The sequence below is a fragment of the Lacinutrix chionoecetis genome (genome assembly GCF_053604665.1).
Genome location: NZ_JBSHNQ010000047.1, coordinates 1 through 57671, shown reverse-complemented (window position 1 = coordinate 57671; position 57671 = coordinate 1). Strand labels below are relative to the sequence as shown.

Below are 57671 nucleotides of genomic sequence, written 5' to 3'. Positions count from 1 at the left end.
TTGTTTTTTGTTGGAATTAAATCTAACAATAACTTTAAGTGAGTAGATTTAATTGCTTTATATTCAGATATATAATCTTTATCTTTATCCTTAGCCAACTGTCCTGCATTGAGAAGCTTATCGGTAATCCCACCAACGGCAGAAACCACACAAATTATTTTATCTTTAGACGCATAATTCTCTAAAACATCAATGACTTTATTTATGTTTTTTGATGAACCTACAGATGTTCCTCCAAATTTTAATACCTGCATTTGTATTGAATGATTAAATTTATATTTGATGCTGAAATGTATTACTTTTACCTGAATAAGAAAACAAAACCATCATTTTTATAATATTCTAAATTTTAAGCCTTAATATCTTGAAATTAAAAATAAAAATGCGAATTATGTAAATTATATTAAATGAAAATTTTCTCTAAAGAACAAATATATGCTGGCGATAAACAAACTCAGGAGCGCCAGAAGATTTCCTCAACCGATTTAATGGAGCGTGCAGGCATACAGATTTTTAACTGGCTACACATGCGTATGCAAGGCGCTCAGGTACCTATTCATGTTTTTTGTGGTATAGGTAATAATGGTGGTGATGGTCTGGTTGTTGCCAGACATTTAATAACACATGGCTATAATGTAAAAGTATACATTGTTAATTGCAGTGATAAGCGTAGTAAAGATTTTTTAATTAATTACGATCGTATAAAAAACATTACCAAAGAATGGCCAACCTTATTAAGTTGCAAAGAGGATTTTAACGAACTGCAAATTGATACTAAAGACATCATTATTGACGCCGTTTTTGGCATTGGACTTAATCGTCCTGTAGATCCTTGGGTTAAAGATTTATTTAAATTTTTTAAAACAACCAAGGCATTTACCTTGTCTGTAGACGTTCCTTCTGGATTACATACAGATATTGCTGTTGATGACGACGAAGGCATTGTATATGCAGGTTACACATTAAGCTTTCAAACGCCAAAACTCATTTTCTTTTTACCTGAAACTGTTAAATATACTCAACAATGGGAGGTTTTAGATATTGGTATTGATCCGGAATATTTATTTTCTACACAAACTGAAGCTAATTTAATTGGTAAAAATGAAGTACTTCCAATTTACCAGCCTCGTGAGAAATACAGCCATAAAGGCACGTTTGGACACAGTTTAATAATAGGAGGGAGCTATGGAAAAATAGGAGCGGTAACATTAGCTTCTCGTTCTGTATTGGCTGCTGGTGCAGGCAAGGTTACCACTTATATACCAAAGTGTGGTTATACTGTTTTACAGACGGCATTACCAGAAGCAATGGTTATTACCGATGCAAATGAAGAAAAAATCACCAAAATAGATTATAAAATAGAACCAACTGTTGTTGGTATTGGTGTTGGTTTAGGAACCGATGCAAAAACAGTAACTGCTGTTGAAGCATTTTTGAAGGCAAATAAAACGCCCTTGGTTATTGATGCCGATGGACTAAACATAATATCGAAAAAGAAAAGCCTATTAAAATTATTGCCAGAATTAACAGTCTTAACGCCACATCCTAAGGAATTAGAAAGACTAATTGGTAAATGGAACGACGATTTCGATAAACTTAAGAAAACAAAAGCTTTTGCTAAAAAGTATAAGATTATAGTAGTAATTAAAGGCGCAAATACTATTACCGTTTTCGACAACAAACTCTATGTTAATGCCACAGGTAATCCAGGATTAGCAACCGCAGGCACAGGAGATGTTTTAACAGGCATAATTATTGGTTTAATCTCTCAAGGTTACGATGCGCTGCAAGCCTCATTATTTGGTGTCTATTTGCATGGTAAAAGTGCTGATATTTTAATCGAGCAATTAGGTTACCAAAGTTTATTAGCAAGTGATGTAATTGATGGTATAGCATTGGCTTACCTCGATTTATTTAAACAGCCAGAGCAACCTGAAGTGGAAGAAACACCAGACGATAATAAAAAGAAACAAAAAAGAAAATAAATCCATAAAAAAAAACCGAAGTCTGAAACTTCGGTTTTTTATGTAAAACTTTAATAGCTATTAAATGTTTTCCAGGCTATTTAGTACGTCTCTTAATTTAGGACTTGAAGGTCTTGGAGCATCTGCATCAACAACATTTCCAGCCGGATCGATCAAAATGAATCTTGGGATTCCATTAATTTTGAATCCTTGTACAAAATCTGTTTGCCATCCATTATCTGAAATCACCTGAATACCACCTAACTCTTTTTCGGCAACCATTTTTTTCCAACCTTCGTAAGCTAATTTTGCAGCTTCTTCTTTGGTGTCTGCTTTAAAACCTCTACCATCATCAACAGAAAGGCTTACAAACTCAATGTTTTTGTCCTCAAAATCTTTTTCAACTTCCTTTAAAGACGGTATCTCTTTAATACAAGGTCCACACCAGGTTGCCCAGACATCGATATACACATATTTACCTTTTAAATCTGCTAAAGAGGTTTTGCCTCCATTTATGTTTTCAAAATTAAAAGTAGGTGCTGGCTTACCAATGTAAGATGCAAATTGTGCTGCTCGTGCTTGCTGCTGCTTGTAAGCTCCTGTAATACCAGGTTTAAACTGCGCAATACCCATCTTCTCGTTGGCTAAAAGTGTAGAATCTAAATCTTTTGCGTTAGCATCCAGAAACGTGTTTAATTCGTTTTCAAGCTCTATTACTTTAGCATTAAACGCGGCTTCGTCTAAGTCAAAAACACTTGGTTCAACCAGATCTTTTTGCATCACCACTTTCTTAACTAAATAATTGTTAGGCTCGGCACCTTCTCCAGTAAATTTTAATGTTTCGAAAAATTCTTTCGAATTTAAATCTAATTTTAAGTCATATCCATTTTTTAAATACACTTGTGCAGCCTCTTTACCATCGTAAACTCCATATATACCTGGAGCAACTTTTAAAGTATCACTAAAGGTACCATCTTCGGCAACTTTAACTGTTTTAGAGAAGTTTCTACCCTGATAAATAAACAGAGAGTCACTATTTTTATTTTCAATTGTACCAGACAATGTAACATAATCTTTTGGTGGCTCTTCTTTACATGCAACAATTGCCAGTACAGCTAAGCTCAATAATAATTTTTTCATTTTTATATTTTTTAATTGCTGTAAAAATAATAGAATATTGTAACAATGCTGCTTTATTCATAAATTATTAACATAATTTGCGTTCCACTTAGCATTTGTTATTTTTGATGCTGCTAATTTAATTTCTATGAGTACATACCATAATATATCTTCTAAAAAACTTGACATTGTAACTATTTACAACATCTTTAAAGACAACAAGAAATTAAAATTGTCTAAGGAGGCGACGCAGAAAATAAAAGCTTGTAAAAGCTATTTGGATAAGAAATTAAATGAAGCCGACAAGCCTTTCTATGGCATAAATACGGGTTTTGGCTCGTTATATAATGTCGAAATTTCTAAAAATGATTTAACCAAACTACAGGAAAATTTAGTAATGTCTCATGCCTGTGGAACAGGAGAGCGAGTACCAGAACCTATTGTTAAAGTGATGCTGCTTTTAAAAATACAGTCGCTTAGTTATGGGCATAGTGGTGTGCAATTAGAAACGGTTAACCGTTTAATCGATTTTTTCAATAACGATGTTTTTCCATTTGTGTTTACACAAGGCTCACTTGGTGCTTCTGGTGATTTGGCGCCTTTAGCCCATTTAGCATTACCATTAATAGGTAAAGGTAAAGTGGTGCACGATAAAAAAGAAGTCAATGCCAACACCATACTTAAAAAGTTTGATTGGAAACCAATAAAATTAGAAGCTAAAGAAGGATTAGCACTGTTAAACGGCACGCAGTTTATGAGTGCTTATGGTGTATATTTGTTATTAATGTCTCATAAAGCCTCTTATCTGGCAGATGTTGTTGCAAGTATTTCTTTAGATGCTTTTGATGGCAGAATAGAACCATTTCATGATTTAGTACACCAGGTTCGTGCACATTCCGGACAATTAAAAGTCGCGAGACGTTTTAATGAATTTTTAAAAGGAAGCGAACTTATTACACGAGAGAAAGAGCATGTTCAAGATCCGTATTCTTTTAGGTGCATTCCGCAAGTGCATGGCGCAACTAAAGACACTTTAGATTTTGTGGAAAAGGTTGTACTAACCGAAATTAATTCGGTGACCGACAATCCTAACATATTTCCTGAAGAAGATTTAATAATTAGTGGAGGAAATTTTCATGGTCAGCCATTGGCTTTAGCCTTAGATTATTTAAAAATAGCCATGGCAGAAATAGGAAACATTTCTGAACGTAGAACATTTCAATTGGTATCTGGCTTACGAGGATTGCCAGCTTTCTTGGTCGATAATCCAGGTTTGAATTCTGGTTTTATGATTCCGCAATACACTGCAGCAAGTATTGTTAGTGCGAATAAACAACTAGCAACACCTGCAAGTGTAGATAGTATTGTTTCAAGTAATGGACAAGAAGATCATGTTAGTATGGGTGCTAATGCAGCAACGCAGGCTTACAGATTAATTAGAAATGTAGAGCGTATAATTGCTATAGAACTTATGAATGCAAGTCAAGCCATAGCCTTTAGAAACCCTTTAAAAACTTCACCGTTTTTAGAATCGTTTTTAGAAGCCTATAGAAAAGACGTTACATTTGTTGAAAAAGATCGTGTACTGCATGATGATATTGAAGCTTCAATTGCTTTTTTAATTGATTTGGATATTGAAATTGAAGAGTTGTTTTTAAATGATTATGGCATCTCTAAGACGCACAAGTAACACAAAATCTGCTGTGTGGCATAAGCATAATACGACCTATTGGTATTTGATTGTTGCACTTACCGCAAACTCCAAAATGGGGCTCGTAAAGGTTAGATAATGTAATTTGAAGGTTCTTTAGTTTCTGTTCAGACTTTTTTAAAGCGGCTTCATTAACCGACTTATTATTAATAGCATCCATTCTTGACACTCTACCAATGGAGTTTTCTGGTGAGATAGGTTTTGTAAACTCTCTCAAACGGGCAATAGATGCTTCGGAAGTAGAAATTTCATCTTTAATTAGGGCTTCAATTTTTCTTAATGCCTCGGGAGTCATGACTTAATTATATTATTTTCACTTTTATTACTTGGAAGAATCTCAACAAAATAATAAATAATAGATCCAATTGAAGAGGTGAAAATTAAAACCAAAGTCCACATTAATTTTTTGCTACTATCGTTAAGCGGATTGTTGTTTGCATGTATAATATAATAAATTAATAAAGCAATAGAGATGATGCTGCTTACTATTATAAATACAAATAACATTAAAAAATTAGACATAAACGTTGCAGGTATTTGCTGTGCGTCGCTATCTATATTAGCTGTTGATTGCAGCTCACCATAACCATGAAGAAAAAACATAAAGAAGCATATAAAAAAAGCAACAAAGAAGAGTAGTGGTGAAAAAGTAAAAATTCCTAACCATATTTTTTTAGTAGTTGTCATAGCATTTTTATATTTAAAATCTAAGATAAAAAAATCCTGTAAGCTATCTGCTTACAGGATTTTTTATGTATATAATTATTTTATTAAGATTCGGTCGATTTTTCAGCCTTTTCAATTTTAATGGTTATTTCATCAGTTTTACTGTCTAAATCCATAATAATTTTATCGCCTTCTGTAACATGAGAGGTAATAATCTCTTCGGCTAAAGCATCTTCAACATATTTTTGTATAGCTCTTTTAAGTGGTCTTGCACCATATTGCTTATCGAAACCTTTCTCTGCTATATAATCTTTGGCAGTATCTGTCAATTCTAACTCGTACCCAAGACCTTTAATTCTAATAAATAATTTTTCTAATTCAATATCAATAATCTTATTAATATCTTCTTTTTCAAGCGCATTAAACACAACAACATCATCAATTCTATTTAAAAATTCTGGCGCAAACGATTTTTTTAATGCATTTTGAATTACAGCACGAGCATTAGCATCTTCCTGTGATTTTTGAGACGCTGTACCAAAGCCAATTCCTGTACCGAAATCTTTTAATTTACGCGCTCCAATATTAGAAGTCATGATAATAATGGTATTTCTAAAATCTATTTTACGTCCAAGCGAATCTGTTAAATAGCCATCGTCTAAAACTTGCAATAGCATGTTAAAAACATCTGGATGGGCTTTTTCAATTTCATCTAAAAGAATAACAGCATAAGGTTTACGTCTTACTTTTTCGGTTAACTGCCCACCTTCTTCGTAGCCAACATATCCTGGAGGTGCACCAACTAAACGAGAAATGGCGAATTTTTCCATGTATTCACTCATGTCTATTCTAATTAGCGAATCTTCACTATCAAAAAGCTCGCGAGATAATACTTTAGCTAATTGCGTTTTACCTACACCTGTCTGACCTAAAAATATAAATGAACCAATGGGCTTATTTGGGTCTTTAAGTCCTGCACGGTTACGCTGTATGGCTTTAACAACCTTAGCAACAGCTTCGTCCTGACCAATAACTTTACCGTTAATAAGTTCTGGCAATTCGGCAAGCTTATTACTTTCTGTTTGTGCAATTCGGTTTACAGGAACACCAGTCATCATAGAAACTACATCTGCCACATTATCCTCGGTAACCGTTTCTTTATTAAGTTTGGTATCTTCTTCCCATTTTTCCTGAGCGATAGCCAATTCTTTCTCTAAGCGTTTCTCATCGTCACGCAAACGAGCAGCTTCTTCGTATTTTTGCTTTTTAACAACAGAATTTTTTGTTTCCTTAACTTCTTCAAGCTTTTTCTCAAGCTCAATAACCTGTTTAGGCACATCGATATTTGTAATATGCACACGCGAACCAGCTTCATCTAAAGCATCGATAGCTTTGTCTGGAAGAAAACGCTCGGTCATATATCTGTTGGTAAGTTTTACACAGGCTTCTATCGCCTCGTCTGTATATTCTACATTGTGGTGTTCTTCGTATTTACCTTTAATATTATTGAGAATTTCTATTGTTTCCTCAACTGTGGTTGGTTCTACAATAACCTTTTGAAAACGACGCTCTAAAGCACCATCTTTCTCAATATATTGTCTGTATTCATCTAAAGTTGTGGCACCTATACATTGTATTTCGCCACGTGCTAAAGCAGGCTTAAACATATTAGATGCATCTAAACTTCCAGTAGCACCACCAGCACCAACAATGGTGTGAATTTCGTCTATAAACAAAATAACATCATCATTTTTTTCAAGCTCGTTCATAACGGCTTTCATTCGTTCTTCAAACTGACCTCTGTATTTTGTTCCAGCTACTAAACTGGCTAAATCTAAAGTAACCACACGTTTGTTAAATAAAATACGGGAAACTTTACGTTTTACGATTCTATTCGCTAAACCTTCGGCAATGGCACTTTTACCAACACCAGGTTCCCCAATTAGTAACGGGTTATTTTTCTTTCTACGTGATAAAATTTGAGACACACGTTCAATTTCTTTTTCTCGACCTACAACAGGATCTAATTTTCCTTCCTCTGCCATGGCAGTAAGATCACGACCAAAATTATCTAGAACTGGTGTTTTAGATTTTTTATTGGTTTTTCCTGTAGGCGTGTTAAAAATGTCTTTAGACTCATTACCATCGTTACCTTTAGAATCGTCATCTTGAAACGATTCTGCTTTAGGTTCTATATAATTATTATCGTCGTTTGTAATCATAGTCTTAAATTGTTCTTTTACATTATCGTAATCCACTTTTAGCTTATTTAAAAGCTTAGTAGTGGGATCGTTTTCATTTCTTAATATACACAAAAGCAAATGCGCGGTGTTAATTGAGGTGCTTTGAAACAATTTTGCTTCTAAAAACGTTGTTTTTAATGCACGCTCTGCTTGTCTGGTTAAGTGTAAATTCTTTTTTTCGTTAGAGGTAATGGTTACATTTGGATTTGCCGGACTTAATATTTCTACCTTTCTTCTCAAGTGATTTAAGTCAATATCCAAGGCATCTAATATATTAATAGCTTTACCATTTCCGTCTCTTAATAATCCAAGCATAAGGTGTTCGGTCCCAATAAAATCGTGACCTAAGCGAAGCGCTTCTTCTTTACTGTAAGCGATTACGTCCTTTACTCTTGGTGAAAAATTATCATCCATATCGTTGTTCCTTTCGTCAATAAATTTAGTGAATCATAATATCAATGGCAAAAACTATTCCTTAAATAATATGAAGATAGCTAATAGACAAAAAAAAGTTTATAAAATCAAAACAATTAACAAGATAGTTATTAACGAAAAAGCCTATCAAAATTGTTAATAAAAAGTGTTAAAAAACATCGCTTAAAGTCTTACTGTTGCTAATGATTTAATTATATTAGCACGTTTTGAAATAACTATAAAAATTTAATTAAAATTATATATGGCAGAAGGCGAAAAAGTGATTCCAATTAATATTGAAGATGAAATGAAATCGGCTTACATTGATTATTCAATGTCAGTCATTGTGTCACGTGCTTTACCAGACGTTAGAGATGGTTTAAAGCCAGTTCATAGACGTGTACTTTACGGTATGCATGAACTGGGTGTTAGAGCAAACAGTGCACACAAAAAATCTGCAAGAATTGTAGGTGAGGTTTTAGGTAAGTATCATCCACATGGCGATACGTCAGTTTACGATGCAATGGTACGTATGGCTCAAGAATGGAGCTTACGTTACATGCTTGTAGACGGACAAGGTAACTTTGGGTCTGTAGATGGCGACAGTCCTGCAGCAATGCGTTATACAGAAGCAAGAATGCGTAAGATATCTGAAGATATGTTAGCAGATATTGATAAAGAAACTGTGGACCATCAATTAAATTTTGATGATACCTTAGAAGAGCCAACAGTTTTACCAACACGTATTCCAGGCTTACTTGTTAATGGTGCTTCTGGTATTGCAGTAGGTATGGCAACCAATATGCCACCGCATAATTTAACCGAAGTTGTTGATGGAACAATTGCCTATATAGACAATCATGACATTGAAATAGACGAACTGATGCAGCATGTAAAAGCACCAGACTTTCCTACAGGAGGAACTATTTATGGTTATGATGGTGTAAAAGAAGCATTTCATACTGGTAGAGGAAGAATAGTCATGCGTGCCAACGCAAATATTGAAGAAGTTCAAGGTAGAGAATGTATTATAGTAACCGAAATTCCTTACCAAGTTAACAAGGCAGATATGATTAAAAAAACTGCCGATTTAGTCAATGATAAGAAATTAGAAGGCATCGCTACCATTAGAGATGAGTCTGACAGAAACGGGATGCGTATTGTTTATGTTTTAAAACGTGATGCAATACCTAACATCGTTTTAAATAAATTATACAAATACACGGCTTTACAATCTTCTTTTAGTGTTAATAATATCGCACTTGTAAAAGGGCGTCCCCAATTATTAAATTTAAAGCAATTAATTCAATATTTTGTAGAACACAGACACGAAGTTGTAGTTAGACGTACTACTTACGAATTACGTAAAGCTGAAGAACGTGCTCATATTTTAGAAGGTTTAATTATAGCATCAGACAATATTGATGAAGTTATAAAAATAATTAGAGCATCGTCTAATGCAGATGAAGCGCGTAACAATTTAATTGAACGCTTTAAACTTTCAGAAATTCAAGCGAAAGCTATTGTAGACATGCGTTTACGCCAGTTAACAGGACTGGAACAGGATAAACTTCGTAATGAATACGAAGAAATCATGAAAACGATTGAAGATTTAAAAGACATTCTTGCAAATAAAGAGCGAAGAATGACCATTATCAAAGAAGAATTAGTTGTTATTCGTGATAAGTATGGCGATGAGCGACGTTCTAAAATTGAATACGCAGGAGGTGATTTAAGTATTGAAGATATGATTCCAGACGAGAAAGTAGTTATTACTATTTCTCATGCTGGCTATATTAAACGTACCTCGTTAACAGAATATAAAACACAAAACAGAGGAGGTGTAGGCCAGAAAGCCTCAACGACACGTAACGAAGATTTCTTAGAACATTTATTTGTGGGTACTAACCACCAATATATGCTCTTCTTTACTCAAAAAGGAAAATGTTTCTGGATGCGTGTTTACGAAATTCCTGAAGGCAGTAAAACGTCTAAAGGTAGAGCCATTCAAAACTTAATAAATATTGAGCAGGACGATAAAGTGATGGCTTTTATTTGTACTCAAGATTTAAAAGATGAAGATTACGTTAACAGTCATTACGTAATTATGGCTACTAAAAAAGGACAGGTTAAAAAAACATCTTTAGAGCAATATTCACGACCACGAACTAATGGTATTAATGCCATTACCATTAAAGAGGACGATGTATTATTAGAAGCTAAGTTAACGACCGGAGAAAGTCAGGTCATGTTAGCCTTAAAATCTGGTAAAGCCATCCGATTCGAGGAAGCAAAAACACGACCAATGGGACGTGGCGCATCTGGTGTAAGAGGTATTAGATTACAAGATGAGAAAACCGACGAGGTAATAGGTATGATTGCTGTAGACGATATGGAAAGTAATATCCTTGTAGTGTCAGAGAACGGTTATGGAAAGCGTTCAAGCTTAGAAGACTATAGAATCACCAACAGAGGAGGAAAAGGTGTAAAAACAATCTCTATTACAGAAAAAACAGGTAACTTAGTGTCTATTAAGAATGTAACCGACGATGATGATTTAATGATTATTAATAAATCTGGTATCGCTATTAGAATGGCCGTTGCAGATTTACGTGTTATGGGTAGAGCCACGCAAGGAGTGAAACTTATTAATTTAAAAGGTAAAGATTCTATTGCTGCCGTTGCAAAAGTTATGCACGAGGAAGATGAAGAAATTCTTGAAGACACATTAGAAACACGATCTAATGACGAAAATTTAGACAATGGCACAACTATTGATTCTAACGAAGAAGAATAATAATTAATCTAATTTTAAAACTTAATTCCGGTTAGGAATATTAAAACTTAAAGTAATGAAAAAACAACTAATACTTACCTTGGCTTTATTTATCGCATTATTTTCTTTCGGACAAAAGAAAGAGTTAAAGGCATTAGAAAAGGCTGTTAAAAACAATAATTTTGCAGAAGCAAAAGCGACTGCAAAGACATTAGAATCTATGCTTGGTAGTATGGATGATAAAATGAAATCTAAATTCTACTTTGCAAGAGCCAAAGCGTTGTATGCGAATGGTGCTGGTAATGTAGCCGATTTCGATACTGCTTTCGATGATTTAACTAAAGTTGATGGAAAGCATGTGAGTGGCTTGGCAGAAACAAAACAATTCGTTCAAAACGAGTTATTAGTTAAAGCTAATGAATTGTATACTGGTGGGAAGTATGTTCCAGCATCTAATTTATTTGCAATGCTTTACAAATTAGTTCCAGAAGATCAATCTTACTTATATTATGCTGCAGTAAGTGCGGTGCAAGGTGAAGATTTAGACGCTGCGTTAACGCATTATAAAGAATTAAAGGATATTGGTTATACAGGTATTACAAAAGAATATTATGCGATAAATGTTGAAACGGGTGAAGAAGAAATGATGGATAAAGCAACAAGAGAGTTATATCTTAAGGCTAAAACCCATATAAAACCAAGTGAGAAAATGTCTGAGTCTAAGGCTGCCGAAATCACAAATAAGATTGCTCTTATTTATGTTAGTCAAGGAAAGGATGAGGAAGCATTAAAAGCCATAAGGGAAGCGAGAGCTGTAGATCCTTCTAATACCGATTTAATATTAACCGAAGCCAATGTAGAATTAAAACTTGGCAATACAGATGCTTACGGTAAACTAATTAAAGAAGCCATAGCAAATGATCCAAATAATAAAGACCTGCTTTATAATTTAGGAGTAATCTCTGGACAATCTGGAAATAAAGATGAGGCAAGAATGTATTATGAAAAAGTGTTGAAACTTGACCCACAATACGTTAATGCATTAAAAAACTTATCTGCTCTAATTTTAGAAGAAGAAGATGCTATTGTAAAACAAATGAACAGCTTAGGAAACTCGGCTGCAGATAACAAGTTATATGATGAATTAAAGGCTAAACGCTCAGATGTTTACAGAGCTGCAGTACCTTATCTTGAAACAATTGTAGAGATTGATAATGTTGAGATAGAATACGTTAAAACCTTAGCAGGTATTTATAGTGCATTAAACCAAAATGACAAAGCTAAAGCGCTTAAATCTAAATTTGGTTTGTAGAAAATTAAATCTTACATAAAAAAAAACCACTCAATCGAGTGGTTTTTTTATTGCCTATAATAAATATATTACGTTACTAACTATTTTATATCAATAGCAAAATTACTCCATATTATAGAAATATTGTTCACTGGCAATTTTCCCATCTTTTACTTCGTATACACAAACTTCTTCCATTTTTTGTCTGCCTCTTTCTTTAAAAGTACAGTCAAAATCCATTTTAGCAGTAAAAAAATTGCCAGCTACTAATGGCTCACTTATAGAACTGGCATGAAAATCTTCTACACTTTCCATCCATTCTTTACTCTTATTCCAAACATTTTGTCTACCCGTAATTACTTCGCCAGGCATACCAGGCATTTCTTTGCTTACTACATTTTCTGCATAAAGCTCGTTTATACAATCCAGGTTTTTACCTTGTTCGCACATCGTTTTCCATTTTGCTGCTACCTCTTTAGTATTCATCTTTTCTTTGTTTTTTAGTTTTTTATAAAGTTACTAAAAAAATAAAGGAGTAGCTATTACAAAATTTCGATTTCTTATGAAACAGCCTCTTTATAAACACGCAAGCAGCGCTCACGTGCTTCTTTATGGTCTACAATCTTTTCAGGATACTTATCTGTATTGTATTCTGGAATCCATTTTTTAATGTACTCGTATTGCTTATCGAATTTTTCAATTTGCGTAGTAGGATTAAAAATTCTAAAATATGGAGAGGCATCTACACCAGAACCAGCAACCCATTGCCAATTACCTACATTGCTCGCCATCTCGTAATCGTGAAGTTTTTCGGCAAAATAAGCTTCACCTTTACGCCAGTCTATTAACAGGTGTTTACACAAAAAACTGCCAGTTAACATTCTCACTCGATTGTGCATAAAACCAGTTTTATTAAGTTGCCTCATACCTGCATCTACTAATGGATAGCCCGTTTTTCCATCGCACCAAGCCTTAAATTCTTTCTCATTATTTCTCCATTCTATTCTGTCATATTTAGATTTAAAGGCATCTTTGTGCGTATCTGGAAAGTGCCAAAGAATTTGCATAAAAAATTCGCGCCAAATTAATTCTTGCCAGAAGATTTCATTTTTTTCGGCAATGGCCTTTTTCATCATTTTTCTAATACTCACGGTACCAAAGCGTAGATGCGGTCCTAAACGAGACGTGTTATCTTTTGCTGGGAAATTTCTCGTGGCTTCGTATTCTTGAATTAATGTTGGAGTTACAGTATAATCTACTATTTCCTGACTCGCTTTTTTAAAACCTATGTCACTTAAACTTAAATTTGGGAGTCTTGTGTTTTCAAGAAGATTACTTAAATAATCGTTTGTGTAATAGATTTTAAGATCATGATTTTTAAATTTAACCTTCCATTTTTTCATAAAAGGCGTGTAAACAACGTAAGGGTCGCCATCGTCTTTTACAACGTCATCTTTTTCGAATACAACTTGATCTTTAAACGTTTTAAAATTTATATCCTTTTTATCTAAAAAGGTTTTTACAGCGTTATCACGTTCTTTAGCGTAAGGTTCGTAATCATGATTGGTAAATACAGTATCGATAGTATAATTTTCAATAAGTTTTTTAAAAATTTTTTGTGGTGTTCCATAAAACATGGCTAAACTACTGTTGTTTTCATCTTGTAACGTTTTACGCATGTTTTGTAACGTATTAAAAATAAATGTTACACGCGCATCGTCTTTTGGCAAACCATCCAGTATTTCGGTATCGAATATAAAAATAGGTAATACAGGTAAATCAGACTTCAAAGCTTCAAAAAAGCCTACATTATCATCTAAACGCAGATCTCGTCGAAACCAAAATATATTAACTTTTTGACTCATAATTATTGGTATTTCCCGAAGATTTCTTCTAACTTCTTTGTTCTGTAATTAAAAATTTCTTCCAATTTGGGCTTTACTAAAAAAGGGTGTACTAGTTGCCCTAAAATGCCTAATGGCAATTTGTAGTCTATAATATCTTCCATTTCAATACCACCATCAATTTCTTTTATAAAATGCTTATGGTGCCATAATGCATAGGGTCCAAAACGCTGTTCGTCTACAAAATATTCGCCATCGACAATATGCGTTATTTCTGTTACCCATTTAGTTTTAATGTTTAAAACTGGCGTTACAATATATTGAATTATTTGACCAGCAAACATAGGTTTTTCTGCTCCTGATAAAATATTAAATCCCATATAATCCGGAGTAATTGTTTTTAAATTTTTAGGGCTTGATAGAAACTTCCATGCTTGCGCTTTGGTAATAGGTAACTTTTGTATTTTATGCAAAGTATATATTTTCATTCTATGTTTTATGTAAGTGAATTTGTAGCGATTAGTATTTAAGCCACGTAAAATAATATTTTAGGCTTTCGTGCTTTTTGTTGATGAGTATAAATTATTCAACGCACTATTTAATTTCGTTATTGATTGTCCATAATCTTTAAAATTTTATCTTGAATGGTTTCTGCTTCAGCGAATTTTGCATCGCTTGCTGCTCGGTTAGATGTAGAAAGCGCATGAGATTCTTTCATTAATTTTTCATTCAACTTTTGAAGCTTTTCTTTTTCGGTTTTCTTTTTAAATAATCCAAACATAACGCTATTTTAAATATTTTGTTATTCTATTACTTGTGGGCCTTGTGGCTGAAGAATAGTAGTTTATAAGCCTTCCGTCCGGACCAACTAAGTATTTTTGAAAATTCCATTTTACAGTAGAATTAGAAACTCCGTTTTTAGCTTTTTGGGTTAGCCATTTATAAACAGGATGTGCTTTTGTACCTTTAACTTCAACTTTCTCAGTCATTAAAAATGTAACGCCATAATTTAATTCACAAAATGTTTCAATCGCTTTAGAATTACCAGGCTCCTGTTTGCCAAATTGATTACAAGGCAAGCCAATAACTTGAAGCTTGTTTTTATATTTGACATGCAAATTTTGTAAATCTTTATATTGCTGCGTGAAGCCACATTTTGAAGCGACATTAACAAAAAGTATATATTTATCTTTAAACGTAGAAATATTTACGGGCTTTCCGTTTAACTTCTTAATTTCTATATCGTAAATAGATTGTACGTGATTTGTTTCAGTATCACTGTTTGAAAATAAGGTTTTTAAGAATAGCTTTAAAGGGTTCATTATTAAACTTTTAGACTTACAATACCACAATCCATTTCAAAAACTTGTCCAGAGAGTGATGCGGCTTTTTCTGAAATGAGAAATGTGGCCATATTAGCAACTTCTTCAGGATTTAATATTTTTTTTAGAGGATGTCGTTCTTTTATATTTTCAATCATTTTTTCGTTACGCAATAATTTTGAAGCCAATGTCGTATCTGTAACAGTAGGAGCAATAGCATTGACTCTAACTGTGGGCGCTAATTCTGCACCAAGCGATTTTACCAAACCTTCAATTCCAGATTTAGAGGTGGCCACACTGGCATGAAAAGGCATGCCTAACTTAGAGGCGACTGTACTAAAAAGTAGGATGGAAGGAGCATTTCCTTTCTTTAAAACCGGTAAATAGGTTTGAATTGTTTTTACCGCACCAAGTACATTAATTTCGAAATCTTCTCTAAAATCGTCTAAAGACAATCTTGAAATAGGTTTTAAGTTAATGCTACCCGGACAATAAATAAGTGTATCTACATTTTTAATATCTGGTAACTCTTGATTTAATATATCGCAACTATAATGCGTTAAGTTTTGGTGTGTAAGTTCAGGTAGCGATCGACTAATATTAATTACTGCATTATTATCAATTACAGCTTCAATAATTGCTTTACCAATACCTTTACTGCCACCTATTATAACTATGTTTTTCATTATTTTACTACTTATTAATTAAAGTAACAGTAGGTATTATAACTGTTATAGTACATTTTACCTTTTACTTATTTTGTTGTGTGTTATTTGTTTTTGTCTTGAGCATTTAAAACGACCTTCATGAAAATTTCGCATTTTTGCATGCTTTGTCTTACGTCCTTGCACTCTTGCACGCCATAATTTAAAGCTACTATGCTTTAATTTATTTCGCATTATTGCTATTATCTCCTGTTCTTTAATATGAAATTGAAATGTTATAGCATCAAACGGTGTTCTGTCTTCCCAAGCCATTTCGATAATACGGTCTATATCTTCTATTGTAAAAGCTTCTGGATTATTGGGTTTGGAAATTATATTGTTCGTCATACTTAATTTTTTCACATAAAAGCTTTTTAAAAAATGATTTATTCTCTTTAAACAGTTTGTTATTTTTAAAATGAATAAACCTGCCTTGCGCATGGATACTCGAACCATTTGTTTTATAGATTACCAGTTGGTAATAAGGTATGGCCCAGCTAAAATTTTGCAAACCTTTATTTATATGTATCAAAATACCTTTTGGTCTTAACTCTATATTGGCATAGTTTAAGTCTGAAACTAAGTTAAGATACTGCTCTAAATTAGGACTAACATTCTCTATAATCATGCGCTTTGAGCCTATACCTTTTAGTCTAAAACGCTCTCTCAATCTAAAGCCCTTGCCAACCAAATTGTCAATTAGTTTCTTATTTTCATTATTTTGGTATGTAGTATTTACAATCACGATTTAAAGCGTTATCTAATTATTCCAAATTTACAAAATGTTTAATCATTTAAACTATAAGTTAAACAATAATTAACATTTGTTTTGAATAAAGCAGATCATGCACTGTATCTAATGCTATCTATTATTATTAAAAACGATCTGGATTACTAATTATCTTTTCAGCTCTTTTTTTAATGTCATGAAGCGATTCTGGTGTCATCTTATCTAAAACACTATACATCATTTTCATCCTAAAATTCGTGCTGAGTAGTGCTCTTTTATCATCTAAAAAATTCCAATATAGACTGTTAAACGGACAAGCCGTTTCTCCAATTTTCGTGTTTTTGTTATAATGACACCCTTCACAGTAATTGCTCATTTTATTAATGTAATTAGCACTGGAAACATAGGGTTTTGTTGCTATTTTACCTCCATCAGCATATTGACTCATACCTCTTGTATTGGGCAATTGCACCCATTCTACAGCATCTACATAAATACCTAAATACCAAGTATCTACTTGGTCTGGATGAATTTGCGTTAACAGTGCATAATTGCCAGTAATCATTAAGCGCTGGATATGATGAGCATATCCATTATCTAAACTGTTTTTAATGGCATTTTTAAGGCAGTTCATTTTTGTATTGGCTGTCCAGAAAAAATCTGGTAAATTATTGGTGTTTTCTAAATAATTATGGGTTTTATATTCTGGCATTAAAGCCCAGTACATGCCTCTCATATATTCTCGCCATCCAATAATTTGTCGTATAAATCCTTCGACTTGAGAAATAGCAATGTGTGCACCGTGCTTTCTCCAATAATTTAACACAGTCGTTACTACTGCTTTTGGAGAAATAATCTTACAATTCATTGCGAAGGAAAGTCTCGAGTGAAAGAGATATACTTCCCGAGTATGCATCGCATCTTGGTAATCACCAAAATGCACTAGTAAATGTTCACAAAAATATTTTAATTGTTCAAGAGCCTGGTTTCTGTTAATTGGATATTGAATTGTATTAGTTTTAAAGCCACCTATGGTTTCAATATTTTCCTTAGCAATAAGTTTTTTAATTTGGGTAACATCATTATTAAATGCTTTAAACTCAGGAATCTCATCGTCGTTTTTCCATTTGTTTCTATTGCTTTTATCGTAATTCCATTTCCCACCTTCTGGTTGGTCACCGAACATTAAAATGGCATGCTTTTTTCTCATGTCTCGATAATAGCTTTCCATAACCCATTGCTTTTTACCTTTAAAAAAAGTGTTTAAATCTTGGCGATTAGTGTAGAAATGTTCGGTTGAGCATTGTTTCGTTTTAATTGTAATTTCATTACAGAAATTTGACAGCTGTTTATCCAATCTAAACTCATCTGGTTCTTGATATTCAAATTTTTCTATTTCTAATTCTTTTATTATTTGCGTCAGATTTTCAGTTAAATTCTGAGTGTTCTTATCATTATCTAAATGGTAATAAACAACATTCAAACCATTGGTTTTAAGTGTTTTCGAAAATTCACGCATAGCAGCAAAGAACCCTATTATTTTTTGAATGTGATGCGTTACATAATCGGTTTCTTGTCGCATTTCAAACATACAATATACAAAGTTGCTTTGATCACCACTATACCACGAATGCTTGCTGTTTAACTGATCTCCTAGTATGAGTCTTAAAGTTTTCAAATTTAATTTGGCTTATAATGTGAACATTTTACTTAAATTTTTTCAAAAAAATATATTAAAATAATTATTTGAATAAAGTATCCTGCAGCCACAAACGTTGGTATTTACCAGCACTATCGTAGCGATTTGCTTGTTCTTTTACATTAAATGTTCTGTTTCTTGGATCGTTACCAACACCTGCTACGTACATCCAGTTGCCGTAATTACTGTGCACGTCGTAATCAATTAATAAAGATTCAAAATATGCTGCACCAATGCGCCAATCGAGTTTTAATTGTTTTGCGAAATAGCTTGCAACATTTTGTCTGCCACGATTGCTCATCCAACCAGTGTTTTGTAACTCTATCATGTTTGCGTTTACAAAGGGTTGATTAGTTTCTCCGTTAATCCATTTTAGAATCTTAGTTTTATTGGTATCCCAAGTGTATTCTTTTTCTAAAATACCACCAAGTTTAAAAATACTGTTACCATGTTTCATCGAGATGTATTTAAAATAATCTCTCCAGATAAGCTCAAAAATGAGCCAGTAAGTAGATTGATTCTTAAATTGTTCTTGTTCAAATTCTTTTACTTTCCAGTAAATTAACTTAGGACTCAAACTACCATTGGCTAACCACGGAGAGAATTTAGAGCTAAAATCTTTACCTATTAAACCGTTGCGTGTTTTCTTGTAAAAGCCTAATTTTTTAGTTTCGAAAAAATAATAATTTAGGCGTTTCAGCGCTTCTTTTTCGCCACCTTTAAACGGAAAAGCAGTATTAACATGTTGTGTGTAATCATTAAGACCTAAATCGTTTAATGTGGGTATTTTATTTGTATTCTCGAATGATTTAGAAAGCTTCGTTCTTAGTGGTGTTTCGTTTAGTTTAGAGACAGCAACATGCTTTTCTACATGTTTTCTGAAGGTTGTAAAAATATGTGGCAGTGCTTTAATATCAAAATCTAAGTTATTAGGGTGATATAGAAATTGATTATATTCTTCATGAATTGGAATCGATTCGTTTAAAGTATTTTTAACGCGCTCAAGATCTAAGACTTCTTCTTGGGCCCATTCTTTTTGAAGGTATAAGGCGTTAAAATTAAATTTTGCTTTTAATTTTAATATGCTGTTTTCTGGATAATCATAATAAACAAACAAAGGGATATTTAGGCTTTTTAATTGTTCCTTTAAATCGCTAACGGTTTCAATTAAAAATTGGGCTCTAAATTTTTCGGTTTTAACAAATCCGAACTTATCTTTTTTAAATTGTCTGGGATTAAAACAATAAAGAGCGATTACGGTCTCGCTTTCAGAAATGGCATTATTAAGTGTTACATTATCATGTATTCTTAAATCGTTTCTAAACCATACTAAACTAACCTTGTTTTGTTTCTTCTGCATTTTTCGCTACAATATTTTACTTCTTCCCAATTTCTTTCCCATTTTTTTCGCCATGCAAAGGGTAAACCGCAGGTTTTACAAATTTTAGTTGGCAGATGTTGTTTTTTCAAACTAAAAAAAGAATTAAGCTTTAGCCAATTTGTTAATTAAACCGTTAAAAATGAAGCCATGAAATGGTAAAACGCTATACCAATACAGTCTACCTGCTAATCCTTTAGGTCTAAAAACTGCACGTTGGTATACTTTACCTTTTGCTACTCTAAATTCTAACCATGCTTCTCCAGGTAATTTCATTTCTGCAAAAAGTAGTAATCTTTTATTCTCTTTGTCTGCTAATAGCACGCGCCAAAAGTCTAAAGCATCTCCTGTTTTAATTGTGTTTTTATTGGTACGACCACGACGCAAACCAATGCCACCAACTGTTTTATCTAAAAATCCGCGAATTTTCCATAAAATAGTGCCATAGTACCAACCATTTTCACCACCAATAGAACATATCTTCTCGAAGGTACGAGCTTCGTCTAAAACTTTACGCTCCTTAATATCTTTAAAGCAACCATATTTTGGAACCTTGATATATTGGGTGGATATTCTTTTTTTTGGACGACTACTCACAAAAGAATCTTTCCAGCTGGAAACAATACTATTTTGTTTAATTTTTACAAAAGCAAGTTCTAATGCTTTATCGTAATTAATTGGATGAATATCCATCATTTCGTAAATATTACTGGTCTTTCCAATAATTTCAACACCCATACTATTTACCAAGGTTCTCGCTAATTTGTATGAAGTAGAGGTCACAAAGTATAGCCAATAGCTTGACAATTTAGGTGTCATTACAGGTACAGTTATTATGTATCGCTTTAGATTTCTCAATTTTGCAAAACGTAGCAATAATTGCTTATAGGTTAAAATTTCTGGTCCAAATATATCGTGTGCAGTATTATAAAGTCTTTGGTCTCCTAAACTTTTTGTTAAAAAAGCTAAAACATCGCGAATACCTATTGGCTGTGTTTTGGTATTAAGCCATTTTGGTGCGATCATTATTGGGAGCTTTTCTACCAAATCTCTAATAATCTCAAAAGAAGAACTGCCAGAACCTACTATAATACCTGCTTTAAAAACGGTTAAACCGTATTTAGGTGACGACAAAACGCGCTCTACATTTTTTCTTGATAGTAAATGTTTAGACAATTTGGTATCGTTAGTAATACCACTTAAGTAAATAACTTGTTTGCAATTGGTTCGTTCTATTGCATGTTTAAAATTAACCGCACAATCGTTTTCCATTTGTTGAAAATGCGATACCGAGTTAGACATGGAATGAATTAGATAATATGCAGCATCGATATCGTTAGGAATATTTTTAAGTGTTTCGGTATTTAAAAAGTCGACTTCAATAACAATAACATTATCCTCATTTTTATAACGTTTCTCTGTTCGTAATTTACCACGAACTGCACATATTACAGTATGCCCTTGTTCTATTAACAATGGAATGATACGCTTTCCTATATAACCCGTCGCTCCTGTAACTAATATTTTCATAAGTTTTATTTAGGTCTTTGGTAGTCTAACCTTTTTAATAATTCTGGAAAAGCGTAACCATCTAACCCGTTTATGGCTGCTATTTTAGCTTTAGACAGATTTACAAAACCATCAGTTTCAATTATGTCTTTTTTAATATAAAGGTCCTGGATTTCACCTAAAACCAAAATAGTATCATTTTCCTTAATGTTGTATTCTCCAATATACTTCATTAACATCTGTACTGGAGCATTTGCTACAAAAGGAGGGAAGCAATCATTTTTATATTCTGAACTTAAAGATGTTTTATTAAATTCTGAAATAGCTGCATCGTATTTAGCAGATGTGTGATGTGCTTCTTTAAAATTCTCGTTATAGATATGGTTAATGGTATAATACTTGGTTTCCTTTAAATTATCATAAGTATTTCGTGCCACTGTGGTAGGTCGGCAAAAAAAACCTAACAGTGGTGGATTGGAGCCTATATGCGTTACAGAACTAAACACTGCTACGTTCTCTATTCCTGCTTTCGATTTTGTACCGATTAAATTAGCCGATTTAAATCCAGAACAACTATTAATAAGGTTAATTTTATATAAATGCTCTAATGTATTAATATCTGATAGCCTAAAATGCTGCATCTAAAATGATTTAAAATTATTAATTTTAATGCCCTTTGCTTTTAAATCGAACATTAAATTATAAAGCCCGAAAAAGGTGCGATTTATGTATATAAAGTGTTTAGAGCCTCTATTACCATTCATTTTTCGTAGCTCTGTGTTTTTACTGTACTTTTGACCGAGCTCTGTTATTTTACCAAAAAAAGCTTCATTCGAAAAATCGAACGTATCCACATGAAAAGGTTGTGTAAATAAGCTTAGCATTTCGTGAAACATCGCAGAAAAGAATTTTAGTTCCTCTGAAGTATCATCATCACGAAGTATTTCTAATGCAAACATTTTTTCGTTAAACACCTCAGGGTTGTTGATATTTTCTTTTTTTGCCAGTTCGAAATAAGGTGTATAAAATGAGTCTGGAATAGATTTCATACAACCAAAATCTAAAGCAATTAAATCGCCAGTTTTAGAGATTAAAAAATTACCAGGATGAGGATCGGCATGCACTTTTTTTAAATTATGAATTTGAAACATATAGAAATCCCACAATGCCTGACCAATTCTATTGGCTTTTTCCTGATCCTGATTATGGTTAGTAAATTCGCTTAAATGTTCGCCATCCATCCAATCCATTGTTATAATTCTTTCGGAAGACAACGCTTCATAATATTCAGGAAATTTTAAATTTGGAATGTGCTTACAGGCTTTTACAATAGTTTTACTTTGTTTAATTTCAAGAATGTAATTAGTTTCTTCAATGAGCTTATTTTCAACCTCTTTAAAATACTTATCGCTATCTTTTCCTTTAATATTAAACATTTGTATGGCAATAGGCTTTACCATTGCCAAATCGCTAGAAATACTTTCTGCCACTCCAGGGTACTGAATTTTTACCGCCAATTTTTTGCCATATTTTTCGGCTAAATGAACTTGCCCTATACTGGCTGCATTTACAGATTTTAGGTTGAAAGTATCGTAGATTTCATCTGGGAATTTCCCAAAATACTGTTTAAATGTTTTAGATACTAATGGAGCAGATAGTGGTGGCACAGAAAATTGTGACAAAGAGAATTTTTCTACATAGGCTTGTGGCAAAATACTTTTTTCCATGCTTAGCATTTGTGCAACCTTTAGAGCGCTGCCTTTAAGTTTTTTTAGGCTATCGTATATATCTTCTGCATTATTTTCGTCCAAACGCGATTTCGCTTCTTCTTCAGTTTTAGTTAATTTATCTCCGTAGTATTTAAGATAATTAACGCCAACTTTAGCACCAGTTTGCACGAGTTTAGAAGCCCTTTGAATTTTAGATGTGGGTATTTTGTCTATAGTTTTCAATAGTATGAGGTGTTTAGTTAATTCATTTTAACTTTTTCTTTGAAGATGAATTTTCCAAAGTCAATTAAGCTTTTTAATGGTGCAATATTGAGCACATCGAAACTTGTGTTCACGGATTTCTCAATAAAAATATCTGTTTTTTCAAATTTTGGAGATGTATCGTCTATCCAAAATTTCATGGTGAGCAATAATTGTAACCAAGCAGTTTCCTTAAGACCTCTATTTTGAATTTTGTCCAACCTGTCTTCTTTAATATCAATAAGTTCAATATTTAATTCTAAGATATAATTTGTAAAACTCGATTTTAACTCAGTTAAAGCAGCGTAAGACTTTAAGCTGTTTTTATGATGGTTCAATGCATAAACCACATAACTTCTATTAGCTGTGAGAATTTCGAAAAAAGTAAAATAATAACTTAAAAGCTTATTTCTTGGTTCGAAATTATTATAGTCACCACTTTTTTCGAGTACAGTTATAGTGCTATCGTGAAATGCTTTGAATGCATGTTTTTCAATGGCTTCAAACGATCCAAAATGTTCATAAAATTTTGATTCTTCAAAATTATTATGCTTAGCAAAAATGTAAACCGATTTTGGTTGCTGGTTATGCTCTAAAACATAATCCATGTAAAATGAAAGGAGATTATTCTTTGTTATATTTTTTTTCTTTGCCATAGTATTGAAATTTAAGAATATAAAGATACAAAATGTTTAACTATAAATTAAAATTGTTAAACAAAATTAACAAGAGATTAGCAATTAGCAATAATTCATCAGCACAATAATATATACCATTTTGAAGAGATTTTAGGCTTTTATTAACAAGGAAAAGCGAATGTTATTCGTAAATTTACGCTCATTAGAAATTAACACTAACACAAGTAAATATTATGAAAAACTTATTAATGATTGCCTTAGTATTTGTAGCTTCATTTACTACAAATGCTCAGATAGAAACACCGCAACCAAGCCCATTTGCCAAAGTAGAGCAGAAGGTAGGTTTAACAGATTTAACATTAGAATATTCAAGACCTAACATGAGAGGTCGTACCATTTTTGGAGATTTAGTACCTTACGGTAAATTATGGAGAACAGGAGCTAATGCAAATACAAAAATCACGTTTAGTGATGATGTAATGATTGGTGGAAAAGAGGTTAAAGCAGGTTCTTACGCCATTTATACAACACCAAATGAAAAATCTTGGGAAGTCGTTTTTTATTCAGATGCTAATAACTCTGGAACTCCAGCGAAATGGGACGACAGTAAAGTAGCTGCTAAAGTTACTACTGATGTTATGAAAATGCCTATGAAAATGGAAACATTCACTATGCTTTTCGATGATTTATCTAACGACTCTGCAGTATTAGGTATGTTATGGGAAGATGTTTATGTAGGAGTTAAAATCGAAGTGCCAACTTCAAAAAAAGTAACAGCAAGTATAAATAGAGTAATGAATGGTCCTGGAGCTGGTGATTATTATGCTGCAGCACGTTATAATTTAGAATCTGGAGGCGATATTTATCAAGCAGCAACTTGGATTGACAAAGCAGTAGCGATGAGCGAGGGTGAACCTAAGTTTTGGGTTTTACGTCAACAAGCATTAATCCATGCAAAAGCTGGAAACAAGAAAATGGCTGTACAAGCTGCAAAAGCATCTTTAGCAGGAGCAGAGAAGGCTGGAAACGATGATTACGTAAAAATGAATAAGGATTCCCTTAAAGAATGGGGAGCAATGTAAATTGCTTTTAAAGGACAGTATAAAAAGCTCACAAGAAAAATCTTGTGGGTTTTTTTTATACATGCTGATCTACTAAAATAGCATTACCATCTGGATCCAAAACAACAAAGCTTGCAGGACCTGTAGTTGTCTCATCGGCTTCCGTTTCAAGTTTTACACCTTCCTTTTTAAGATGTTTTTGAATGGTTCTTACATCATTAAAATCTTCAACTAACGAAGCATTTTCATCCCAGCCTGGATTAAAAGTCAGTATATTATTCTCAAACATACCTTGAAACAAACCAACAAGAGCATTGCCGTTTTTCATAATTAGATAATTTTGTTCGAGATTGCCTGCAAAAACTTTAAAACCTAAAGTTTCGTAAAACGTTTTGGATGCGTTGATGTCCTTTACTGCAAGACTTACCGAGAATGCGCCTAATTTCATAAGATTTAGTTTAATTAATAATTGTTACTAATATAATTATGCAGTTATCGATTATAAAAGTACATAGTTGCAATTATGACTCCAACTAATATTAAGAATAAAAAATAGACCCAAAAAAGCGTTCTACAACTATAACCTTCTCGAATTTTATCTGCTAATTTTTCTCTATACCTACTCATGACAATTGATTTTTTTAATAAAAAGACATTCCTTTTTTTGCTATTAATCAATAATCACATAACCCTTAAATATAAGAATTTTGAAGCATTTTTATTTAGAATAAATGATATTATTGGTTTACTGGCTTACTATTGGCAGCCTGTAATAAACATGCAATTGCAATTACAATTACACAACCTATAAAATTTAACCATAAAAAAGGTAGATTTATAATTTCAAATTCATTTAAAAGAAACAAGGTTATAACTAAAAATTGTGTAATAAATGCAGCAACAAAAACGGCATTTGCTTGCACAAATTTAAAGAAGAATGCTAAAAGAAAAATGCCTAAAACATTGCCATAAAATATGGAACCTATAATGTTAACTAGCTGAATCAAATTTTCGGCTAAATTAGCAATACAAGCAATACCTATTGCTAAAATCCCCCAAAGCAGTGTAAACCATTTTGAAACGTTTACCATTTGTAATTCGGTTTTCTCTCCAACGCGATGTTTATATAAATCTATAGTTGTAGTGCTGGCTAAGGCATTTAATTCGCTCGCAGTACTCGACATGGCTGCAGATAGAATTACGGCTAAAAGCAAACCAATGAGTCCTTTTGGGAGATTGTTTAGTATAAAATGAATAAATACATAATCTTTATCGTTACTTTCAACTTTTAAATTTTTTGCCTCTCCCGCTTTATCTATTAATGCTCTGGCTTTTTTTCTTAACGCATCGCTCTGTGTATTATAGGAATCTATATTTGAAGCACTAGTTGTGTTTTTGGATAAAACAAAACTATTAATAGCGGATTTTTTATTTTCGAAAAGTATTTTTTGTTCTTGTTGAATTGCCTTGTATGCCTCAGCATATTCAGAATCTAAAACAATTTCGGTAGCAGTTGGGTTAAAATTAACAGGTGCTTGATTAAACTGATAAAAAACAAAAACCATGACACCAACAAATAAGATAAAAAACTGCATTGGTACTTTTAGCAGTCCGTTAAACATTAATCCCAATTGCATTTCTTTAATAGATTTTCCAGATAAGTAACGTTGTACTTGGCTTTGGTCTGTACCAAAATATGACAGCATTAAAAACGTTCCACCTATAATCCCACTCCAAAACGTATAGCGATTGTTTAAATCGAAAGAAAAATCGAGTACTTCCATTTTTCCGCTGGCTCCGGCAATTTCAACTGCTTTAGTAAATGTAATATCGTCTGGAAGTTTGTTTAAAATTATAATGAAAGCTATAATCATTCCGGTAAAAATTACTACCATTTGATGTTTTTGTGTCACATTTACTGCTTTTGTTCCGCCAGAAACGGTGTAAATAATTACTAAAACGCCAATAATAATATTTAGGAACAATAAGTTCCAACCTAAAACGGCCGATAAAATAATAGCAGGAGCAAAGATGGTTATACCAGCTGCTAATCCGCGTTGAATAAGAAAAAGAATAGCAGTTAACGTTCTTGTTTTTCTGTCGAATCTATTTTCTAAAAACTCGTAAGCTGTGTATACTTTTAAGCGATGATATAGAGGGATGAAAACCATGCAAATTACAATCATTGCTATTGGCAATCCAAAATAGAATTGTACAAAGCCCATTCCATCATTAAAGGCTTGTCCTGGTGTGGACAAAAATGTAATGGCACTCGCTTGAGTTGCCATGACAGATAAACCAATAGTCCACCATTTAGAGGTGTTTCCACCCTTTAAATAATCCTGAACATTCTTACTACCTCTGGTTTGTATGGTTCCATAAATGACAATGGTTAATAAGGTACCAATTAAAACAATCCAATCTAATGTTTGCATTCTTAAAATGTTTTTGTGATGAAATAGAATGCAATAATATATGCAGCATTAGCCACTAAAATTAGTGTATAAAGCGTATTCCATTTATATTTTGGTTGGTTTTTCATATTGGTTTTATAGTATCCGTTATCATTGGATTCTTCTTTGTGTTAAGCCATAATTTTAATAGGATGATAATAGCAATCAATTTTTAATTTCAGATTCATCAATAATACTTTGTTTTCCAATGCTCAACATATTAGCAAATAATCTATAGGCTCCAGAAACACCAGCAGGGAATTCTCTAAAGAAACTCAAGCCTGTGTATATATAATGTCCTTTTCCGTACTTCGCTATTAATAAACTTCCTGTTTTGGGCGTTTCTCCTTTATCATGCATCGATAGAATAGGAGTAAACTCATTAGACCACTCGTTCGGGAAGTATAATCCACGCTCTTGCGTCCAACCTTCAAAATCTTTTTGAGTTATTTTGTTTGGGCTGTTTAAGACTTCATGATTAGGATTTATAAATGTTACATCGGCAAACTCATCTGTAACTCTGTCTCTTGACAATTTTAAACTGTAAGGTGCTAAATTATCAACCTTTAATCTATGGCTGGTATTATATTGAACAATCATGTTTCCACCATTTTTTACAAAATCGAATAAAATATCTTGTTTAAAATTGAGTGCTTCAACAGTATTATAAGCCCGAATACCTAAAACAACAGCATCAAATTGGCTTAATCTTGAAGCAGTAATATCTTCTGGTGCAATAGTCACTACATTGTAACCTATTTGTTTTAAGCTTTCTGGCACAACGTCTCCAGCACCCTCAATATAGGCTATGTTTGCCCCACTTTTTTTAATATCTAATCTAACAATCTTGCTTTCACTTGGCAATAAAACCGTTTGAAATGGAATATGATCATAATCTATTTCTATTAACTCTTTAGTATAAACGCTATTACCAATGGTTATTTTAGGCGTAAGCAATCCTTCACTTTGGTTTGCAGGTGGTATTACAGTGAATACAATAAGCTGTTCTTGACCTTTATGGGCTATAGAAACTTTTTGTTGCTTTGGGAATACACTCCAGTCTTTTGGATAATTTAACTCAATAAATCCTTCTAAATTATCACGTCCTGCTTTAACGATAACGGGAATTTCCTTTTGAGCATCGTTTTCGAAAATAATTACTTTTTCTAAAATTTTGGCAGATGCCTCAGGTATAATTTCAAATGGCTTATAAACCTCTCCTTTTACAGGGTCGTTGGTTTTATAGATTATAGGTTTTGAATATGTAATAGGAATACCTTCAATTTTTAAATTGAATTGCACCATAGCATTCCTTAAAGTCTCTGGCAACCCAATCCAGTTTTTGTTTTTCACGTTATACATACCCAAAGTGCCTTTATCTTCTAACCAATAAGGAACAGAATAATTATCTTCAGTTGAAATGTAGTATTGCAATTCGGTTGTTTCCGAAACGTTATTTTTTAAATTGATGTTTTTAGCAATGGTCTTACCATCATCAGACTTACTTAAAGATGCTAACTCAATTTGGGTGTTGCTTCTGTTTATCGCTTCAATATTTAATTTAACCGTATTATTTAGGGCACTGTAACTCTCTGATGCAGCGGCTTCCAAATACAAGCCACCACAGGCAGCAATTATGTCTTTTATTTCATTCGTTTTTACGGATTTCCAATGCGAGTTGTCTAAGTTTTGAATAAGCTTATAAGCCTCTATTAATTTTTTAACCGAAGCTGCAGGATCTTTAAAATCGTAGTCTTTCTGTACTTGTTCTAATATCACGCCTATGGCATTACCACCTTTAACACGATTCCATGAGGTGTCTATTCCGTCAAAAACATTTGTTTTATCTTCTGGTAAATCGCCTTTAATCAATTCAATATATTCTATTTGCTCACCACGTGTTCCGGTGTTACCAAACCCTTGAGACTTATGCTGGCTACGACTTAGTGAAGCAATTTCAGTATTACTTAAACCTTTACTTGGGTAATATACACCAACATCAAAATTTAATAAATTGGTTTTATCTGCAGCATCAAATTTTTCTTTACTACCATAAAACCACCATGAAGTGTTAAAAAACTCCCGTTTTGGTTGCCATGTTCCATATTCCTTTACTTGGTTTGGAAATGCAGATTTATCACCAGCCAAATCAAAAGCTTCAACACTTAACATAGCAGAACTGGTGTGATGCCCATGCGTAGATCCTGGACTTCTATGATCGAAACGATTAATAATAATATCTGGCTTAAATTGACGAATCGCTAAAACTACATCGCTTAATACTTCGTCTTTATTCCAAATTTCAAGCGTTTCATCTGGGTGTTTAGAGTAGCCAAAATCATTAGCTCTTGTAAAGCGTTGCTCGCCTCCATCTATACGTCTTGCGGCTAATAATTCTTGGGTACGTATCACACCTAATAGTTCTCTAATTTCTGGTCCGACAAGGTTTTGTCCGCCATCACCACGCGTTAAAGATAAATAAGCCGTGCGTGCTTTTAGATGGTTTGCCATGTAAGAGATTAAACGTGTGTTCTCGTCGTCTGGATGTGCCGCAACATACAAAACTGAACCTAAGAAATTAAGTTTTTCTATGGATTGATAAATTTCTGAAGCTGTAGGTTTTTTTGGTTGTTGAGCAGTGCTATTTACCGTGAAAAAAAATATAAATAGGAGTGAAGCAATTGTTTTATGCATTGTTTGTACTTTGAATTTATCTCGAATGATAACGAGTATCCAAATATAACCAATCGCATTTTTAAATTAGAATTTTAAGGTTTCTTTAACGTAATGATAACTATTATACAATTTTTTTAATTACACGAAGTTTGTGTGTATGTAAACCCTTATCTACATTATAGATTCCAGAATGGTCTAATCGGTCTATTCGTACTTTACCATGAGCATGTATTATGTAGTTGTCTTTCATTATTATGCCAACGTGTATAATATTACCTTCAGCATTATCGAAAAAAGCTAAATCACCAGGTTCACTTTCTTCAATAAAACTTAAAGCTTCACCTTGCGTTGCTTGCTGTGAGGCATCACGTAATAATTTATAACCGTTTAGTTTATAAACCATTTGTGTAAAGCCAGAGCAATCAATACCAAAAGGTGTTTTTCCTCCCCAAAGGTAGGGAGCATTGAGATAATTAAATGCTGTTGAAATTAAATTGTCTTTGTGTTTTTGTCCGTTGGAAATTTGTCCGTCGAATGTATGCTCTAAAATTGTCAGTCCGTTGAGTTGTGAGCCTAAAGAAATAGAATATAACTGCTTATTTTTATCCTGAATAAATTCTATTAAATCTGTTGAAAGAACAGGGCTCTCATGGCGCAAATTATCATAATCGTCTTTAGTAATTTCAATAAGTTGTTTTACGTCTATCCAGCCTTCATATTTATCGAAATCCAAGCGGATTTTACACCATGACTTGCGCATTTCTATAATTTTAAACAAATCACCATACAACACTTGCGATACCATTTCACTGGTATCGTTAGGTTCAAGTCTTAAAGGGACAATGCTTAAATTACAAATGCCGTATTGCATTAGTTGCGGTTAAATTAATTTCTTTCTAAAACTAAGGCAGAAGCACCACCACCACCATTACAAATAGCAGCTGCACCAATTTTCGCATTGTTCTGTTCAAGTACATTAAGTAGTGTAATTAATATTCTAACACCTGAACATCCTAATGGATGCCCTAAAGAAACAGCACCACCATTTACATTTACATTACTGTCGTTTAACCCTAAAATTTTCATGTTGGCTAACCCTACAACAGCGAAAGCTTCATTAAATTCGAAAAAATCGACATCTTTAATATCAATGCCAGCTCTATCTAAAGCTTTTGGCAACGCTTTTGCAGGAGCTGTAGTAAACCATTTCGGCTCGTGTGCAGCATCTGCATAACCTTTAATTGTAGCTAAAGGTTTTAGCCCTAATTCGTTTGCTTTTTCTTTACTCATTAACACCATAGCTCCAGCACCATCGTTAATAGTAGATGCATTGGCAGCTGTTACGGTTCCGTCTTTTGTAAACGCAGGACGCAATCCTGGAATTTTATCCATTCTTACATTTTTATACTCTTCGTCTTCTGCAACTATAACATCGTCTCCACGTCTTTGTGGTACAGCAACTGGCACAATTTCATTATTAAATTTACCAGTTTCCCAAGCTGCAGCAGAGCGCTTGTAAGACTGGACAGCATAAGCATCTTGATCTTCGCGTGAAAACTTGTATTCTGTAGCACAAGCATCTGCACAAACGCCCATGGCGTTTTGGTCGTAAACATCTACCAAACCATCTTTCTGCATGCCATCAATCATAGTTGCCGGCCCAAATTTGGTTGCACTACGTGCATGAAAATAATGTGGAATTAAACTCATATTCTCCATACCTCCAGCAACAACTATAGTTGCATCTCCCAAAGCGATAGCCTGAGCAGCTTGCATAACGGTTTTCATACCAGAAGCACATACTTTATTTATAGTTGTACATGGTACAGTATCTGGAATACCAGCAAAAATAGCAGCTTGTCGTGCAGGCGCTTGTCCAGTACCTGCTTGAACAACATTTCCCATTAAAACTTCTTCAACCAATTCTGGTTTTAAATTAATTTTATCTAATGCACCTTTTATGGCAATAGCTCCTAATTTTGGAGCAGGAACTGTTGATAAAGCACCTAAAAAACTACCAATTGGTGTTCTTGCAGCCGATACAATTACTACTTCTTTGTTCATTTTGTGAGTCTTAAATTTTACGTGTTGCGAAAATAATCAATTTTTGGGAAAAATTAGAGTGATATAATGATTATAACCTATAATGAATTCTTAATTTATTACATTTGAATTTAAAGAATAAATCTTAACTACAAGAATGAAGGCCCTCGTAAATAAATTTTATAAAAACCACGCTTTAGTTTACAAAGTACTTCTATTAATTGCAACTACATTTTTAATTGTTTATTTATTTCCGAAGAGCGGAAAATTTAAATATAATTTTCAAAAAGGTAAGCCTTGGCAGTCTGAAACCTTATATGCGCCTTTCGATTTTGCCATACAGAAAACAGACGAAGAATTAGCCAAGGAAAAGGAAACTATTGAAAAATCTGCTATCAAATATTTTAATTTAGACGAAAGTGTAAAAAACAATGTTTTTAAGGAATATAACAATAATTTTAAAACTTCTTTTCCAGATTCAATCTACAAATCTACCAACCAAATTAAGAATTTTGGTAAAAACCTTCTCGAAGAGTTTTATAAGTTTGGTATCACTACAGATAATAATTTAATAAATAAAAAAGCCACAGTTGCCATTTTAGAAGATAGGGTAGAAAAGAGTAAAACCGACTTTTCTAATATTTATAAATTATCTGATGTAAAGCCAACAATAGACGAAGAATTAAAGAAAAATAATCTTGAGGAGTTTGCGAAACCCTTAGCTATTCTATTTTTTAATATCATTCAACCCAACTTAGAATTCGACAAAGATTTATCTGAAAAAGCTTTAGATGAACGCTTAAATTCTATTTCAGCTAATCGTGGAAGTATTGAAAAAGAGACACTAATAATTTCGAAAGGTGAGATTGTTGAAGGCAACAAATACCTAATTTTAAAATCTCTTGTTTCAGAATACGAGTCACAGGTCTGGAACGAATCTAATTACAACTTGATTGTATTTGCATATACACTATTAGTAGCACTTGCCTTGTTAATGCTGTTGTTATTTCTTAGAAAATATCGATTGGACGTCTTTAATAACAACACTAAAGTCACCTTTATATTCTTTAACGTGCTGTTTATGGTTCTATTAACGACTCTAGTGGTTAATTACGACTCAAAATACATTTACATTGTACCATTAGCCATCCTTCCATTAGTATTAAAAGCTTTCTTCGATGCACGTTTAGGTTTATTTACCCACGTAATAACAGTGCTGCTTTTAGGATTTATTGTGCCAAACAGTTACGAATACATGTTTTTACAAATAATCGCTGGAATTGTTACTATATTAACTGTTTCAGAATTGTATAAACGTGCAAACCTCTTTATTTCTGTAGGACAAATTACAATAATTTACATTATCGCTTATTTTGCTTTCTTTTTAATTCAGGAAGGAAGTATGGATAATTTAAAATGGGAGACTTTTGGATTATTTATTCTCTGCGGACTTGCCACTTTATTTGTACAACCACTTATTTATATATATGAAAAGCTCTTTGGGCTGGTTTCAGATGTATCGTTATTAGAATTATCAGATACAAATTCAAAATTATTAAAACAATTATCTAATGAGGCGCCTGGTACCTTTCACCATTCATTAAACGTCGCTAATTTAGCAGAAGCAGCTGCAAACGAAATTAGAGCCAATGCCATGTTAATTAGAGTAGGCGCCTTGTATCATGATATTGGAAAAATGAAAAATCCAACCTACTTTACAGAAAATCAATCTTCAGGGATAAATCCGCATGACGAACTATCTCCAAGAGAAAGCGCCAAGGTTATTGTCGATCATGTAATTAATGGAATAGAAATAGCAAAGAAAAACAATCTACCAGACCGTGTTATCGATTTTATAAGAACGCATCATGGCACAAGTAGTGTGTATTATTTTTATATGAAAGAGAAAGCAAACAACGATATGGTTGATATAGCAGATTTTTCTTATCCTGGTCCAAAACCATTTAGCAAGGAGACCGCTATATTAATGATGTGCGATAGTGTGGAAGCTGCCTCGAAGAGTTTAAAAGAACCAACCTCTACAAAAATTGATAATTTTGTAGAAACCATTTTAAACAAGCAAATGGAAGACGGCCAATTTTTAAATGCCAATATTACATTTAAAGAAATTCAATCTATAAAAAAAGTACTAAAACGCAAGCTTGCAAATATTTACCATTTACGAATAGAATATCCTGAATAATTTTTTAAAAAATTGGTAAAAATTGTTGCGTTATATTAGATGTTATTATACATTTGCATCCGCAATTTATTGCAACGTTCATAACATTATTGGAGAGGTGCCTGAGTGGCCGAAAGGAGCGGTTTGCTAAATCGTCGTACCTAGAAATAGGTACCCAGGGTTCGAATCCCTGTCTCTCCGCAATTTTTTACAATCAAAGGATAATCATTTTCGGGGTGTAGCGTAGCCCGGTTATCGCGCCACGTTTGGGACGTGGAGGCCGCAGGTTCGAATCCTGCCACCCCGACTTTTTTAAATGCTAAGGGCTCTTAGCTCAGCTGGATAGAGCACCTCCCTTCTAAGGAGGCGGTCGAAGGTTCGAATCCTTCAGGGCTCACAGAATCCCTTTCATTTAGTTGGAAGGGATTTCTTGTTTATAGCCTTTCTCAAAACTAATTTTTTTATGGCAAAATCCGGAAGTGCTAAAAACACAAAAAATAAAGCGAAGCACTCTAAGCTCATGGACAAGAAGAAAAATAAACTTCGTCAGGAAAAAATAAATAGAAAAGAACGTTTAAAAGCCATTATACAACAGTCTAAAAAGAACGCTACAGAACAAGAGTAGTGCTCCATTGCATTTGACCCTTATTTCATGGGTTAAATAATCGTTAATCTTAACTTTTAAAAATAGCAATAGTTGTAACTTAAAGTTTCAAACTTCTAAATTCGTATATTGAAACTTATAAAATTCACCAAAAAAGGTATTTATTGTATTCCAGGGAAATTTTATTTAGACCCATGGTTACCTGTAGATTACGCAATAATTTCTCATGGTCATGCAGATCACGCAAGAAATGGGAATAAGCATTATTTATGTCAAGAAGATTCTAAAGCAATATTAAAGCATAGGTTAGGCATGGATATCAAGATTGAAAGCCTGCCTTATAACGAGACTAAAATAATTAATAACGTAACGGTTAGTTTTCATCCTGCAGGACATGTTATTGGTTCTGCTCAAATACGGTTGGAACATAAAGGCTTTATAGTAGTGTTTACTGGAGACTATAAAATTAAAAATGATTTTATTAGTATACCTTTCGAACCCGTAAAATGCCATGAGTTTATTACCGAAAGTACTTTTGGACTTCCCATTTATAAGTGGTTGCCCGAGGAAGTACTACAACAAAACATACATAATTGGGTACAAAAAAATCAATCTGTTAACAGAACCAGTGTATTTATTGGTTATTCTTTAGGAAAGGCCCAGCGCTTAATGAAGCTTTTAGAAGGGTTAGACGATATATACGTACACACCGCAATTCATAATTTAAATAATGCTATAGAAGGTTCGGGTATTATATTGCCTAAAACGCAATTACTTGATTACGAATTTAATAAAAAGGAGATTCAGAATAAAATTGTGATTTTACCGCCAGCCTTATTAGGTTCAAGACTTTTAAAAAAAATCCCTAACGCAGCTACAGCATTATGTTCTGGCTGGATGCAAATACGTGGAAACCGACGTTGGCAGGCTGTTGATGCTGGATTTCCAGTAAGTGATCATGCAGATTGGGATGGATTATTAACGGCTGTAAAAGCATCAGAGGCAGAGAAAGTCTATGTTACGCACGGTTCTCAAGCTACGTTTTCAAAATATTTAAATGAAATTGGTATACTTTCGGAAGAAGTAAAAACTGAATATGGAGAGGAAGAGCTCACAGTAATAGAAAATGAATCTAAAGCAAGTCATGTAAAATGAAACATTTTTCAAACTTAATTAGCGCTTTAGAAATCACTAATAAAACCAATTCTAAAATTGAAGCTTTAGTCGATTATTTTAAAACGGCTCCCGAAAAAGACCGCTTGTGGCTTATTGCCATATTTACAGGAAAACGTCCGCCACGACCTGTTAAAACAAGTTTAATGAAACAATGGGCGTTTGAAATTACTAAATTGCCAGAATGGTTATTTCTTGAAAGTTATAGTACTGTTGGAGATTTAGGCGAAACCATAGCTTTAATACTACCAAGTCCCACACATAAAATAGAAAAACCACTTCATGAATGGATGAGAGAGCTTATAGCTTTACGTGCTAAAAGTGACGATGAGAAAAAAAATTACGTTCTACACGCCTGGTCTGGCCTTGAAATGCAAGAGCGTTTAATTTTTAACAAACTTATTGGAGGTAGTTTTAGAATAGGTGTTTCTAAAAAAACATTAGTTAATGCTTTGGCTAAGTTATCTGGAATTGACGCCAACCAGTTAATGCACAGTATTATTGGCAATTGGGATGTTAATACTATTAGTTTTAACGATTTACTTAATGGAAGCCATATTAATTACGATAATTCCAAACCTTACCCATTTTGTTTGGCCTATGCTTTAGAGAAAGAATTGCAAGAATTAGGACAGCCCAAAGATTGGCAGGTAGAGTATAAATGGGATGGTATTCGTGGGCAAATAGTAAAACGTAACAACGAAATTTATATTTGGTCAAGAGGTGAGGAGTTAGTTACTTCTCAATTTCCGGAAATTGTGGAGACCGTTAGTAAGTTTAGAAGCGATTTTGTTATCGATGGCGAAATTTTAGCGCTTAAAGACAGTGCTGTATTGCTTTTTAACGACTTGCAAAAACGTTTAAACAGAAAGAACATTACAAAGAAAATGCTGGAGGACATTCCCGTAGGTTTTTACGCCTACGATTTATTGGAATATAATGGGGAAGATTTTAGAAATGAATCCATGGAAAAACGGCGTAAGCAGGTAGAACGTTTATTTATGGAAGTATCCGCTTCTGAAAAGTTAAAATTGTCCAGTCTTATTCAATTTGATTCTTGGGAGTCTTTAATAGAAATACGAGAACACGCAAGATCCATAAATTCTGAAGGGTTAATGCTTAAGCAAAAAGCATCGCCTTATCATGTGGGACGAAAAAAAGGAGATTGGTGGAAATGGAAAGTCGATCCCTTAACCATTGACGTAGTTATGATTTATGCGCAAAAAGGTAGTGGCAGACGCAGTAGCAAATATACCGACTACACGTTTGCCGTAAAAAAAGAGGATGGTTTGGTAACCGTGGCCAAAGCTTATTCTGGTTTAACAGATGCCGAAATAACCGAAATTTCGAGATGGGTAAATAAAAATGCTATTGAGAAATTCGGACCTGTACGTACTGTAAAACCGGAACTGGTGTTTGAAATTGCGTTTGAAGGTATTGCTTATAGTAAACGTCATAAATCTGGAGTCGCTTTGCGTTTCCCTAGAATTAAACGTTGGCGAAAAGACAAACCAGTAAGCGAAATAGACACCATAGAATCGGTAACAGCGTTAATTGAAGCACAATAGCTATGAGTGGATTTACAGAAAGTGAAGGTTATAAAATCATAGAAAATTGGATGGCAAAAGATGGAAACGTACCGTTTGCATTTCAGTATCAGACCTGGCAACGTTATAGCAATAATTATTCTGGTATGGTTGTAGCACCAACAGGTTTTGGTAAAACATTTTCCGTTTTTTTAGCCGTCGTTATCGATTATTTAAACCATCCCGAACAATACAAACAAGGACTTAAATTGATCTGGGTTAGCCCGTTACGTTCTCTCGCCAAAGATTTAGCAAAGGCCATGACGGAAGCTGTAGATTCTATTGGCTTAGATTGGACTGTTGAAGTAAGAAATGGTGATACTCCACAAAAAGACAGACGCAGACAAGAACGATTAATGCCAGATGTATTGCTAACAACACCAGAAACAATGCACTTATTGTTTTCTCAAAAGAAAAACTCCAGATGGTTTAAACATCTTAACTGTGTTGCCATAGACGAGTGGCATGAACTATTAGGAAGCAAACGTGGCGTACTAACCGAATTACTTATAGCCAGATTGCGCTCATTATCTCCTAAACTGAGAATTTGGGGCATTACCGCTACAATTGGAAATTTAGAACAAGCTAAACAGGTATTAATCCCTTATAAGGGTATGAAAACCACAACCATTAAAGCGAAAGAAAAGAAGAAAATAGACATCGTATCTATTTTACCAGATGAAGTTGAGGTTTTGCCGTGGGCTGGACATTTAGGAAAAACAATGGCCTCTAAAATTGTGCCCATTATTTACCAAAATGAAACCACCTTAATCTTTACAAACACAAGAAATCAAAGTGAATTGTGGTACCAAATAATTTTAGAAGAAGCACCAGATTTAGCTGGATTAATTGCTATTCACCATGGATCTATTGACAAAATATCGCGAAATTGGATTGATGATAATATAAGTTTAGGAAATTTAAAAGCTGTGGTTTGTACAAGTTCGCTGGATTTAGGTGTCGATTTTAAACCTGTAGATTGTGTTATACAAATTGGTTCTCCTAAAGGGATTGCGCGTTTCATGCAACGTGCAGGTCGCAGTGGTCATTCGCCTTATGAGCGCTCTAAAATTTATTTTGTACCCACACATTCCTTACAACTTATAGAAGCTTCAGCTATTAAGGAAGCTGTAAAAAGTAATGAAATTGAAGATAGAGAGCCAATGGTTTTAACTTTCGATGTCATGGTTCAATTTTTGGTTACGCTGGCAGTTGGTGAAGGTTTTAATGCAGGAGAAACTTTTAAACTTATTCAACAAGTACATGCATTCCATTTTACCACTAGAGACGATTTTAACTGGGCTATTCAATTTATTACACAAGGTGGCAACACCTTAAAGGCTTACGAGGAGTTTCATAAGGTTGTTTTAGACAAAGACGGCTTGTATAAAGTAAAAAGCCGTAGAATTGCCATGTTGCACAGAATGAATATAGGTGTTATTGTTAGCGACGCCATGCTTATGGTAAAATTTATTTCTGGTGGCTATATTGGTATGATTGAGGAATATTTTATTACCAAGCTAAAACCAGGTATGAGCTTTATTTTAGGCGGTCGTGTTCTAGAAATGATTCAAGTAAAAGATATGAGTGTTTTAGTAAAACGCAGTAAATCTAAAAATGCAATTACACCAAGTTGGATGGGAGGAAGGCTGCCATTAACATCGTATCTCAGTCATTTTTTAAGATTAAAATTAAACGATGCTTTACAACCTGGAAATCGGGAAAAAGAACTAAAATTTCTTCACCCTTTACTTGCAAGACAAAACAAAACCTCGCACATACCAAAAGCAGATGAATTTCTGGTTGAATTAATTGAAACAAAAGATGGTTATCATTTGTTTATGTATCCTTTTGAGGGTCGCTTGGTTCACGAAGTAGTTGCAGCATTAATAGCCTACAGGTTAAGTAAAATAAAACCATTAACTTTTACTATTGCAATGAATGATTATGGTTTCGAGTTGTTAAGCGACCAGCCCATACCATTAGACGAGAATAACATCAAAACTATTTTATCTCCCAAGAATTTAATAGAAGACGTAACAGCAAGCATAAATGCAACCGAAATGGCTTCACGAAAATTTAGAGATATTGCGGTTATTGCAGGATTGGTTGTGCAATCGCAACCAGGAACTCGTAAAAACAATAAGAGTTTACAATCTTCGTCTGGATTAATTTTTAGAGTTTTAGACGAAAATGAACCCGATAACTTATTATTAAAACAGGCATATACTGAGGTTTTTAATCAGCAATTAGAAGAAGTACGTATGCAAGCCGCTTTTAAGCGTATAGAAAACAGTAAAGTTATTATTAAAAGAGCCAATGCTTTTACACCTTTAAGTTTTCCTATAAAAGTTGATAGATTACGGAGTACATTAAGTAATGAGGATATGGGAAAACGTATTGCGCGAATTCAACAACAAGTATTTAAAAGCGACTAAATTGAATATAGTTACTAAGGATATAACCTGTAAAGGAGAAATATTTACACTCACCAATCAGCGTGTACTGTTTTGGAAAAGCGAGAACACTTTAATTTTATCTGATTTGCACATTGGTAAATCTGCTCATTTTAGAAAACATGGTATTCCAATTTCAAAGCAGGTATTACAAAAAGACTTAGAGCGATTAGAGGCTGTAATAATGCACTTTAAACCTGAAACTATATTAGTGGTTGGCGATTTATTTCATGCTGAATTTAATAGCGATATTGAAACTTTTAAAATTTGGTTACAACGGTTTCATCATATTAATTTTGAGTTGATAATAGGTAACCACGACAGGCTTTCAGGAGATTTATATATGGATTTAAATATTAAAATATTCAGACCAAATAAAACGATAGCGAATATTCGATTTGAACATGATAACGTGGTTTCTACAAGAGATATTTTTACTATTTCTGGACACACACATCCTGGCGTTATAATTAGAGGAAAGGCAAGGCAGCGTATTAAACTACCATGTTTTCAAGTTACTGAGAACCAATTAATACTACCAGCTTTTAGCCTTTTTACAGGACTTAACACTAAAAACTGTCCGGACAAATGTGTGAATTATGCTTTTACCACTACTCAAATTTTTAAAATCTAATAAATGTTATAATACGAATGTGTTTTATCGATAAAATCAGTATTTTAACTTAAATAAATGCGTTTTATCGAATTAAAATGCTTTTAATAATAATTATGAATGAATAGTCGGCTAAAGATTGCTACTTTCGCAGTCCCAAATTTAAAGACCTATTTATGAAAATTATTACATCGCTATTAAAAAAAGCTACCATTATTTTATCGTTTTTATCGATATTAAGTTGTACGGTAGAATCTTTAGACATTAACCAATTTACAGATTCTCAAAATCCATCGCAATCAAATTTAACATGTCTTGATGCACAACCAGAAGCTCGTTTCGTAAACAACGGAACCACAGACTTTACATTTGTAGTCTTTAGTCCAAGCTTAGGGCTTATTACAGAGGTTGTAGATGTGGCACCAGGAGTAACAACAAACTGGATTGCATTTCCTGAAGGTGAAATAATATTAGGCTTAGACTCTAGTGTTAGTTCAATTTCAGATTTTAAAACTCAAGTAACCATGCAAGCATGTGATACTTACGAATTAGTAATGCAACCAAATAACACTGTTCTACCAGGCGGACCAATAGGAAACTAATAATCAAAATTACTTAAACTCAAAGCCTAAAAACCTACATTTTAGGCTTTTTTAGTTTCTATAACTATTTTTTTATCCTCTAAATTGGTTGTAAAAAATAAGTATGTATCTCCGCCATCTTTAAGAGAAAAGGTTTTCCTGATTTGTATTACGGTGTCAGGAAAATTACGTGTAGTAACATTTACTTTCTTGCTTTTAAACGCGCTGCTAATCTGTTTTTTATTGTAGAGGCTATAGTTAAGAATTTTGAAACAGCGTCCAGGAAAGTTAATTAACAAATTTGAAGTGTATAAATGAGAATGTTTTTGTAATTTTTTTATTTCGAGCTTTTGTGCTAAAATGTTAAATGCTCCTGACTTTAAAATTGCCGCATTAGGCTCGTATAAATAGGCGAGAGGTTCACTAAGTACTGCAGAAGCCGTTGATTCTTCAGTTATATTATAATTAAAAATTTGGTTTTCATCCTTTAAAATATTAATTGTTTTTATTGCAGTCTCACCAATAAAATCGCGTTCAAGAACCCATAATAATTCTTTCACCTCGCTGTTTACCGCAACACAATAAATGGCGCTTACATTCGCTAATTCCTGTAATCCAGAAGTTATATCTAACAATGGCGAGGTTTTAACCATAATATTTTTAGCATAGTTAAAAAATAACTCTAAATGCTCAGGAACATTGGGCAAACAATCTTTTAGTAGAAACACTTTACCTTTAGCCTCGTCACGTCTTGAGGGATCGATATAAATCCAGTCGTATACCTCTTTTTGCTGCTTTAAAATGCTTAAACCATCATAAGGATAACAGGTTATATTTTTCGCTTGAAGCTGTGTATAATTATGTTTTACTATTTGTGATAACTGCGTATTAATTTCACAATGTATTACATTTTTTACTTGCTTAGCAAAATAAAAACTATCTACACCAAATCCACCAGTTAAATCTATTAGAGAATTTCCTGAGATTAAACCTGCTTTGTAAGCAGCAGTAATTTCAGACGAAGTTTGTTCTATATTAAGCTTATTGGGATAATAAATATTATTAGTCGAAAACCAAGTAGGAAGTTTTTTTTGAGATCGTTTTTTTGCTTCAATTTGTTCAATTAAAATTCTAATATCAATCGTAATTGGATGAGATAATTTTAATAACAGTTTAGTGATTTCAGATTTTAAATTTGAATTTATAAATTCCTGATTTACAACAGATAACACTTCATTATTAAAACTAAGACTTAACATTAAAAGTTCTTTGTTAGTTTTTTAACAATACGGTATTCTGAAAGAAATTCTTTAGCAATCACCTTAATAGCTGTGTACAGCGGAATAGCCAAAATTAAACCTACAATACCAAATAACAATCCAGCAATTATAATGATTATAAAAATTTCTAAGGGGTGAGATTTTACACTTTTAGAAAAAATTATTGGCTGACTAAAAAAGTTATCGACCAATTGCGCTATAATAAAACCTATCATGACATAGATGGTTTTAGGTAAAATAACCTCACTAAAGCTTTCTCCTAAATTACTGGACATGGTTAACAAAACAATTAAAACCGCACTAATCATTGGCCCAACGTATGGAATAACGTTTAAAAGCGCACATAACGATGCTATAATTATTGCATTTTCAATACCAAAGATAAATAGCACAGCAGAGTAGATAACAAATAAGATAACTAACTGTACCACTAATCCACCAAAATAACGCGATAATAAATCGCGAATAGTAAATAATGATTTTTTAATACGCAAGTCGTGTTGTTTAGGAAAAAAGGCCATGATGCTGTTACCAAACAAAGAGCTGTCTTTTAAAAAGAAAAAGGAAATAAAAAGCACGGAAAAAAGACCAACGCTAAAACTACCAAATCCAATAAGAACAGCATTTAAAATGTCTGGAATAAACCCAAAATTAAGTTCGGAGATAAATTTAGATTCTTGAATTGTTTCTTCTACTTCTAACTGATTTAAACCAAAATGAGATATAAATTCCTTGTATAAATTTTCTACATTTAACTGTAATTGGTCGATATCCAACAAAGATAAATTTTGTCCTTGCTCAATGGCCAGAGGGATAAACATACCTATAACTCCAGAGATAATTAAAATAAAAAGTAACATAGTTACTACAACTGCTAGGGTGTCGCCAAATTTAAGTTTCGCCATAAAAAAACGTTTTATTGGTCTGCCCAACAGCGATACGACTCCAGCAATTGTTATGTAAGCAATTACGGATTGAATTTCATACAAAAACCATATTAATATAGCAATAGCAGCCAGTATAGCGATTGCTCTTAAAATTCCGTTTGATATAGCTTTCGAATTCATTGGGTAAATATACAGATAGAATTAATATTTTTAATTTTCGAACAATAAATATATTGCTAAAATAGAGATTTGCAATTATTGTAGTTGTTTAGTTATTTCATAAAGCGCAATATTTGCGGCTTGTACCACATTCATACTACTATTTTGCCCGAACATATTTATATGAATAACAGCATCACTTTGTTTTAATGTACTTTCTGAAATACCAAAATTTTCATCTCCAATAAATAATGCTATTGGTCTATCTTCGGAAAATTTAAAGCTATGAATTGGTAAACTGTCTTCGGTAATTTCTAATGCTAGACATTGATAATCTGAAGCTTTTAAATTTGAAAGAACGTCTAAAACTTCCTCGAAAACCTCATAAACAACGACTTTTTCAGTAGCACGAGACGTTTTGGTCATTTTTCTTCCAAACGGAATAGCACTACCACAAAAGATAATTTTTTCTACACCAAAGGCATCGGCTATTCTAAATAAACTGCCAATATTTGGTGCGTTGGTGACGTTTTCACAAACTAAGGTGATGGGAAATGATATCTTCTTAAAGTTTGTATTGTAGTGGTTTAGCTGCACTCTTTTTAGTTTTCGAAAGCATACTTAACAATATTCGCTCCCATCTGTAATGCTTTTAGTCTAATATCTTCTGGATCACTATGCACTTCCTGGTCTTCCCATCCATCGCCTAAGTCGCTCTCTACGGTAAAAATAACTACTAATCGGTTTTCAAAAAACAATCCTAAAGCCTGAGGTCTTTTACCATCGTGTTCATGAATTTTCGGTAGCCCTTTTGGGAATGCGAAAGCAGTACTAAAAATCGCATGGTTAGCAGGCAACTCCTTTAGCTCTTGATTGGGAAATACTTTTTTAAGTTCCTTAGTGATGTAAGGTTTCATACCATAATTATCGTCTATATGTAAAAAACCACCAGATTTTAAGTAATTACGAAGATTTTCTACTTCTTCTTCATTAAAAAAAACATTACCATGACCCGTCATGTGCAACAAAGGATATTGAAAAATATCTATGCTACCAACTTCTACCGTTTCCGGCTTTTCATTCATTTTGGTAGCTATCGTTTCGTTACAAAACTTGATAAGGTTTGGCAAAGCGGTTGGGTTTGAATACCAATCGCCACCACCTTTGTATTTTAATATGGCTAAGTCTTGTGCAGAGGAATACTTAAAGCAGAACACCATTAATAACAATGCAATTACTGTAAGGTTTTTAGATTTTTTCGAACTAAATATCATATCTCAAAAATAAAAAAGAAAAGGATGCAAAATACAATAATGTTATTTTTTATGATGCTGTTTTTAATTCAGCCTTCAAATACAGAAATTAAAGCAGATACATTTAAACCTGTAGTGGTTTTAGAATTATTTACCTCTCAAGGTTGTTCCAGCTGCCCAAGTGCAGATGTTTTACTTAAAAAGGTAAGTGAAAATGACAAGGCTATTATTGCTTTGTCTTATCACGTAGATTACTGGAATTATATTGGGTGGAAGGATCCTTTTGCTAAAACCGAGTTTACTAAAAAACAACGCATCTATGGTAGTAAATTTAATAATAGTACAATTTACACACCACAGACAGTAATTAACGGTAAAGAGCATTTTGTTGGCTCTAAAGCTTCTGTTATGGCCGAAAAGCTAAAGGAATACAAAGCAAAACCATCTTTAAATACTATTGAATTATTTAATGTCGAGCAAAATAAAAACGAGGTAAGCTTTAATTATAAAGTAAATGGTACAATTACGAACAAGACATTACGATTGGCTTTAGTTATTAAAGAGCGAGTTACCGAAGTAAAACGAGGTGAAAACAGAAATAGAACCCTAACAAATACAAATGTTGTAGTTACAGAGCATTTAGTTACATTAAGTAAAGCTAACGGCAATTACAGTATTGCAATTCCAGATATTGTAGTAGATAAAGACAAATTGTCCTTGGTTGCTATTGTACAAAATGAGCATTTAGATATTACAGGCGCAGTAAAACATGGCTTGTAAGTTATAAAACTATCATTTTATTGGAATTGAATGTATTTAGGAGGCACAATATTATTAAGTCGCATATAAACAATCATTTGTCCTCTATGGTGAGTTATATGGTCTGTTAATAATAGAAGGATTTGTCGCTTCGTTCGGTTTAGACCCAAATAATCTAATTTATCGTTAAGCTTAGAAACATCAAATTGTCTAATTAGTTTCATTGTTGCATCAAAGGTCTCATCAATTTTAGCGATCATTTCTTTTTTAGTTTTATTTTTCACTTTAAGTTCAGTGTCCGTTTTCCAATCTCTTGGTTCACGTCCTCCTAATAGCGATTGACTATGCCAATCCATTGCCCAGCCAATATGCATTAAATTTTCGGAAAAGCTTTTAGATTCTGGAATAGCTTTGAAGTTATACTTTTCTTCAGGCATGGTTTCTGCCACAAGTAGCAAATACTTTTTTGAGTTCTCCAATCGTTCTAAATAGTCTTTAACAAAATCGTTTTCCTGAGCTAAAATAGGTGATGATAGCGAAGTAAATAACAGTACAACAATAAGGATTATTATTTTTTTCATGGCGATTTGCTTTATTTAGGCTTTCAATTCAATAAAAATAATAATTAATTTGAAGCCTTTTTACTTATTGTAAGAAATGGAACACTACTCATTTACAAAAGCCACAGAATGGCAAGCTACAATGGCAGCAGTTTCGGTACGTAAGCGTGTTTCTCCTAAAGAAACAGGTTTAAAATTTTTGGAAATTGCTAATTCAATTTCATTGGTGCTAAAATCACCTTCAGGTCCTATTAAAATTGTGGTGTCTTGATTTGGTTTTAGAGCCTGTTTCAAAGATTTTCTATCGGTTTCTTCGCAATGTGCAATAAACAGGTTTCCTGAGAACTCCTGATTTATAAAGTTTTTAAGGGCCATTGCTTCATTTAGTTTTGGCAAATAACAACTTAAAGATTGTTTCATTGCTGCTTGTAAAATTTTTTCAAACCGTTCTGGCTTAATAGTTTTACGTTCGCTGTGCTCACAAATTATTGGTGTTATTTCCTGTACGCCAATTTCGGTTGCTTTTTCTAAAAACCACTCGTAGCGGTCATTCATTTTAGTTGGCGCAACTGCTAAGTGTAAGTGGCATTTTGGTTTCTCTTTAAAACTCTTTGTTTTAATTTCTGCAACACAATTTTTAATGTTATCAGAAATTATTTCGGCAGAAAACAACCAACCTTTACCATTGGTAATATGCATTACATCTCCAGTCTTTTTACGCAACACTTTAGTTATATGCTTACTTTCATCTTTTGAGAAAGCAAACTGTGTAGTGTCTTGCGTGAGTTCTGGATTGTAAAATAATTGCATTGATGAGTTAAAATAAAAAAACCTTATTTTACAAAAATAAGGCTTATTTATAAATTTCTATTGGTCTATGCCTGTACAAATCATATCTCCATGATTAAGATGAGTTTGTAATGCATTAACACTTATGGTGATTAAATGCATATTATCTGGGTTTCCAGGAGGGATATGACAAATTGTAATTTTTTTAGGATTGTTCTTTTTGTCTTTTTTTAGTTCTGAAGTTGTTGTCGCAATTATACTAACTGGTAATGCAACAACTAGTAATATTTTAAATAAAGATAAATTCATAGCATTTTTAATTTTAGGGTTTATATAATGTCAAATGTAACCTGAACCTTTCTGTAGAAAAAAAATAATAGACAAAACAATCGTTTAGTCTATAAAGCACATTTTATTGTAAAATTACACGACCAAATACACATCAACTAATTAATCACTTCTTGTACTTTTAGTACATACACTTCTTTTATAATTTTAAGTCTGTGTGTTTTTTTAATAATGTAAAAACCATTGTCCTTGGTTATACCAACATCGAAAACATCGTCTACATTATGTTTTAAATTGGTGGCTTCTGCTTCAATTTCTATAGGTAATTGTCCATCTTTAACCCAGCCAGAATCACCTCCTTTTTTAGCGTTATTTGCCATAGAATATTTTTTAGCCAAATCACCAAAATCCACACCTTTACCATGCTTAGCCATGATAATTTTTCGTAGTCTGTAAATTTCATCAACAGGCATATTGTTGCCATCGAAAAAGATATAACTTATTCTATAATGCGGTTCATTTTCTTTTTTAACTATTTTATAATGTGTTTTTTTAAATTGGGTTCTTTCGGTTTTAGTAAAGCCTGCTGGCATTTCTAACAATTCTTTTGCTAATTTACTTTTATGCTTTTCGTCGTTAAAAACCATAAGCTTTTTCGTTTTAGACTTCGCTTCTCCCACATAGGCTTCGGCTTCTTCTAAGGTTTCAATGGTTTTTAAGTCTTTAGCTTCTGTTTGTGCGAATGTTACAAGCGATACACTTAATAATAGTAGGAGTAAGGGTTTCTTCATTTTAATTGAGGTTTTTTCAAAATTTTATTACCACAAAAAAACAAAAAAATAAGATGCTTACAGTAATTACTGATAAGGTTATTAACAAGGATTTTAACAACCTGCTTTTAAGATAGAATAGATATTTTTATAAGGACTTCGCATTTAGCTTTTTAGAAGCATAACTAACAATAAACACTATTGTAGCATAAAACAGTATACGTTCTATTATGCCTATTACAATGAGCTGAAACAACGTTGTTTCTTGATTAAACAAATAAAAATTGTCTGGTGCATAATCTCGATGAAAAGAAGTTAGTAATATAATATAGCGCTCTATATTTGCTCCGGAAGCCAGTACCAAAAACAAAATTATCAATACTAAAAGAAAATTTACCACATTTTTTCTTTGTAATTGTTTAATCCATAACAGTTGTATGAGTAAACAAAATAAAAATGGTCGCAACAGCATAATCCAGTAAGCAAACCAGTATGTTCCTGTTGCGCGCTCTGTAAACAGACTATGATCCTTAAAAAAATAATAATTAGTTAAATCGACTATATAATAAACAAAATAAACGATTGCTATTATACGAATGGTTTTAATAGAATACTTGAAAAACCGATTATTAATTTTATTTAGTCTAACCGATTTGAAAAGCGAAAGAAAATAGCTAATAAATGTAGTAAAACAAAAGCCGTAGATTAAAGCATCGAATAATAGTGTAATGGTAGCGTTCATTATATTTTTAATCGAGCTGAAGCCATAATATCACTTTCAGAAAAATCGTTTTCCAAATATTTTAAATAGCCTACAATGGCAATCATAGCAGCATTATCTGTGGTAAATTCAAATTTAGGGACATAAGTTGTCCAGCCAAATTTTTGCTCTCCATCTTTTAATGCTTTTCTAATACCAGAATTTGCAGATACACCGCCACCAATGGCAATATGTTTAATACCTGTTTGTTTGGTGGCTAATTTTAATTTATCGATTAGTATTCCAATAATTGTGTATTGAATGGAAGCACAAATGTCGTTAAGATTCTGTTCTATAAAATCAGGATTCTTTTTAATTTCGCGTTGTATAAAGTACAATACTGCGGTTTTAAAGCCTGAAAAACTAAAATTTAATCCGTCTACTTTTGGTTTGGTAAACTTGTAGGCTTTAGGATTACCAAGTTGTGCGCGTTTATCTATTTCTGGACCTGCAGGATATCCTAAGCCTAAAATTTTTCCGCTTTTATCGAAAGCCTCTCCAACGGCATCATCAATAGTTTCTCCTATAACCTCCATATTAAAATGGGCGGATACTTTTACTATTTGTGTGTGTCCTCCAGAAATAGTCATAGCTAAAAATGGAAATGGTGGTTTATTAAAACCCTTTTCTGCTATAAAGTGCGCTAAAATATGGGCTTGCATATGGTTTACAGCAATTAATGGAATTTGTAAACCATAGGCAAAAGATTTTGCAAAACTTGTTCCTACTAATAGCGAACCCATTAAACCTGGACCTCGAGTAAAAGCAACTGCATGTAGCTGCTCTTTTGTAATGTTTGCTTTTTTTAAGGCTTGATGTACTACTGGTACAATGTTTTGTTGGTGCGCACGTGAGGCTAATTCTGGTACAACTCCTCCAAATTCTTCATGTATTTTCTGGCTCGCTACAACATTACTTAATACCATGTCGTTGCATAGTATAGCTGCCGAAGTATCGTCGCAAGAAGACTCAATACCAAGTATGTAAATATTTTGTGAAGACATTAGTGAATATTCGGCATTATAATTGTTAATTTTGACATAGAAAATAATATAAACAAAGGTAGTTTTTTTAACTTAAATCCCTCATCAAGAAATTTCTTAAAATAGTAGGAAAATTATTAGCAATTTTATTGCTACTCTTCATCATATTGGTGCTGGTGCTTTCTATTCCAGCTGTACAAACAAAATTAGGGAGTTATGCCACTAAAAGAATCAATGAAGATTTTAAAACTAATATTACAATTGGTAAAATCGGGCTTCAGTTTAATGGCGATGTGGAATTAAAAGAAGTTTTAATTCGCGATTTTAAAAAGGATACGTTAATTAGTGCTTCAGAAATTAATACTTCAATTTTAAGTTTCAATAATTTAATTGAAGGCACTTTAAATTTTGGCGACATTGATATTGAAGACCTTATATTTAATGTAGTAACCTATGAGAATGAAACCGATACCAATTTAGACGTTTTTGTAGCAAAATTTGACGATAACAATCCAAGACCAGAAAAGAGTAATTTCTTATTATCCTCCAGCGATGTTTCTATTTACAATGGTTTATTCCGAATGGTTAATGAAAATAGAGAAACGCCCAAAATTATTGAGTTTAGTAAATTAGATATAAATGCCACTAATTTTCTCATTAATGGTAATGATGTAAGTACCAGAATTAACACCTTATCATTTTTAGACAGTCGTGGACTTGTTGTGCAAAACATGTCCACTAATTTTGAATATACCATAGAAAATATGGTATTTAACGATTTGTCTTTAAAAACCAAAAACTCTTCGTTAAAAGGCAATCTTATATTTAATTACGATAGAGAGGATTTTAAAGATTTTGAAAATAAAGTAGAAATTGATGCCAATTTTAACGATGCTAATATTGCTTTAGATGAGTTAAATGTATTTTATAACGAATTTGGTATTAACCAGCGTGCACGATTTAACACTAAGATTTCAGGCACTTTAAACGATTTAAATCTTACTAATTTAAATTTAACAACGAGTAGTAGAACAAAAATTTATGGCGATTTAAATTTTAAAAACCTTTTAAACAGTGAAGAAGATAATTTTGAGATGTCCGGAAGGTTTTCTAATTTAACTTCAACTTACAAAGATTTAAAAGCATTGCTGCCTAATGTTTTAGGTGCGTCAATTCCATCAATTTTCGATAAGTTAGGCGAATTTAAAATTGTTGGGACCACAAATATTAAACCAAGAAAAATAAATGCCGACTTAGAAATAAGTACTAATATAGGGTTTGTTAAATCTAATCTAAGTCTTGCAAATGTTAGTGATATCGATCATGCCACCTATAGAGGTAATATTATTTTCGACCAGTTTAACATTGGTGCATTTTTAGAAGACCCTAATTTGGGAGAGATCTCTTCTAATTTAGATGTTGATGGCTCTGGTTTTAAAAAAGAAAATTTAAGAACAGGAATTAAAGGAGATGTTTATTCAATTAATTATAATACATATCCATACAAGAACATTACTGTAAATGGAACATATGAAAAAAGTGTTTTTAATGGTAAACTTACTGCAGACGATACTAACTTAAAACTCGATTTCAATGGGTTGGCAGATTTATCTCAAACCATTAATACTTTCGATTTCACTGCAAATGTTGCATTTGCAGATTTAAAAAAACTAAACCTTTATACACGAGATTCTATGGCTCTTTTTAAAGGTAATGTGCAAATGAAAATGCAAGGCACAAGCATTGACGATGCTGTAGGAACTATCACTTTTAACAAGACAAACTTTAAGAACGAAACAGATGATTATTATTTTGAAGATTTTGCTATAAAATCTACTTTCGAAGGTAGAGAGCATATTATTACAGTAAATTCTCCAGACATTGTAGAAGGAACTATGCGAGGTGAGTTTCTGTTTAAAGATGTCCCAAATTTATTCGAAAATTCTATAAAAAGCATTTATACCAGCGAAGCACCCAATATTATAGAAACGAATCAGTTTATTAATTTTAATTTTAAAATCTATAATAAAATTGTAGAAGTCTTTTATCCAGATTTAAAACTTGGAGCTAATACTTTTATAAAAGGACGTGTAGAAACCGATGAGAAAGAATTTAAACTCACATTTAAATCGCCTAAAATTGAACTGTTAGACTATTTTGCCAACGATATTGAAATACAAGTAGATAATAAAAACCCTGTATTTAATACCTATATTGAGATAGACAGTTTAAATACTAACTTCTACAATGTTTCTAAGTTTAATCTAATTAACGTAACCCTAAACGACACGCTTTATATGCGAAGTGAGTTTAAAGGCGGGAAAACAAATACAGACAAATACGACCTTAGTTTTTATCATACAATAAATGAGAAAAACAACTCGGTTGTTGGTTTTAAAACCAGTGAAATTAATTTTAAAGACAATTTATGGAAACTTAATGAGGCTGCAGATAAGTACAATAAAATTGAGTTTGATAATGGCTTTAAGAATATTAATATCGAAAAATTAATCTTAAGTCATAAAAATGAAGAAATATCACTTGCTGGTGTTATTAGAGACTCCACTTATAAAGATTTAAAATTAAATTTTAAAGATGTTGATTTAGCTAAAATTACACCACGCGTAGATAGTTTGACTTTAGTTGGTAACGTTAATGGTAAATTAGATTTATTGCAACAAAACGGAAGCTACTTACCAAATTCTACAATCACCATAGACGACTTAGAAATAAACAATACCTACTTTGGGTCTTTCGATGCTAATATTAAAGGCAATCAATCGTTAACTAATTATACTGTAAATGCTTCAATTAAAGACGACATCAATAAATCTTTTGAAGCAGTTGGTAATATCGATGTATCCTCTAAAGATGCTTTTATAGATGTGGATTTATTATTTAATAAATTTAGCCTCAATATTTTATCACCACTACTAGAACCAATACTTAGCAGAGTAAGAGGTGACGTTACCGGTAAGGTTGAAGTTGTTGGAGATTTAAAACTGCCAAAATTTCAAGGCGAACTTAAATTAGATAATGGTGGTTTAAAAGTACCTTATCTAAATGTGGATTACGATTTTGCAAATAAAGCATCCGTAACACTGGATAATCAGAATTTTAACTTTAATAACATTAAAATTACAGATGTAAAACACAATACCAAAGGTGTGTTAGATGGAATGTTAAGCCATATTAATTTTTCCAATTGGCGTCTGGATCTTGGTATTAGTACAGATAGACTGTTGGTGCTAGACACAAAATATACCGACGAGTCTTTGTATTTTGGAACCGGTTTTATAGGAGGTGAAGCTAAAATATTTGGACCAACCGAAGCACTTAGAATTACGGCAGAAGCCGAAACTAAATCTGGCACAGAATTTTATATTCCGTTAAGCGATGTAGAATCTTTTGGTGATAATTCTTTTATTCATTGGTTAACACCTGAAGAAAAATTAGCAAAATCTGAAGGAAAAGAAATCGATATACAAAACATTTCTGGTTTGGAACTTTTTTTCGATTTAGATGTTACCCAGGACGCCCTCATAGAAATTGTAATGGATCAGGTTTCTGGAAGTACTATTAGTGGTCGCGGGAATGGGAGTTTATTATTCAATATTAATACCAATGGTAAATTTGAAATGTATGGTGATTTTGTAGTCTATGAAGGTGTTTATAATTTTCTGTATGGCGGTATTGTACAAAAAGAATTTAGTGTAAAACCCTTTGAAAGTACCTTGGCATGGAATGGAGACCCTTTAGAAGCCGAGATAAATATTTTAGCAATCTATAAAACACGTACAAACCCTTCACCATTATTAGATAACCCTATTAACCAAACCATTCCTGTGGAGTTAGAAATTAACCTAACTGGCCAATTGGAAAGACCAGAACCTATATTCGAATTTAATTTTCCAAATACCAGTTCAACCATTAAATCTGAGTTAAATTACAGATTAGACTCTAAAGACGATAAAGACAACCAGGCACTTTATCTCTTAGCAACTGGAGGTTTTAACAGGCAATTACAGGACATAAGTTTTACAGGAACAATTGCAGAACGTCTTAACGGTTTAATTAATGGTATTTTTACCGACACCGATAATAAAATTAAAATAGGTTTAAATTATGAAGCTGGGCAAAGACGACCAGATTACATAACAGACGATCGTTTAGGCTTCACGCTGCAAACAAAAATTACAGATCGCGTGCTTATAAATGGTAAAGTAGGTGTACCTGTTGGAGGCGCATCAGAATCTGTTATTGCAGGCGATGTACAAATAGATTTTCTTTTAAATCAAGAAGGCACACTAACTGCCACTGTTTTTAACCGTGAAAACAGCATTAGAAATTTTGGAGAAGAAATAGGTTATACGCAAGGTCTTGGGGTAGCATACACCGTAGATTTTGATACTTTTGGAGAACTTATCAGAAAAATTTTCAAACCAAATAATCAGAACACCTCTTCAGATGATCAATCGGATGAGGAAACATTACCTGAAGAACAAGAAAAAGACACTCCATTGCCAGATGGAATTGGTTTAAAAAAGAAAAGTTAATACATTATATTTTTTGTAAAATACAGCACTCCAAAACCAATATTTCCTACAAAAAAATCTCTAAAAATTCACCATTTTAATAATTTTTCAACTTTTTTATCAACTAAAACGTTATAGTTATTTTACGTCTGTTAATTTTTAACAAATCCATGGTATTATATGGTATTACTTTATTAGCTTAGCTTCAAACAAGTGAATTTAATGTCAAAAAAAATAAAAAAAATTGGTGTAATGACCTCTGGAGGAGATGCTCCAGGAATGAATGCTGCTATTAGAGCTGTAGCCAGAACTTGTGCCTATCACAATATAGAATGTGTGGGTATTTACAGAGGTTATGAAGGCATGATAGAAGGCGACTTTAAAGATTTAACTGCGCGTAGCGTAAAAGGAATAATAAACAAAGGAGGAACCGTATTAAAATCGGCAAGATCTGCAGAGTTTAGAACGCCAGAAGGAAGACAAAAAGCGTACGATGCCTTAACAAAAAAAGGAATAGACGCATTGGTGACTATTGGTGGCGATGGTACTTTTAATGGTGCCTTAATATTTAATAAGGAATTTGGTTTCCCGGTAATGGGTATTCCTGGTACAATAGATAACGATATATATGGTACGTCTCATACCTTAGGCTATGACACTGCGTTAAATACAGTAGTAGAATGTATCGATAAAATTAGAGATACAGCAAGTTCGCATAATCGATTGTTTTTTGTGGAAGTTATGGGACGCGATGTGGGACATATTGCACTTAATGTTGGTATTGGAGCAGGAGCCGAAGAGATATTAATTCCAGAAGAAGATTTGGGCTTAGATCGCTTATTAGAATCTTTAAGAAGAAGTAAAAAATCTGGAAAATCTTCAAGTATAGTTGTTGTTGCAGAAGGTGACAAAATTGGAAAAAATGTCTTCGAATTAAAAGATTACGTAGAAGAAAACATGACAGAATACGAAGTACGCGTATCTGTTTTAGGGCATATGCAAAGAGGTGGAGCACCATCCTGCTTCGATCGTGTATTAGCCAGTAGAATGGGAGTAAGAGCGGTAGAAAGTTTAATGGAAGGTCAGTCTAATTTTATGGTTGGACTGCTAAGTGACAAGATAGCTTTAACACCATTAGAAAATGCAGTAAAAGGTAAATCTAAAATAAATAAAGAATTAATACGTGTGTCTGATATTATGACCACATAAAATTGAAAACAAAAATTATGTCAAAATTAAAATTAGGAATTAACGGATTTGGAAGAATAGGACGAATTGTATTTAGAGCAACTGTAAAACGTGATAATGTTGATGTGGTAGCTATTAACGATTTGTTAGATGTAGAGCATTTAGCTTATTTATTAGAATACGACTCTGTACATGGTAGATTTGATGGTACCATTGAGGTTAAAGATGGAAACCTTGTTGTGGACGGAAAGACAATTAGAGTTACCGCAGAAAGAGATCCAAAAAATTTAAAATGGAATGAAGCAGGAGCAGATGTTGTTGCCGAATGTACAGGTATTTTTACAACGCTTGAAACAGCTAATTATCACATAGAAGGTGGTGCTAAAAAAGTTGTAATTTCTGCACCAAGTAAAGATGCACCAATGTTCGTAATGGGTGTTAACGATAACCAGTTAACTGCAGATCATACTGTGGTATCTAATGCATCATGTACTACTAACTGTTTAGCACCTTTGGCTAAAGTTATTGAAGATAATTTTGGTATAGAAGAAGCTTTAATGACAACCATTCACGCTGCAACATCAACACAATTTACTGTAGATGCACCATCACGTAAAAATTACCGCTTAGGAAGAAGCGCATTAAACAACATTATTCCAACCTCTACAGGAGCTGCAAAAGCAGTTGGGAAAGTGATACCAGAATTAGATGGTAAATTAACAGGAATGGCGTTTAGAGTACCAACAGTAGATGTATCTGTTGTCGATTTAACAGTTAGAACTAAAAAAGAAACCTCTTTAGAAGCAATTAAAGCAGCTATGAAAAAAGCCGCAAATGGAGCTATGGAAGGTGTTTTAGGATACACCGAAGATGCTGTTGTATCTCAGGATTTTGTTAGCGAAACCCGTACCAGTGTTTTTGACGCAGATTCTGCTATAGAATTAAATCCAAAGTTTTTTAAATTAGTTTCTTGGTATGATAATGAGTTTGGATACTCTAATAAATTAGTAGATTTAGCAGAAAAGATTAACAATCTATAATAGTAGATCTTATGATATTAATAGTTGACAGCGGCTCTACTAAATGCGATTGGATAGCCATAGATAAAAAAGGTAATCAATTGCTTGAAAAAATTAGAACTAAAGGTTTAAATCCTGCAATTCTTTCAGAAAAAAAATTGCGTAAAACCATAAAGAAAAGTGAGGCTCTTTTAGAAAATCGTGAAAAAGTTGAAGCTGTCTATTTTTATGGTGCAGGTTGTGGTACAGAAAAACCAAGATTAGCACTTAAAAATGTACTTCAAAATTTCTTTATAGAAGCTAAAGTAACTGTTAACGAAGATACCATGGCTGCCGTTTACGCCACTATTAGTACTCCGGATGAAGCTGCCGTAGTCTGTATTTTAGGCACAGGTTCCAATTGTAGTTATTACGATGGCAAAAAATTACACCAACGCGTAAGCTCATTAGGTTACACCTTAATGGACGATGCTTCTGGTAACTATTATGGAAAGCAACTTATTCGCGATTACTATTTTAGTCATATGCCAGAGAATATAAAAATTGCATTTGCCGATAAATATAATCTCGATGCCGATTTTATAAAATACAATCTTTACAAGCAACCTAACCCAAATGCTTATTTGGCTACTTTTGCAGAATTTATGATTTTGAATAAAGATTCCAAATACATAAAAGAATTAATAAAGCAAGGTATTAGAGTTTTTGCTAAAAATATGATATTTCAGTTTAAAGAAGAATTAAAAACCGTACCTGTTCATTTTGCAGGCTCGATTGCTTTTTTCTGTCAGGATGAAATTAAGGAAGTAGCAAAAGAATTAGGATTTAAAACAGGTAATTTTGAAAGAAGACCAATAGAAGGCCTTGTAAAATTTCATGCAGATTAATAACTATTTGTCTAGTCCTAAATAACCGATACAGATTATTAAAGGATTAAATTTATTAATTAAAGCTGAACAATCATATGATTGTTCAGCTTTTTTGATTTGTATTGTTTTCTTTTCAATTTGTTTTGTGCGTGCATTTGTATTGGTG

Annotated in this window: 52 protein-coding genes and 3 tRNA genes (1 of these 55 running past the window's edge); 20 read left to right on the top strand and 35 right to left on the bottom strand. The window is 32.9% G+C overall.

Features of this window, described 5'->3' with window-relative positions:
• Positions 1-254, bottom strand: the start of a protein-coding gene (gene thrA, locus ACVC43_RS00735) for a bifunctional aspartate kinase/homoserine dehydrogenase I (RefSeq protein WP_452222659.1). The gene continues 2191 nt to the left of window position 1, outside the view; 254 of the gene's 2445 nt are visible here — the first part of the coding sequence; its start codon is at positions 252-254; its stop codon lies beyond the left edge, outside the window.
• A gap of 153 nt (positions 255-407) precedes the next feature.
• Here thrA and ACVC43_RS00730 point away from each other — a divergent pair, with 153 nt between their 5' ends.
• Complete coding sequence (locus ACVC43_RS00730) at positions 408-1985, top strand: NAD(P)H-hydrate dehydratase (protein ID WP_452222658.1); 1578 nt, start codon at positions 408-410, stop codon at positions 1983-1985.
• Positions 1986-2045: 60 nt separating this feature from the next.
• Here ACVC43_RS00730 and ACVC43_RS00725 read toward each other — a convergent pair whose 3' ends face one another.
• Positions 2046-3104, bottom strand: coding sequence for a TlpA family protein disulfide reductase (locus ACVC43_RS00725; RefSeq protein ID WP_452222657.1), 1059 nt, complete (start codon positions 3102-3104; stop codon positions 2046-2048).
• A 127-nt stretch (positions 3105-3231) separates the two neighbouring features.
• Between ACVC43_RS00725 and hutH the strand changes: the two genes are divergently transcribed.
• Positions 3232-4773 carry a histidine ammonia-lyase gene (hutH, locus tag ACVC43_RS00720; protein WP_452222656.1) on the top strand — a complete coding sequence of 514 codons (1542 nt, stop codon included), beginning with the start codon at positions 3232-3234 and terminating at the stop codon, positions 4771-4773.
• Here the strand turns inward: hutH and ACVC43_RS00715 are convergent.
• The 3 genes from ACVC43_RS00715 to ACVC43_RS00705 form a co-directional block, all read right to left on the bottom strand.
• Positions 4757-5089 carry a TraR/DksA family transcriptional regulator gene (locus ACVC43_RS00715; protein WP_452222655.1) on the bottom strand — a complete coding sequence of 111 codons (333 nt, stop codon included), beginning with the start codon at positions 5087-5089 and terminating at the stop codon, positions 4757-4759. The genes hutH and ACVC43_RS00715 overlap by 17 nt on opposite strands.
• Entirely contained in the window at positions 5086-5481 is a 396-nt protein-coding gene (locus tag ACVC43_RS00710) for a PLDc N-terminal domain-containing protein (protein WP_452222654.1), read from the bottom strand. Before ACVC43_RS00710 ends, ACVC43_RS00715 begins: the two co-directional genes overlap by 4 nt.
• An 83-nt stretch (positions 5482-5564) precedes the next feature.
• Entirely contained in the window at positions 5565-8117 is a 2553-nt protein-coding gene (locus ACVC43_RS00705; protein WP_452222653.1) for an ATP-dependent Clp protease ATP-binding subunit, read from the bottom strand.
• 262 nt (positions 8118-8379) lie between these two features.
• Between ACVC43_RS00705 and gyrA the strand changes: the two genes are divergently transcribed.
• Together gyrA and ACVC43_RS00695 are read left to right on the top strand one after the other, a co-directional pair.
• Entirely contained in the window at positions 8380-10914 is a 2535-nt protein-coding gene (gyrA, locus tag ACVC43_RS00700) for a DNA gyrase subunit A (RefSeq protein WP_452222652.1), read from the top strand.
• Positions 10915-10969: 55 nt separating this feature from the next.
• Positions 10970-12205: a tetratricopeptide repeat protein gene (locus tag ACVC43_RS00695; protein WP_452222651.1), complete on the top strand. Its 1236-nt coding sequence runs from the start codon at positions 10970-10972 to the stop codon at positions 12203-12205.
• A 102-nt stretch (positions 12206-12307) separates the two neighbouring features.
• Here ACVC43_RS00695 and ACVC43_RS00690 read toward each other — a convergent pair whose 3' ends face one another.
• The 15 genes from ACVC43_RS00690 to ACVC43_RS00620 form a co-directional block, all read right to left on the bottom strand.
• A complete protein-coding gene (locus tag ACVC43_RS00690) occupies positions 12308-12670 on the bottom strand; it encodes a SnoaL-like domain-containing protein (RefSeq protein WP_452222650.1) in 363 nt (120 codons plus the stop codon).
• Between the two features lie 74 nt (positions 12671-12744).
• Positions 12745-14049, bottom strand: a complete 1305-nt coding sequence (locus ACVC43_RS00685) for a cryptochrome/photolyase family protein (RefSeq protein WP_452222649.1) — start codon at positions 14047-14049, stop codon at positions 12745-12747.
• Positions 14050-14051: 2 nt separating this feature from the next.
• Positions 14052-14516 carry an SRPBCC family protein gene (locus tag ACVC43_RS00680; protein WP_452222648.1) on the bottom strand — a complete coding sequence of 155 codons (465 nt, stop codon included), beginning with the start codon at positions 14514-14516 and terminating at the stop codon, positions 14052-14054.
• 119 nt (positions 14517-14635) lie between these two features.
• Positions 14636-14809 (bottom strand): Lacal_2735 family protein, encoded by a 174-nt coding sequence (locus ACVC43_RS00675; RefSeq protein ID WP_452222647.1) that lies wholly within the window; start codon positions 14807-14809, stop codon positions 14636-14638.
• A 4-nt stretch (positions 14810-14813) separates the two neighbouring features.
• On the bottom strand, positions 14814-15350 hold the full coding sequence (locus ACVC43_RS00670) for a glutathione peroxidase (RefSeq protein ID WP_452222646.1): 537 nt from the start codon (positions 15348-15350) through the stop codon (positions 14814-14816).
• A gap of 2 nt (positions 15351-15352) precedes the next feature.
• A complete protein-coding gene (locus ACVC43_RS00665; protein WP_452222645.1) occupies positions 15353-16036 on the bottom strand; it encodes an SDR family NAD(P)-dependent oxidoreductase in 684 nt (227 codons plus the stop codon).
• A gap of 57 nt (positions 16037-16093) precedes the next feature.
• Positions 16094-16402, bottom strand: a complete 309-nt coding sequence (locus ACVC43_RS00660) for a TIGR03643 family protein (protein ID WP_452222644.1) — start codon at positions 16400-16402, stop codon at positions 16094-16096.
• Entirely contained in the window at positions 16371-16799 is a 429-nt protein-coding gene (locus ACVC43_RS00655) for a hypothetical protein (RefSeq protein ID WP_452222643.1), read from the bottom strand. Before ACVC43_RS00655 ends, ACVC43_RS00660 begins: the two co-directional genes overlap by 32 nt.
• Positions 16800-16929: 130 nt before the next feature.
• Positions 16930-18462, bottom strand: coding sequence for a cryptochrome/photolyase family protein (locus ACVC43_RS00650; protein ID WP_452222642.1), 1533 nt, complete (start codon positions 18460-18462; stop codon positions 16930-16932).
• A 64-nt stretch (positions 18463-18526) separates the two neighbouring features.
• On the bottom strand, positions 18527-19843 hold the full coding sequence (locus ACVC43_RS00645; RefSeq protein WP_452222641.1) for a DASH family cryptochrome: 1317 nt from the start codon (positions 19841-19843) through the stop codon (positions 18527-18529).
• Complete coding sequence (locus ACVC43_RS00640; protein WP_452222640.1) at positions 19813-19953, bottom strand: DUF2256 domain-containing protein; 141 nt, start codon at positions 19951-19953, stop codon at positions 19813-19815. Before ACVC43_RS00640 ends, ACVC43_RS00645 begins: the two co-directional genes overlap by 31 nt.
• Before the next feature lie 13 nt (positions 19954-19966).
• A complete protein-coding gene (locus ACVC43_RS00635) occupies positions 19967-21391 on the bottom strand; it encodes an SDR family oxidoreductase (RefSeq protein ID WP_452222639.1) in 1425 nt (474 codons plus the stop codon).
• A 5-nt stretch (positions 21392-21396) separates the two neighbouring features.
• On the bottom strand, positions 21397-22011 hold the full coding sequence (locus tag ACVC43_RS00630; protein WP_452222638.1) for a flavin reductase family protein: 615 nt from the start codon (positions 22009-22011) through the stop codon (positions 21397-21399).
• The gene (locus tag ACVC43_RS00625) at positions 22012-23322 is read right to left on the bottom strand and encodes an ABC1 kinase family protein (RefSeq protein ID WP_452222637.1); all 1311 of its coding nucleotides are present in this window, start codon (positions 23320-23322) and stop codon (positions 22012-22014) included.
• 17 nt (positions 23323-23339) lie between these two features.
• On the bottom strand, positions 23340-23996 hold the full coding sequence (locus ACVC43_RS00620; protein WP_452222636.1) for a TetR family transcriptional regulator C-terminal domain-containing protein: 657 nt from the start codon (positions 23994-23996) through the stop codon (positions 23340-23342).
• 215 nt (positions 23997-24211) lie between these two features.
• Here ACVC43_RS00620 and ACVC43_RS00615 point away from each other — a divergent pair, with 215 nt between their 5' ends.
• Positions 24212-25060 (top strand): DUF2911 domain-containing protein, encoded by an 849-nt coding sequence (locus ACVC43_RS00615; RefSeq protein ID WP_452222635.1) that lies wholly within the window; start codon positions 24212-24214, stop codon positions 25058-25060.
• 55 nt (positions 25061-25115) lie between these two features.
• On the opposite strand, the gene ACVC43_RS00610 is transcribed toward ACVC43_RS00615, so the two are convergent.
• The 5 genes from ACVC43_RS00610 to ACVC43_RS00590 all read right to left on the bottom strand — a co-directional run bounded on the left by ACVC43_RS00610 (position 25116) and on the right by ACVC43_RS00590 (position 32232).
• Positions 25116-25487, bottom strand: a complete 372-nt coding sequence (locus ACVC43_RS00610; protein WP_452222634.1) for a VOC family protein — start codon at positions 25485-25487, stop codon at positions 25116-25118.
• A gap of 289 nt (positions 25488-25776) precedes the next feature.
• Complete coding sequence (locus ACVC43_RS00605; RefSeq protein WP_452222633.1) at positions 25777-27474, bottom strand: sodium:solute symporter; 1698 nt, start codon at positions 27472-27474, stop codon at positions 25777-25779.
• A gap of 183 nt (positions 27475-27657) precedes the next feature.
• Positions 27658-30186, bottom strand: a complete 2529-nt coding sequence (locus tag ACVC43_RS00600) for a PIG-L family deacetylase (RefSeq protein WP_452222632.1) — start codon at positions 30184-30186, stop codon at positions 27658-27660.
• A gap of 103 nt (positions 30187-30289) precedes the next feature.
• Complete coding sequence (locus ACVC43_RS00595; protein WP_452222631.1) at positions 30290-31039, bottom strand: C40 family peptidase; 750 nt, start codon at positions 31037-31039, stop codon at positions 30290-30292.
• 14 nt (positions 31040-31053) lie between these two features.
• On the bottom strand, positions 31054-32232 hold the full coding sequence (locus ACVC43_RS00590; protein ID WP_452222630.1) for an acetyl-CoA C-acyltransferase: 1179 nt from the start codon (positions 32230-32232) through the stop codon (positions 31054-31056).
• Between the two features lie 136 nt (positions 32233-32368).
• Between ACVC43_RS00590 and ACVC43_RS00585 the strand changes: the two genes are divergently transcribed.
• The 10 genes from ACVC43_RS00585 to ACVC43_RS00540 all read left to right on the top strand — a co-directional run bounded on the left by ACVC43_RS00585 (position 32369) and on the right by ACVC43_RS00540 (position 41427).
• The gene (locus ACVC43_RS00585; protein ID WP_452222629.1) at positions 32369-34414 is read left to right on the top strand and encodes an HD family phosphohydrolase; all 2046 of its coding nucleotides are present in this window, start codon (positions 32369-32371) and stop codon (positions 34412-34414) included.
• Between the two features lie 91 nt (positions 34415-34505).
• A tRNA-Ser gene (locus tag ACVC43_RS00580) sits at positions 34506-34594 on the top strand.
• Between the two features lie 31 nt (positions 34595-34625).
• Positions 34626-34700, top strand: a tRNA-Pro gene (locus ACVC43_RS00575).
• Between the two features lie 16 nt (positions 34701-34716).
• Positions 34717-34790: transfer RNA gene (locus ACVC43_RS00570), tRNA-Arg, on the top strand.
• A 66-nt stretch (positions 34791-34856) separates the two neighbouring features.
• A complete protein-coding gene (locus ACVC43_RS00565) occupies positions 34857-35018 on the top strand; it encodes a hypothetical protein (protein ID WP_452222628.1) in 162 nt (53 codons plus the stop codon).
• A 108-nt stretch (positions 35019-35126) separates the two neighbouring features.
• Positions 35127-36152 carry a ligase-associated DNA damage response exonuclease gene (locus tag ACVC43_RS00560; protein WP_452222627.1) on the top strand — a complete coding sequence of 342 codons (1026 nt, stop codon included), beginning with the start codon at positions 35127-35129 and terminating at the stop codon, positions 36150-36152.
• Positions 36149-37738 carry an ATP-dependent DNA ligase gene (locus ACVC43_RS00555; protein WP_452222626.1) on the top strand — a complete coding sequence of 530 codons (1590 nt, stop codon included), beginning with the start codon at positions 36149-36151 and terminating at the stop codon, positions 37736-37738. The genes ACVC43_RS00560 and ACVC43_RS00555 overlap by 4 nt, the downstream gene beginning before the upstream one ends.
• 2 nt (positions 37739-37740) lie before the next feature.
• Positions 37741-40194: a ligase-associated DNA damage response DEXH box helicase gene (locus tag ACVC43_RS00550; protein ID WP_452222625.1), complete on the top strand. Its 2454-nt coding sequence runs from the start codon at positions 37741-37743 to the stop codon at positions 40192-40194.
• A gap of 1 nt (position 40195) precedes the next feature.
• Positions 40196-40846: a ligase-associated DNA damage response endonuclease PdeM gene (gene pdeM / locus ACVC43_RS00545; RefSeq protein ID WP_452222624.1), complete on the top strand. Its 651-nt coding sequence runs from the start codon at positions 40196-40198 to the stop codon at positions 40844-40846.
• Positions 40847-41001: 155 nt separating this feature from the next.
• Entirely contained in the window at positions 41002-41427 is a 426-nt protein-coding gene (locus ACVC43_RS00540) for a hypothetical protein (protein WP_452222623.1), read from the top strand.
• A gap of 41 nt (positions 41428-41468) precedes the next feature.
• Here ACVC43_RS00540 and ACVC43_RS00535 read toward each other — a convergent pair whose 3' ends face one another.
• The 4 genes from ACVC43_RS00535 to ACVC43_RS00520 form a co-directional block, all read right to left on the bottom strand.
• Positions 41469-42665 carry a THUMP-like domain-containing protein gene (locus ACVC43_RS00535; RefSeq protein WP_452222622.1) on the bottom strand — a complete coding sequence of 399 codons (1197 nt, stop codon included), beginning with the start codon at positions 42663-42665 and terminating at the stop codon, positions 41469-41471.
• Complete coding sequence (locus ACVC43_RS00530) at positions 42665-43753, bottom strand: AI-2E family transporter (protein WP_452222621.1); 1089 nt, start codon at positions 43751-43753, stop codon at positions 42665-42667. The genes ACVC43_RS00535 and ACVC43_RS00530 overlap by 1 nt, the downstream gene beginning before the upstream one ends.
• A 75-nt stretch (positions 43754-43828) precedes the next feature.
• A complete protein-coding gene (locus tag ACVC43_RS00525) occupies positions 43829-44329 on the bottom strand; it encodes a TrmH family RNA methyltransferase (protein WP_452222620.1) in 501 nt (166 codons plus the stop codon).
• A gap of 5 nt (positions 44330-44334) precedes the next feature.
• Positions 44335-44952, bottom strand: a complete 618-nt coding sequence (locus ACVC43_RS00520) for a DUF4159 domain-containing protein (RefSeq protein ID WP_452222677.1) — start codon at positions 44950-44952, stop codon at positions 44335-44337.
• A gap of 78 nt (positions 44953-45030) precedes the next feature.
• Here ACVC43_RS00520 and ACVC43_RS00515 point away from each other — a divergent pair, with 78 nt between their 5' ends.
• Positions 45031-45765: a DUF1223 domain-containing protein gene (locus ACVC43_RS00515; protein ID WP_452222619.1), complete on the top strand. Its 735-nt coding sequence runs from the start codon at positions 45031-45033 to the stop codon at positions 45763-45765.
• A 17-nt stretch (positions 45766-45782) separates the two neighbouring features.
• Here ACVC43_RS00515 and ACVC43_RS00510 read toward each other — a convergent pair whose 3' ends face one another.
• The 6 genes from ACVC43_RS00510 to tsaD all read right to left on the bottom strand — a co-directional run bounded on the left by ACVC43_RS00510 (position 45783) and on the right by tsaD (position 49915).
• Entirely contained in the window at positions 45783-46325 is a 543-nt protein-coding gene (locus ACVC43_RS00510) for a DinB family protein (RefSeq protein WP_452222618.1), read from the bottom strand.
• 84 nt (positions 46326-46409) lie between these two features.
• The gene (locus ACVC43_RS00505; RefSeq protein ID WP_452222617.1) at positions 46410-47114 is read right to left on the bottom strand and encodes a 16S rRNA (uracil(1498)-N(3))-methyltransferase; all 705 of its coding nucleotides are present in this window, start codon (positions 47112-47114) and stop codon (positions 46410-46412) included.
• 57 nt (positions 47115-47171) lie between these two features.
• Positions 47172-47402 (bottom strand): hypothetical protein, encoded by a 231-nt coding sequence (locus tag ACVC43_RS00500; RefSeq protein ID WP_452222616.1) that lies wholly within the window; start codon positions 47400-47402, stop codon positions 47172-47174.
• Positions 47403-47539: 137 nt separating this feature from the next.
• Positions 47540-48172: a peptidylprolyl isomerase gene (locus tag ACVC43_RS00495; RefSeq protein WP_452222615.1), complete on the bottom strand. Its 633-nt coding sequence runs from the start codon at positions 48170-48172 to the stop codon at positions 47540-47542.
• Between the two features lie 127 nt (positions 48173-48299).
• Complete coding sequence (locus ACVC43_RS00490) at positions 48300-48893, bottom strand: hypothetical protein (protein WP_452222614.1); 594 nt, start codon at positions 48891-48893, stop codon at positions 48300-48302.
• On the bottom strand, positions 48893-49915 hold the full coding sequence (gene tsaD / locus ACVC43_RS00485) for a tRNA (adenosine(37)-N6)-threonylcarbamoyltransferase complex transferase subunit TsaD (protein ID WP_452222613.1): 1023 nt from the start codon (positions 49913-49915) through the stop codon (positions 48893-48895). Before tsaD ends, ACVC43_RS00490 begins: the two co-directional genes overlap by 1 nt.
• 128 nt (positions 49916-50043) lie before the next feature.
• Between tsaD and ACVC43_RS00480 the strand changes: the two genes are divergently transcribed.
• From ACVC43_RS00480 to ACVC43_RS00465, 4 genes are all read left to right on the top strand, one after another.
• Positions 50044-54450, top strand: a complete 4407-nt coding sequence (locus ACVC43_RS00480; protein ID WP_452222612.1) for a translocation/assembly module TamB domain-containing protein — start codon at positions 50044-50046, stop codon at positions 54448-54450.
• A gap of 201 nt (positions 54451-54651) precedes the next feature.
• Positions 54652-55638 carry a 6-phosphofructokinase gene (pfkA, locus tag ACVC43_RS00475; RefSeq protein WP_452222611.1) on the top strand — a complete coding sequence of 329 codons (987 nt, stop codon included), beginning with the start codon at positions 54652-54654 and terminating at the stop codon, positions 55636-55638.
• Between the two features lie 17 nt (positions 55639-55655).
• Positions 55656-56657 carry a type I glyceraldehyde-3-phosphate dehydrogenase gene (gene gap / locus ACVC43_RS00470; protein WP_452222610.1) on the top strand — a complete coding sequence of 334 codons (1002 nt, stop codon included), beginning with the start codon at positions 55656-55658 and terminating at the stop codon, positions 56655-56657.
• 11 nt (positions 56658-56668) lie between these two features.
• Positions 56669-57523, top strand: coding sequence for a BadF/BadG/BcrA/BcrD ATPase family protein (locus ACVC43_RS00465; protein WP_452222609.1), 855 nt, complete (start codon positions 56669-56671; stop codon positions 57521-57523).
• Positions 57524-57671 lie beyond the last annotated feature (148 nt).

Bases quoted from the DNA above. Each gene is read 5' to 3' on its own strand.
- ACVC43_RS00730 (WP_452222658.1), top strand. From the start codon at position 408: ATGAAAATTTTCTCTAAAGAACAAATATATGCTGGCGATAAACAAACT.
- ACVC43_RS00725 (WP_452222657.1), bottom strand. From the start codon at position 3,104: ATGAAAAAATTATTATTGAGCTTAGCTGTACTGGCAATTGTTGCATGT.
- hutH (WP_452222656.1), top strand. From the start codon at position 3,232: ATGAGTACATACCATAATATATCTTCTAAAAAACTTGACATTGTAACT.
- ACVC43_RS00715 (WP_452222655.1), bottom strand. From the start codon at position 5,089: ATGACTCCCGAGGCATTAAGAAAAATTGAAGCCCTAATTAAAGATGAA.
- ACVC43_RS00710 (WP_452222654.1), bottom strand. From the start codon at position 5,481: ATGACAACTACTAAAAAAATATGGTTAGGAATTTTTACTTTTTCACCA.
- ACVC43_RS00705 (WP_452222653.1), bottom strand. From the start codon at position 8,117: ATGGATGATAATTTTTCACCAAGAGTAAAGGACGTAATCGCTTACAGT.
- gyrA (WP_452222652.1), top strand. From the start codon at position 8,380: ATGGCAGAAGGCGAAAAAGTGATTCCAATTAATATTGAAGATGAAATG.
- ACVC43_RS00695 (WP_452222651.1), top strand. From the start codon at position 10,970: ATGAAAAAACAACTAATACTTACCTTGGCTTTATTTATCGCATTATTT.
- ACVC43_RS00690 (WP_452222650.1), bottom strand. From the start codon at position 12,670: ATGAATACTAAAGAGGTAGCAGCAAAATGGAAAACGATGTGCGAACAA.
- ACVC43_RS00685 (WP_452222649.1), bottom strand. From the start codon at position 14,049: ATGAGTCAAAAAGTTAATATATTTTGGTTTCGACGAGATCTGCGTTTA.
- ACVC43_RS00680 (WP_452222648.1), bottom strand. From the start codon at position 14,516: ATGAAAATATATACTTTGCATAAAATACAAAAGTTACCTATTACCAAA.
- ACVC43_RS00675 (WP_452222647.1), bottom strand. From the start codon at position 14,809: ATGTTTGGATTATTTAAAAAGAAAACCGAAAAAGAAAAGCTTCAAAAG.
- ACVC43_RS00670 (WP_452222646.1), bottom strand. From the start codon at position 15,350: ATGAACCCTTTAAAGCTATTCTTAAAAACCTTATTTTCAAACAGTGAT.
- ACVC43_RS00665 (WP_452222645.1), bottom strand. From the start codon at position 16,036: ATGAAAAACATAGTTATAATAGGTGGCAGTAAAGGTATTGGTAAAGCA.
- ACVC43_RS00660 (WP_452222644.1), bottom strand. From the start codon at position 16,402: ATGACGAACAATATAATTTCCAAACCCAATAATCCAGAAGCTTTTACA.
- ACVC43_RS00645 (WP_452222641.1), bottom strand. From the start codon at position 19,843: ATGCAGAAGAAACAAAACAAGGTTAGTTTAGTATGGTTTAGAAACGAT.
- ACVC43_RS00635 (WP_452222639.1), bottom strand. From the start codon at position 21,391: ATGAAAATATTAGTTACAGGAGCGACGGGTTATATAGGAAAGCGTATC.
- ACVC43_RS00630 (WP_452222638.1), bottom strand. From the start codon at position 22,011: ATGCAGCATTTTAGGCTATCAGATATTAATACATTAGAGCATTTATAT.
- ACVC43_RS00620 (WP_452222636.1), bottom strand. From the start codon at position 23,996: ATGGCAAAGAAAAAAAATATAACAAAGAATAATCTCCTTTCATTTTAC.
- ACVC43_RS00615 (WP_452222635.1), top strand. From the start codon at position 24,212: ATGAAAAACTTATTAATGATTGCCTTAGTATTTGTAGCTTCATTTACT.
- ACVC43_RS00610 (WP_452222634.1), bottom strand. From the start codon at position 25,487: ATGAAATTAGGCGCATTCTCGGTAAGTCTTGCAGTAAAGGACATCAAC.
- ACVC43_RS00605 (WP_452222633.1), bottom strand. From the start codon at position 27,474: ATGCAAACATTAGATTGGATTGTTTTAATTGGTACCTTATTAACCATT.
- ACVC43_RS00600 (WP_452222632.1), bottom strand. From the start codon at position 30,186: ATGCATAAAACAATTGCTTCACTCCTATTTATATTTTTTTTCACGGTA.
- ACVC43_RS00595 (WP_452222631.1), bottom strand. From the start codon at position 31,039: ATGCAATACGGCATTTGTAATTTAAGCATTGTCCCTTTAAGACTTGAA.
- ACVC43_RS00590 (WP_452222630.1), bottom strand. From the start codon at position 32,232: ATGAACAAAGAAGTAGTAATTGTATCGGCTGCAAGAACACCAATTGGT.
- ACVC43_RS00585 (WP_452222629.1), top strand. From the start codon at position 32,369: ATGAAGGCCCTCGTAAATAAATTTTATAAAAACCACGCTTTAGTTTAC.
- ACVC43_RS00565 (WP_452222628.1), top strand. From the start codon at position 34,857: ATGGCAAAATCCGGAAGTGCTAAAAACACAAAAAATAAAGCGAAGCAC.
- ACVC43_RS00555 (WP_452222626.1), top strand. From the start codon at position 36,149: ATGAAACATTTTTCAAACTTAATTAGCGCTTTAGAAATCACTAATAAA.
- ACVC43_RS00550 (WP_452222625.1), top strand. From the start codon at position 37,741: ATGAGTGGATTTACAGAAAGTGAAGGTTATAAAATCATAGAAAATTGG.
- ACVC43_RS00540 (WP_452222623.1), top strand. From the start codon at position 41,002: ATGAAAATTATTACATCGCTATTAAAAAAAGCTACCATTATTTTATCG.
- ACVC43_RS00535 (WP_452222622.1), bottom strand. From the start codon at position 42,665: ATGTTAAGTCTTAGTTTTAATAATGAAGTGTTATCTGTTGTAAATCAG.
- ACVC43_RS00530 (WP_452222621.1), bottom strand. From the start codon at position 43,753: ATGAATTCGAAAGCTATATCAAACGGAATTTTAAGAGCAATCGCTATA.
- ACVC43_RS00520 (WP_452222677.1), bottom strand. From the start codon at position 44,952: ATGGTGTTCTGCTTTAAGTATTCCTCTGCACAAGACTTAGCCATATTA.
- ACVC43_RS00515 (WP_452222619.1), top strand. From the start codon at position 45,031: ATGCAAAATACAATAATGTTATTTTTTATGATGCTGTTTTTAATTCAG.
- ACVC43_RS00510 (WP_452222618.1), bottom strand. From the start codon at position 46,325: ATGAAAAAAATAATAATCCTTATTGTTGTACTGTTATTTACTTCGCTA.
- ACVC43_RS00505 (WP_452222617.1), bottom strand. From the start codon at position 47,114: ATGCAATTATTTTACAATCCAGAACTCACGCAAGACACTACACAGTTT.
- ACVC43_RS00500 (WP_452222616.1), bottom strand. From the start codon at position 47,402: ATGAATTTATCTTTATTTAAAATATTACTAGTTGTTGCATTACCAGTT.
- ACVC43_RS00495 (WP_452222615.1), bottom strand. From the start codon at position 48,172: ATGAAGAAACCCTTACTCCTACTATTATTAAGTGTATCGCTTGTAACA.
- ACVC43_RS00490 (WP_452222614.1), bottom strand. From the start codon at position 48,893: ATGAACGCTACCATTACACTATTATTCGATGCTTTAATCTACGGCTTT.
- tsaD (WP_452222613.1), bottom strand. From the start codon at position 49,915: ATGTCTTCACAAAATATTTACATACTTGGTATTGAGTCTTCTTGCGAC.
- pfkA (WP_452222611.1), top strand. From the start codon at position 54,652: ATGTCAAAAAAAATAAAAAAAATTGGTGTAATGACCTCTGGAGGAGAT.
- gap (WP_452222610.1), top strand. From the start codon at position 55,656: ATGTCAAAATTAAAATTAGGAATTAACGGATTTGGAAGAATAGGACGA.
- ACVC43_RS00465 (WP_452222609.1), top strand. From the start codon at position 56,669: ATGATATTAATAGTTGACAGCGGCTCTACTAAATGCGATTGGATAGCC.